The sequence below is a fragment of the Geoalkalibacter subterraneus genome (assembly GCF_000827125.1).
Taxonomy (GTDB): domain Bacteria; phylum Desulfobacterota; class Desulfuromonadia; order Desulfuromonadales; family Geoalkalibacteraceae; genus Geoalkalibacter_A; species Geoalkalibacter_A subterraneus.
Window position 1 is genome coordinate 2,292,784 of sequence record NZ_CP010311.1, and the last position, 56,989, is coordinate 2,349,772.

General features: G+C 55.4%; 58 protein-coding genes, 1 pseudogene and 1 other annotated feature (1 of these 60 cut by a window edge). Of the genes and pseudogenes, 12 read left to right on the forward strand and 47 right to left on the reverse strand.

Going from position 1 to position 56,989, the window contains the following annotated elements; all coding sequences use genetic code 11:
* Nucleotides 1-75: 75 nt before the first annotated feature.
* A complete protein-coding gene (locus GSUB_RS10635; RefSeq protein ID WP_144402000.1) occupies nt 76-474 on the reverse strand; it encodes a PH domain-containing protein in 399 nt (132 codons plus the stop codon).
* Between the two features lie 89 nt (nt 475-563).
* Nucleotides 564-1,799 carry a M48 family metallopeptidase gene (locus tag GSUB_RS10640; protein WP_052464858.1) on the reverse strand — a complete coding sequence of 412 codons (1,236 nt, stop codon included), beginning with the start codon at nt 1,797-1,799 and terminating at the stop codon, nt 564-566.
* 245 nt (nt 1,800-2,044) lie between these two features.
* Here GSUB_RS10640 and typA point away from each other — a divergent pair, with 245 nt between their 5' ends.
* Nucleotides 2,045-3,856 (forward strand): translational GTPase TypA, encoded by a 1,812-nt coding sequence (gene typA / locus GSUB_RS10645; RefSeq protein WP_040200745.1) that lies wholly within the window; start codon nt 2,045-2,047, stop codon nt 3,854-3,856.
* Between the two features lie 322 nt (nt 3,857-4,178).
* The gene (locus GSUB_RS19395) at nt 4,179-4,352 is read left to right on the forward strand and encodes a hypothetical protein (RefSeq protein ID WP_158414074.1); all 174 of its coding nucleotides are present in this window, start codon (nt 4,179-4,181) and stop codon (nt 4,350-4,352) included.
* A gap of 169 nt (nt 4,353-4,521) precedes the next feature.
* Here the strand turns inward: GSUB_RS19395 and GSUB_RS10650 are convergent, their stop codons facing one another.
* From GSUB_RS10650 to GSUB_RS10665, 4 genes are all read right to left on the reverse strand, one after another.
* Nucleotides 4,522-5,433, reverse strand: coding sequence for a hypothetical protein (locus GSUB_RS10650; RefSeq protein WP_040200746.1), 912 nt, complete (start codon nt 5,431-5,433; stop codon nt 4,522-4,524).
* A 238-nt stretch (nt 5,434-5,671) separates the two neighbouring features.
* Entirely contained in the window at nt 5,672-6,166 is a 495-nt protein-coding gene (locus tag GSUB_RS10655) for an Hsp20/alpha crystallin family protein (RefSeq protein WP_040200747.1), read from the reverse strand.
* A gap of 58 nt (nt 6,167-6,224) precedes the next feature.
* Nucleotides 6,225-6,620, reverse strand: coding sequence for an Hsp20/alpha crystallin family protein (locus GSUB_RS10660; RefSeq protein WP_040200749.1), 396 nt, complete (start codon nt 6,618-6,620; stop codon nt 6,225-6,227).
* A 20-nt stretch (nt 6,621-6,640) separates the two neighbouring features.
* Nucleotides 6,641-7,084, reverse strand: coding sequence for an Hsp20/alpha crystallin family protein (locus GSUB_RS10665; RefSeq protein WP_040200751.1), 444 nt, complete (start codon nt 7,082-7,084; stop codon nt 6,641-6,643).
* 29 nt (nt 7,085-7,113) lie between these two features.
* Between GSUB_RS10665 and GSUB_RS19105 the strand changes: the two genes are divergently transcribed.
* The 4 genes from GSUB_RS19105 (at nt 7,114) to GSUB_RS10680 (ending at nt 9,796) form a co-directional block, all read left to right on the forward strand.
* On the forward strand, nt 7,114-7,323 hold the full coding sequence (locus GSUB_RS19105) for a hypothetical protein (protein ID WP_158414075.1): 210 nt from the start codon (nt 7,114-7,116) through the stop codon (nt 7,321-7,323).
* Between the two features lie 23 nt (nt 7,324-7,346).
* Nucleotides 7,347-8,471 carry an NADH:flavin oxidoreductase gene (locus GSUB_RS10670; protein WP_040200752.1) on the forward strand — a complete coding sequence of 375 codons (1,125 nt, stop codon included), beginning with the start codon at nt 7,347-7,349 and terminating at the stop codon, nt 8,469-8,471.
* Between the two features lie 109 nt (nt 8,472-8,580).
* Nucleotides 8,581-9,135: an AmmeMemoRadiSam system protein A gene (gene amrA, locus GSUB_RS10675; protein WP_040202398.1), complete on the forward strand. Its 555-nt coding sequence runs from the start codon at nt 8,581-8,583 to the stop codon at nt 9,133-9,135.
* Between the two features lie 163 nt (nt 9,136-9,298).
* Nucleotides 9,299-9,796, forward strand: a complete 498-nt coding sequence (locus tag GSUB_RS10680) for an FKBP-type peptidyl-prolyl cis-trans isomerase (protein WP_040200753.1) — start codon at nt 9,299-9,301, stop codon at nt 9,794-9,796.
* A gap of 71 nt (nt 9,797-9,867) precedes the next feature.
* On the opposite strand, the gene mutM is transcribed toward GSUB_RS10680, so the two are convergent.
* The 8 genes from mutM to GSUB_RS10720 are packed head-to-tail and all read right to left on the reverse strand — an operon-like array spanning nt 9,868 to nt 17,865.
* Nucleotides 9,868-10,683 carry a bifunctional DNA-formamidopyrimidine glycosylase/DNA-(apurinic or apyrimidinic site) lyase gene (gene mutM / locus GSUB_RS10685; protein WP_040200755.1) on the reverse strand — a complete coding sequence of 272 codons (816 nt, stop codon included), beginning with the start codon at nt 10,681-10,683 and terminating at the stop codon, nt 9,868-9,870.
* A 24-nt stretch (nt 10,684-10,707) separates the two neighbouring features.
* The gene (locus tag GSUB_RS10690) at nt 10,708-11,166 is read right to left on the reverse strand and encodes a hypothetical protein (protein WP_040200756.1); all 459 of its coding nucleotides are present in this window, start codon (nt 11,164-11,166) and stop codon (nt 10,708-10,710) included.
* Between the two features lie 10 nt (nt 11,167-11,176).
* Complete coding sequence (locus GSUB_RS10695) at nt 11,177-12,046, reverse strand: ABC transporter permease (RefSeq protein ID WP_052464859.1); 870 nt, start codon at nt 12,044-12,046, stop codon at nt 11,177-11,179.
* Nucleotides 12,043-12,675, reverse strand: coding sequence for a cyclic di-GMP-binding domain-containing protein, MshE-related (locus GSUB_RS10700; protein ID WP_158414076.1), 633 nt, complete (start codon nt 12,673-12,675; stop codon nt 12,043-12,045). Before GSUB_RS10700 ends, GSUB_RS10695 begins: the two co-directional genes overlap by 4 nt.
* Before the next feature lie 41 nt (nt 12,676-12,716).
* Nucleotides 12,717-13,691: an ABC transporter permease gene (locus GSUB_RS10705; protein WP_040200759.1), complete on the reverse strand. Its 975-nt coding sequence runs from the start codon at nt 13,689-13,691 to the stop codon at nt 12,717-12,719.
* A gap of 17 nt (nt 13,692-13,708) precedes the next feature.
* Nucleotides 13,709-15,328, reverse strand: a complete 1,620-nt coding sequence (locus tag GSUB_RS10710; RefSeq protein WP_040200761.1) for a peptide-binding protein — start codon at nt 15,326-15,328, stop codon at nt 13,709-13,711.
* A gap of 30 nt (nt 15,329-15,358) precedes the next feature.
* Nucleotides 15,359-16,138: a LolA family protein gene (locus GSUB_RS10715; RefSeq protein ID WP_040200763.1), complete on the reverse strand. Its 780-nt coding sequence runs from the start codon at nt 16,136-16,138 to the stop codon at nt 15,359-15,361.
* Complete coding sequence (locus GSUB_RS10720) at nt 16,135-17,865, reverse strand: tetratricopeptide repeat protein (protein ID WP_040200764.1); 1,731 nt, start codon at nt 17,863-17,865, stop codon at nt 16,135-16,137. Before GSUB_RS10720 ends, GSUB_RS10715 begins: the two co-directional genes overlap by 4 nt.
* A gap of 231 nt (nt 17,866-18,096) precedes the next feature.
* Between GSUB_RS10720 and GSUB_RS10725 the strand changes: the two genes are divergently transcribed.
* The 5 genes from GSUB_RS10725 (at nt 18,097) to GSUB_RS10745 (ending at nt 24,052) form a co-directional block, all read left to right on the forward strand.
* Nucleotides 18,097-19,668, forward strand: coding sequence for a bifunctional aminoglycoside phosphotransferase/ATP-binding protein (locus GSUB_RS10725; RefSeq protein ID WP_052464860.1), 1,572 nt, complete (start codon nt 18,097-18,099; stop codon nt 19,666-19,668).
* Complete coding sequence (locus GSUB_RS10730) at nt 19,665-19,886, forward strand: hypothetical protein (protein WP_040200765.1); 222 nt, start codon at nt 19,665-19,667, stop codon at nt 19,884-19,886. The genes GSUB_RS10725 and GSUB_RS10730 overlap by 4 nt, the downstream gene beginning before the upstream one ends.
* Nucleotides 19,887-19,892: 6 nt before the next feature.
* Complete coding sequence (locus GSUB_RS10735; protein ID WP_040200767.1) at nt 19,893-23,105, forward strand: sodium:solute symporter family transporter; 3,213 nt, start codon at nt 19,893-19,895, stop codon at nt 23,103-23,105.
* Nucleotides 23,106-23,221: 116 nt separating this feature from the next.
* A complete protein-coding gene (locus GSUB_RS10740) occupies nt 23,222-23,557 on the forward strand; it encodes an STAS domain-containing protein (protein ID WP_040200769.1) in 336 nt (111 codons plus the stop codon).
* A gap of 18 nt (nt 23,558-23,575) precedes the next feature.
* Nucleotides 23,576-24,052 (forward strand): ATP-binding protein, encoded by a 477-nt coding sequence (locus tag GSUB_RS10745; protein WP_040200770.1) that lies wholly within the window; start codon nt 23,576-23,578, stop codon nt 24,050-24,052.
* A gap of 48 nt (nt 24,053-24,100) precedes the next feature.
* On the opposite strand, the pseudogene GSUB_RS18660 reads toward GSUB_RS10745, so the two are convergent.
* The 12 genes and pseudogenes from GSUB_RS18660 to pheA all read right to left on the reverse strand — a co-directional run.
* Nucleotides 24,101-24,736, reverse strand: a pseudogene (locus GSUB_RS18660) (HAD family hydrolase); the annotation flags it as partial.
* A complete protein-coding gene (gene lgt, locus GSUB_RS10750) occupies nt 24,637-25,419 on the reverse strand; it encodes a prolipoprotein diacylglyceryl transferase (protein WP_162483925.1) in 783 nt (260 codons plus the stop codon). The gene lgt and the pseudogene GSUB_RS18660, both read right to left, overlap by 100 nt.
* Complete coding sequence (locus tag GSUB_RS10755; protein ID WP_144402002.1) at nt 25,406-26,404, reverse strand: RluA family pseudouridine synthase; 999 nt, start codon at nt 26,402-26,404, stop codon at nt 25,406-25,408. The genes lgt and GSUB_RS10755 overlap by 14 nt, the downstream gene beginning before the upstream one ends.
* Before the next feature lie 520 nt (nt 26,405-26,924).
* The gene (locus tag GSUB_RS18665) at nt 26,925-27,209 is read right to left on the reverse strand and encodes a MaoC/PaaZ C-terminal domain-containing protein (protein WP_084211957.1); all 285 of its coding nucleotides are present in this window, start codon (nt 27,207-27,209) and stop codon (nt 26,925-26,927) included.
* Nucleotides 27,210-27,320: 111 nt separating this feature from the next.
* Nucleotides 27,321-27,608 carry an integration host factor subunit beta gene (locus GSUB_RS10765; RefSeq protein ID WP_040200774.1) on the reverse strand — a complete coding sequence of 96 codons (288 nt, stop codon included), beginning with the start codon at nt 27,606-27,608 and terminating at the stop codon, nt 27,321-27,323.
* Between the two features lie 18 nt (nt 27,609-27,626).
* Entirely contained in the window at nt 27,627-28,505 is an 879-nt protein-coding gene (gene sppA, locus GSUB_RS10770; RefSeq protein ID WP_040200775.1) for a signal peptide peptidase SppA, read from the reverse strand.
* Nucleotides 28,506-28,573: 68 nt separating this feature from the next.
* Nucleotides 28,574-30,301: a 30S ribosomal protein S1 gene (locus tag GSUB_RS10775; protein WP_040200777.1), complete on the reverse strand. Its 1,728-nt coding sequence runs from the start codon at nt 30,299-30,301 to the stop codon at nt 28,574-28,576.
* Between the two features lie 128 nt (nt 30,302-30,429).
* Nucleotides 30,430-31,275, reverse strand: coding sequence for a 4-hydroxy-3-methylbut-2-enyl diphosphate reductase (ispH, locus tag GSUB_RS10780; protein ID WP_040200779.1), 846 nt, complete (start codon nt 31,273-31,275; stop codon nt 30,430-30,432).
* Nucleotides 31,272-31,988: a (d)CMP kinase gene (gene cmk / locus GSUB_RS10785; RefSeq protein WP_040200780.1), complete on the reverse strand. Its 717-nt coding sequence runs from the start codon at nt 31,986-31,988 to the stop codon at nt 31,272-31,274. Before cmk ends, ispH begins: the two co-directional genes overlap by 4 nt.
* Before the next feature lie 40 nt (nt 31,989-32,028).
* The gene (aroA, locus tag GSUB_RS10790; RefSeq protein WP_040200782.1) at nt 32,029-33,324 is read right to left on the reverse strand and encodes a 3-phosphoshikimate 1-carboxyvinyltransferase; all 1,296 of its coding nucleotides are present in this window, start codon (nt 33,322-33,324) and stop codon (nt 32,029-32,031) included.
* 26 nt (nt 33,325-33,350) lie between these two features.
* On the reverse strand, nt 33,351-34,235 hold the full coding sequence (locus GSUB_RS10795) for a prephenate dehydrogenase (protein ID WP_040200783.1): 885 nt from the start codon (nt 34,233-34,235) through the stop codon (nt 33,351-33,353).
* Nucleotides 34,232-35,308 carry a prephenate dehydratase gene (pheA, locus tag GSUB_RS10800; protein WP_040200784.1) on the reverse strand — a complete coding sequence of 359 codons (1,077 nt, stop codon included), beginning with the start codon at nt 35,306-35,308 and terminating at the stop codon, nt 34,232-34,234. The genes GSUB_RS10795 and pheA overlap by 4 nt, the downstream gene beginning before the upstream one ends.
* A gap of 203 nt (nt 35,309-35,511) precedes the next feature.
* On the opposite strand from pheA, the gene GSUB_RS10805 reads away from it, so the two are divergent.
* The gene (locus GSUB_RS10805; RefSeq protein ID WP_040200787.1) at nt 35,512-36,702 is read left to right on the forward strand and encodes a pyridoxal phosphate-dependent aminotransferase; all 1,191 of its coding nucleotides are present in this window, start codon (nt 35,512-35,514) and stop codon (nt 36,700-36,702) included.
* 61 nt (nt 36,703-36,763) lie between these two features.
* Here GSUB_RS10805 and recJ read toward each other — a convergent pair whose 3' ends face one another.
* From recJ to GSUB_RS10910, 21 genes are all read right to left on the reverse strand, one after another.
* Nucleotides 36,764-38,485 (reverse strand): single-stranded-DNA-specific exonuclease RecJ, encoded by a 1,722-nt coding sequence (gene recJ, locus GSUB_RS10810; protein WP_040200788.1) that lies wholly within the window; start codon nt 38,483-38,485, stop codon nt 36,764-36,766.
* Nucleotides 38,473-39,351: a right-handed parallel beta-helix repeat-containing protein gene (locus GSUB_RS10815; protein ID WP_040200789.1), complete on the reverse strand. Its 879-nt coding sequence runs from the start codon at nt 39,349-39,351 to the stop codon at nt 38,473-38,475. The genes recJ and GSUB_RS10815 overlap by 13 nt, the downstream gene beginning before the upstream one ends.
* Nucleotides 39,352-39,389: 38 nt before the next feature.
* A complete protein-coding gene (locus GSUB_RS10820; protein ID WP_040200791.1) occupies nt 39,390-39,974 on the reverse strand; it encodes a tetratricopeptide repeat protein in 585 nt (194 codons plus the stop codon).
* Nucleotides 39,971-40,912, reverse strand: coding sequence for a protein translocase subunit SecF (secF, locus tag GSUB_RS10825; protein ID WP_052464861.1), 942 nt, complete (start codon nt 40,910-40,912; stop codon nt 39,971-39,973). The genes GSUB_RS10820 and secF overlap by 4 nt, the downstream gene beginning before the upstream one ends.
* Before the next feature lie 13 nt (nt 40,913-40,925).
* Complete coding sequence (gene secD, locus GSUB_RS10830; protein WP_040200792.1) at nt 40,926-42,524, reverse strand: protein translocase subunit SecD; 1,599 nt, start codon at nt 42,522-42,524, stop codon at nt 40,926-40,928.
* A 74-nt stretch (nt 42,525-42,598) separates the two neighbouring features.
* Nucleotides 42,599-42,910, reverse strand: a complete 312-nt coding sequence (yajC, locus tag GSUB_RS10835) for a preprotein translocase subunit YajC (RefSeq protein ID WP_040200793.1) — start codon at nt 42,908-42,910, stop codon at nt 42,599-42,601.
* A gap of 61 nt (nt 42,911-42,971) precedes the next feature.
* Entirely contained in the window at nt 42,972-44,090 is a 1,119-nt protein-coding gene (tgt, locus tag GSUB_RS10840; RefSeq protein WP_040200794.1) for a tRNA guanosine(34) transglycosylase Tgt, read from the reverse strand.
* Nucleotides 44,091-44,110: 20 nt separating this feature from the next.
* Nucleotides 44,111-45,142 carry a tRNA preQ1(34) S-adenosylmethionine ribosyltransferase-isomerase QueA gene (gene queA, locus GSUB_RS10845; protein ID WP_040200796.1) on the reverse strand — a complete coding sequence of 344 codons (1,032 nt, stop codon included), beginning with the start codon at nt 45,140-45,142 and terminating at the stop codon, nt 44,111-44,113.
* Between the two features lie 131 nt (nt 45,143-45,273).
* Nucleotides 45,274-45,480, reverse strand: a complete 207-nt coding sequence (locus GSUB_RS19765) for a DUF6485 family protein (protein ID WP_318025917.1) — start codon at nt 45,478-45,480, stop codon at nt 45,274-45,276.
* Nucleotides 45,481-45,516: 36 nt separating this feature from the next.
* On the reverse strand, nt 45,517-46,554 hold the full coding sequence (gene argC / locus GSUB_RS10855; RefSeq protein WP_040200798.1) for an N-acetyl-gamma-glutamyl-phosphate reductase: 1,038 nt from the start codon (nt 46,552-46,554) through the stop codon (nt 45,517-45,519).
* 131 nt (nt 46,555-46,685) lie between these two features.
* Nucleotides 46,686-47,078 carry a 30S ribosomal protein S9 gene (rpsI, locus tag GSUB_RS10860; protein WP_040200799.1) on the reverse strand — a complete coding sequence of 131 codons (393 nt, stop codon included), beginning with the start codon at nt 47,076-47,078 and terminating at the stop codon, nt 46,686-46,688.
* Nucleotides 47,079-47,096: 18 nt separating this feature from the next.
* Nucleotides 47,097-47,525 (reverse strand): 50S ribosomal protein L13, encoded by a 429-nt coding sequence (rplM, locus tag GSUB_RS10865; RefSeq protein WP_040200800.1) that lies wholly within the window; start codon nt 47,523-47,525, stop codon nt 47,097-47,099.
* Nucleotides 47,526-47,654: 129 nt separating this feature from the next.
* On the reverse strand, nt 47,655-48,107 hold the full coding sequence (locus tag GSUB_RS10870) for a universal stress protein (RefSeq protein ID WP_040200801.1): 453 nt from the start codon (nt 48,105-48,107) through the stop codon (nt 47,655-47,657).
* 87 nt (nt 48,108-48,194) lie between these two features.
* Nucleotides 48,195-48,956 carry a tRNA pseudouridine(38-40) synthase TruA gene (truA, locus tag GSUB_RS10875; RefSeq protein WP_235269795.1) on the reverse strand — a complete coding sequence of 254 codons (762 nt, stop codon included), beginning with the start codon at nt 48,954-48,956 and terminating at the stop codon, nt 48,195-48,197.
* Nucleotides 48,947-49,672, reverse strand: coding sequence for a CbiQ family ECF transporter T component (locus GSUB_RS18085; RefSeq protein ID WP_052464862.1), 726 nt, complete (start codon nt 49,670-49,672; stop codon nt 48,947-48,949). Before GSUB_RS18085 ends, truA begins: the two co-directional genes overlap by 10 nt.
* A gap of 134 nt (nt 49,673-49,806) precedes the next feature.
* Nucleotides 49,807-50,847: an aspartate-semialdehyde dehydrogenase gene (locus GSUB_RS10885; protein ID WP_040200802.1), complete on the reverse strand. Its 1,041-nt coding sequence runs from the start codon at nt 50,845-50,847 to the stop codon at nt 49,807-49,809.
* A 76-nt stretch (nt 50,848-50,923) separates the two neighbouring features.
* Nucleotides 50,924-52,012, reverse strand: a complete 1,089-nt coding sequence (leuB, locus tag GSUB_RS10890; protein ID WP_040200803.1) for a 3-isopropylmalate dehydrogenase — start codon at nt 52,010-52,012, stop codon at nt 50,924-50,926.
* A gap of 203 nt (nt 52,013-52,215) precedes the next feature.
* A complete protein-coding gene (locus GSUB_RS10895) occupies nt 52,216-52,746 on the reverse strand; it encodes a 3-isopropylmalate dehydratase small subunit (RefSeq protein ID WP_040200804.1) in 531 nt (176 codons plus the stop codon).
* 84 nt (nt 52,747-52,830) lie between these two features.
* Nucleotides 52,831-54,111: a 3-isopropylmalate dehydratase large subunit gene (locus GSUB_RS10900; protein WP_040200805.1), complete on the reverse strand. Its 1,281-nt coding sequence runs from the start codon at nt 54,109-54,111 to the stop codon at nt 52,831-52,833.
* Between the two features lie 274 nt (nt 54,112-54,385).
* Nucleotides 54,386-55,924, reverse strand: a complete 1,539-nt coding sequence (locus GSUB_RS10905; RefSeq protein ID WP_040200806.1) for a 2-isopropylmalate synthase — start codon at nt 55,922-55,924, stop codon at nt 54,386-54,388.
* 375 nt (nt 55,925-56,299) lie between these two features.
* Nucleotides 56,300-56,522, reverse strand: a binding site (T-box leader).
* A 134-nt stretch (nt 56,523-56,656) separates the two neighbouring features.
* A protein-coding gene (locus tag GSUB_RS10910; protein ID WP_040200807.1) for a phosphatidylserine decarboxylase family protein crosses the window boundary here: on the reverse strand, nt 56,657-56,989 show its 3' portion. Its footprint extends 312 nt past the window's final position; only the last 333 of its 645 coding nucleotides appear in the window; the start codon falls outside the window, past its right edge; its stop codon occupies nt 56,657-56,659.

The window sequence follows — 56,989 nt, forward strand, 5'->3', positions numbered from 1 at the left end:
GGCGGCAGCGATGTCAAACAAATTAACATGGACTGAAAAACCCCGGAAAGCTTTAAGTAACAGGGCTTGTCCTGTTCAATCAGCGCGCTCGAGCAAGTCGATCAGATGTTCGGGATATTCGATGCAGCACAGGGTCAAAGAACGGGGGCTGCCCTGCCCCCGTATCCGCACATGAGCCAGATGCCTACCCAGAGGGAAGAATTGGACATCCCGAACCTCGTGCAACTCTAGTTCGGAGATCCTCCTGCGCCCAAAACCGCGCAGGACAATGAGGCGTTGGTCGGTCAGAAGGTAAAAGACTCCGGGCCACTCCACACGCGCCAGCACCGGCGGGACACTCCCCAGGAGCAACGCAATCAATGGGAGGAGGAATACCAGGCGGGAAAGCACAACAGAATCATGCAATTCGCCTCCCAGCCGCACCACAACGCCGGCCAGTACCGCTGCGCCGAAAAGCAGGGCAGAAAATCGCATCAGGTTCAACCCGCGGAACGTATAACAGCGCGGCGCCGGCTTGGCCTCCCACCTGAGCTTTTCGCCGGGCCTCAATAAGTGATCTCGATTCACCGGGCAGATTGCAGTTGCTGCGCCCGCTGTGCTGCTGCCTGTCCGATTTTGCTGTCGGGGGCGGCCTGCGCGACTTCCTGATAAAGAGCGAGCGCATCGTTTCTGCGACCCACCCCTTCATAGGCCTGTGCCAGCAGATAACCGGCCTGGGGGGTCGGCAGAAGCTTCATACTGTACTCGAGATGCTCCACCGCGGCAGCCGGCTCTCTCTTTTCCAGAAGGACAAAACCAAGCCCCATGCGCGACTGGAAATACTCTCCATGCAGGTCAACGGCCTGACGCAGATACCTCTGGGCCGGAATCGTATCGCCGATCTTGAGGGAGGCCAGACCGACCCCCGTCAGGATCAGAGATTCCTGCGGGGCTATCCGCAACGCCTGCTGATAAAGTTCAATGGCTTTCTGATACTGTTCCTGGGCTTCAAGCTGACGCGCCTCGTCGTAGAGGTCATAGGCTTTCTTTTTCTCCCGCAATCCGGCGGTCGCCTGCATAAAGGCGGTCGCATTGGTCTGCATGTCACTGCCGATTCGTGAAGGGGGATAATTGGCTTGAATGTACTGTTGGTTTTCCAGCATCCGTTCCTTGCTGAAGGGGTGGGTGCGGAAAAGACCGCTAAGCCAATCCGGCTCCGCCCCCCCCTCGAGTTTGCGATAAAAGAGTTCCTGCAGCTCAACCGCGCCCTGCGGGTTGTAGCCGGCCCGCACCATATAATCGATGCCGAGACGATCCGATTCGCGCTCCTGCTCCCGGCTGTAAGTATTGTTGATCAAGCTGGCTGCAATCTGACCGGCCTGGCTGGTCAGTCCCCCATAGGCGGTCTGGGAAGTCAGACTTCCCAGCACCCCGACCCCTAACTCAAGCAGCACTCCGCGCTGAATTCCCTGGACCGAGTGACGCGCCGTCACATGTGCGATTTCGTGGCCCAACACCGAAGCGAGCTGTGCTTCATTTTCCATAACGGTCAGCAGCCCCCGGGTAATGGCGACCGGTCCACCGGGCAGGGCAAACGCATTTGGTGTGGAATCGTTGATGACCGTGAATTGATAGGGCAGGTCAGGCCTGTGGCTGTAACGCGCCAGGCGTTTGCCGACGGTGTCCACATATTCATTCAACTGCGGATCGGGATAGCTGCCGCCCATCTGCTGGATCACCTGGGGATAAGAAGCCTGTCCCAATTCGATTTCCTGGCTTTCGGGGACAGGGATCAGCGCCAGCTCTCTTTTCCCTGTCACGGGATTAACGGCACATCCTGCCAACATTATCCCCAATAGCGCTAGAACGATCCATCGCATTGACCACCATCTTTTATCATTCATGCCGACTATCCTTTTCGATAATCTTCTGTGGGCACTGCACATCGCCCCAAACGGAAAAATTCAGAACCCGCGATATTATTTTGCCTTTGTCCGTAAATTCAACTAATATTGGAGGGTTTTTCCAATCAAACCGCAAATACGTTCAAGGAGTCTCTTCTCAAATGTCGCAAAACATCCGCAATATCGCCATTATCGCCCATGTCGATCACGGCAAGACCACGCTGGTTGATGCCCTGCTCAAGCAGTCCGGCATCTTCCGGGACAACCAGGTCATCACCGAGCGAGTGATGGACAGCAACGACCTGGAAAAGGAGCGTGGTATCACGATCCTCGCCAAAAACCTCTCCATCCGTCATGGCGATCTCAAAATCAATATCGTCGACACCCCGGGTCACGCCGACTTCGGCGGCGAGGTGGAGCGTGTTCTGAAAATGGTCGATTCGGTCCTGCTGCTGGTCGATGCCTGCGACGGCCCCATGCCCCAAACCCGCTTCGTCCTCAAGAAATCCCTCGATCTCGGCCTCAAACCGATCGTCGTGATCAACAAGATCGACCGCCCCGGCGCCCGGCCGGAAAAGGTGGTAGACATGGTATTCGACCTTTTCTGCGAACTCAACGCAAACGAGGACCAGCTTGACTTTCCCCTCGTCTACGCCAGCGCAAAAGAAGGATACGCAAAAAAGGAGATGGCCCAGGATTCGGACAATCTCGAACCTCTTTTCCAGATGATCGGCGAACGCGTCGCACCGCCGGAAGCAGATCCGGATCGACCCTTCCAGATGCTTATCACCCACATCGACTACAATGACTATATCGGGCGAATCGCCACAGGCAAGATATTCAATGGCCGCATCCGCACCGGCGACCCGTTGGCGCTGGTCAAACGCGGCGGGGAGATCGTGCGCGGCCGCATCTCCAAACTGCTCGGCTACGACGGGCTCAAGCAGGTCGAGATCGAGTCTGCATCGGCGGGCGATATCGTCACCATAGCAGGCTTTGAGAAGGTCGGCATCGGAGAGACTTTCGCCGCCATCGACAACCCCCATGCCCTGCCCTATGTTTCCATTGACGAGCCAACCATTGCAATGAATTTCATGGTCAACTCATCCCCCTTTGCCGGTCGCGAGGGCAAGTTCATGACCTCGCGGCAGATCCGCGAACGACTGCAGCGTGAACTTCGCACCAACGTCTCACTTCGGGTTGAAGACACCGAGAACACCGACACCTTCAAAATCTCCGGCCGGGGGGAATTGCACCTGTCGATTCTGATCGAAAATATGCGCCGGGAAGGTTTTGAGCTAGCGGTTTCCAAACCCGAGGTCATCATGCGGGAGATCGACGGTGAGGTCTGCGAACCCATGGAATACCTCGTAATCGATGTTCCTGAAGAATTCCAGGGGACCGTGATTGAAAAACTTGGCACCCGCAAGGCGGAAATGGTCTCCATGCAGCCCATGGACGGCATCAACCGACTCGAATTCGTGATCCCCGCCCGCGGTCTGATCGGCTTCAGAACCGAATTTCTCACCGACACCCGCGGTACCGGCATCATGACCCACACCTTCCACGGATACGCCCCCTTCAAAGGCGCGATCCAGGGGCGTAAAAACGGAGTTCTCATTGCCCTGGAGGCCGGCGAAACGGCAGGCTACGCCCTGTTCAACCTGCAGGATCGCGGAATTCTGTTCGTTGGACCGGGAGTGGATGTCTACGAAGGCATGATTATCGGACAGCACGCCAAGGAGAACGACCTGGTTGTGAACCCCTGCAAAGGGAAAAAGCTCACCAATGTACGCGCCTCCGGCAGCGATGAAGCGATTCGCCTGACTCCGCCCCGCAACCTGAGCCTGGAACAGGCGCTGGAATACATCGACGAGGATGAGCTGGTGGAGATCACCCCGACCTCGATTCGCCTGCGGAAAAAATATCTCGACGCCAACGAAAGAAAGAAATACGAGAAAAAAAACAAGTGACCATCTGGATTCCTTGTGAAAAGCAACAACTTTACGGAAAGCCGAATTGGTCAGACCAAATAAAATCCAAAAAACAAAATCAGAGTTTAAATCGATTTTTTTAAAACGAAATCAGATAGTTGAAAGGATTTCACTGTTCAATAGGTGTATACCGGGCGATAAAAATAAAATAACGGTATGGTCCTTAAAACGAGAGCGCCATAAATATCTGTTTTTCCTGCATTTTTTGGATCAAAAAGCTTGCATCCCCGGCGCGAAATCGTTATACTGACAATCAGTTATGGGATAAAGAACCAAATAACAAACAAAAGAGGTGACACAAATGATTGAATGCCCGGTCTGCAAAGGCAAGACTCATGTAGAAATCGATACTCACTCGGACGGCTATGCTGAAAACCTGCAGGAATGCGGGGATTGCGGTGCTGTGTGGGTACGTAAAGGGACCAAAAATCTCATGGTGCACGGATCAACCCGCCAACAGGCGGTCAACCTGTAATCAAAACCAAGAAACTGACCCACAACAAGGGTTTTCTGCGGGCGATAAGGCCCGCAAACCTGCAAGGTTTCCCCACCAAACGCTTCCGATCTATTCAAATATAAGTAATCGGACAATTCAAGTCATATTAAGAGCCTATATTCCCAGCCGCGCATCGCGTGGCTGGGAATTATTTTATGTCCCCTTCTCCCCCGCGCTGCAATAGAACGATCAAGCGGTCCGCGGCCGTTCGACCTAAGCTTTCCAGAATCATCTCCGTTGAAACAGCCTCAGTCTCCTGCACCGACAGATCAAAACTTTCAAGCAGGCGCCCCTGATCATCAAATGCTTTCAGCAGCGCGCTGGCTTCCATCCGCCCCGGGCTTTGATCAAGTTCAACCTGCGCCTGCACCAGCAGATCCCGATCGAATGCCGGCGCCAATTCCAACCCTCTTCCCGCCATGGTGCGAACCAGACCGCCGCGCGTCACTCCCTCCGTATCACCCTGCACCTCCACATTGAAGGTCATGCCCCGAAGCAGCGCGCTCATGCGGTGTTCGATCTCAGCCAAAAGAGCAGCTCCTGCATCAATGGAGGCATCTGGCTGAACGACCTTGATCCGTTCTGCCAGAACGGATCTAGCTCTCTGCAACTCAGAAGCAAGCTCCAAACGCTGCATCTGCTCGGCGCGGGAAGGCTCTTCCTGAGCTTGGTCCAGCGCAAAATCAACACCTTCTTCAAGTTCCTGTACGGCCTTCCACAGAGGAACAACAGCCTCTCGCCGGTCAAGAGTTGCTATCACATGATGCTGCCCTTCTTTTTCGTCTTTCCAGTAATCGAGTGTCGTAATATTTTTTTCTGCCAGCAGCACGAAAGGTTCCTGGGAGGCAAAGTAGGCGGGGGCAATCTGCTGCAGGATGAAGAGGCGGGCCTGCTTTTCAGCCTCCAATTGTGAATCGCCTGCGCCGCGTGCAAAGACATAAGATTTGGTATCATATCCTTCAGGATCATTGACCAGCCAGGCGGGCTTATCCGGCCCGCCACAAGCAGCGAGCGCACAACACAGCAGAATCAACGGGGTCAATGCTTTAAATAATCGCATAACATCTCCAGAGAAACAGTCATATCAGGGCGTTTGGGCGACAAACAGAGAATTGGGCTTGCTGTACCCCCATACAACGGCCCCGGGGAAACAAAGTTAACTTCATTTTACCTTAAACCCCGTCCTGTTAAAACAATCATCTTTGTGCGAGAGGCGAAAGAATTCAAAATGCCGCCGGATGCGATACGCCGGCGGCAATACTCTTTTTTAATTTACGCGTGACGGAGCGACACAACCCCTAATGAATCTCAATCTTTTTCCGTGATTTTTGTGCCTGTTCGGACTTGGGAAGCCTGACTTTGAGCACCCCCTTGCGATAAGTGGCTTCAATCTTGTCTTCCTCAACCTCCGCAGGCAGAGGAATCACGCGGTGGAAAGCCCCATAGCTGCTTTCCTTGTGGTAATAGTGCTCCTCTTTTTCCTCCTTTTCGCTCTTCTTTTCCCCGCGGATGACCAGGTTGCTGCCACTGAGAGTCAGGTCGAGATCCTTTTCATCGATACCGGGGATCTCAGCGGTAACCCGGATCTCCTTTTCGTTCTCCGATACATCGACGGTGGGAAAAAACCCTTCCCAGAGATCCTCGCCCGGGGCAAGATCTCCCCGCCCGAAACGCCTTTGAAAACGTTCCATCATGCGATTCATGTCGCGTTGAAGAGCCTGGAAGGGATTCTCTTCCTCACGTCCATGGGAGAGTTGTTGTTTTCTCCAGGGCATCATTTCTCTTAGAGCCATAACCCTCCTCCTTTCTGTTGTTCTTCTCGGCTTCCGTCCTTAAACAACGGCAATCGAATCAGTGATGAATTTCGATGCGACGCGGTTTGGCCGCTTCGGTTTTGGGCATCACCAGAGTCAGAACGCCATTCCTGAATTCTGCCGAAACCCGATCAACAGCAATTTGATCAGGGAGATGAAACTGTCGAAAATAGTGAGAGGGGGTAAACTCCCGCGACAGGGCATGGCCCTGTTCCGGATTGGCGACTTTGGCCTTCAGTGTCAGAATTCCCTGATCGAGATTGATGTCAAGTTGATCTTTATCCGCACCGGGAAGATCCGCCACCAGCGTCAGGTTATCCTCGGTTTCGAAGATGTCGACGGCTGGGCGTGCCGCATGCTCCCAGGGGCGTCCCTGCTCCTGTGTCGACGGTGAGGAACCCTGCCGCGTGACGGGGATGGTTCGTTTTTCCATAAGGCACCTCCTTAACGAGTTCAGGCAACAGATACATTAATTTTCTTCGGCTTGGCCTCTTCGGCTTTAGGCAACGTGACAGTCAGTATGCCGTTGTCGTACCGCGCCTTCGCCTTATTCGGGTCCACTGCCGACGGCAGTTCGACCGCCCGCAGAAAATGCCCCATGCCGCGCTCACGCCGATGCCAGGTTTTTTCATTTTCATCGCCTTGCTTGCGTTCCCCTGCAATGGTCAGGGTGCCTTTCATAATGTTGAGTTCGACATGCTGGGGATCCACACCGGGCATCAACGCCTGCACGTACAGATTATCATGGTCTTCGCCGAGGTTGATGGCCGGATACCGGGACGTGCCGATGCCCGGCAGAAAGCCGGGGACAGCCCGTCCCATGCCGAATCCACGAAAAGCATCGTCGATTTCGCGTCTCAGATTTTCCATTTCGCTGAAAATATCCGGATATGCCATGGTTTTCGCCTCCTTTCAGATGCAACGCCTTGAACCGACTGCAATGGGTTTCTCTGCTTCTTAATGTATCAGAATTTGAGATGATTTCAAAAACTGAGTCCAGAAAAAATGACGCACGTCCGGTCACCTTTTCCCCCTTCTTCAACCCTTTTATTGCAAATGCAGACACCTTCGCTAAAATAGACCGGCCCGGCGTCCAGCGCTTGTTTGCAACGGGCACCGGTTTCTTGGCTTTTTGAACAAAAAAATTACAGGAGAGTTTATGTCTGACCTTTTTGACGACGTCCGAATCGGCTCACTGATCATCCCCAACCGTTTGGTGCGCAGTGCCACCTGGGAGGGGATGTGCGAAAAAGACGGCACCCCCACAACCAAGCTTGAAAAATATTACGAAACTCTCGCTCGCGGGGGGATCGGTCTATTGATCTCCGGCTATGCGTTCGTGCGGGCCGACGGCAAGCAGCTGCCCGGCAAGATGGGAATCGATAGCGATGACAAGATTCCGGCGCTGCGCACATTGACATCCGCTGCGCGCAACAACGGCAGCCGCATATTCTGCCAGTTGGTTCATGCCGGCGGGCAGGCCAACGCCAAGGAAACCGGCTCCACACCTATGGCCCCTTCCGCGATAGAATCTTCCCTTTACCCGGTCACCCCAAAGGAAATGAGCGCCCAGGATATTGCCGAAATCATCCACGCCTTCGGCGAGGGGGCGCGCCGCGCCAAGGAGGCGGGCTTCGACGGCGTGCAGCTGCACGGCGCCCACGGATACCTGATCAACCAGTTTCTTTCCCCTTTGACCAATAAACGTACCGACCGGTACGGCGGCAGCCTTGAAGGTCGTGCCCAGTTCCTGAAAGAAGCCTTCGAAGCGGTGCGGGAAAAAGTCGGACTCGACTACCCTGTTGCGATCAAGCTGACGGCCTCCGACAACCTGGAGGGAGGCTTTTCCCTGGAAGACGCGGTCGAAATCTCTCGCATGTTGCAGAACCTGGGGATCGACGCCATCGAGGTCAGCTCCGGTACGGCCGCCTCCGGAGACCAGACCCCCGTGCGACAGGGAATCGACACCGAGGAGAAGGAAGCCTACAATGCAACCTATGCCGCTGCGATCAAAAAGTCAGTGAATCTGCCGGTCATGGTGGTCGGCGGCATCCGCTCCGGCACTGTTGCAAAGCGCATCCTGTCCGCCGGTCAGGCTGATTTTATCGCACTGTCCCGCCCCCTGATCCGAGAGCCCGACCTGCCAAGGCTGTGGCAAAATGACCCGCACCACCGCGCTCGCTGCATTTCCTGCAACGGCTGTTTCAAGCCCGGTTTGAAAGAAGGCGGTATCTATTGCGTTATCGATAAAATCGAGCAACAGGACCCGAATCCTGCGATCTGACAAATTGTCGCAACAGGTCTCATCACAAACCTTGAAAAAGCAAAACGATCTGATTATATTGGGGCGACCCCGAGGGGGCGCCCTTTTTTTATCTGCGATGGAGGACACCGTGGACAAGGAACTCACGGACAAGGAAAAAAGCATTCTTCTGAAAATCGCGCGACAGGCGATCGTTGACTACGTGACCAAAGGGGAGGCGCTCCCCGAACCGCGCGAGGAAAAATCCCTCAACCAGCGCAACGGATGCTTCGTCACCATCAAGCAGAACGGTCGGCTGCGTGGCTGTATCGGGAACTTTCAGTCCGAGCGCCCCCTTTTCAAAGAGGTGGCCGAAATGGCCATTTCCTCTGCCACCCGTGACCCGAGGTTCTATCCTCTGGGAAAGGAAGATCTCGACAACTTCTCCCTCGAGATCTCCGTTCTTTCCCCCCTCAAAAAGATTGACGACATTGAGGAGATCGAGGTTGGCCGGCACGGGATCTACCTGGAGAAAGGGTTCTACCGGGGGGTGCTTCTCCCCCAGGTCGCAACCGAGCATGGCTGGGACCGCACCACTTTTCTCAAGCAGACCTGCATCAAAGCGGGATTACCCACCCATGCCTGGCAAAGCGAGGACGCTGAAATTTACATCTTCAGCGCCCAGATATTCTCTGAGCAGGAATAGGTTTTATATTTACTTCTCCCTATCCCCGATCACCTGCACCAATTGCCCTACCCCGGAATCGATCACCCTTTCTTTTAGATGCGGCTTGTGTTTTTGAGACGTTTTCGGTTAGGATTCCCACTGTTCAGCAATACTTCTACCAAAAAAAGAAAGGATTTCACTCATGACCCAAGCCAAAATGGGCGACCGGGTAAAACTTCATTTCGTCGGGAAGCTCGACGATGGAACCATTTTCGAATCCAGCGAGGAATGCCTCGATGATGCCTGCGGGTGCGATGATCACGCCGAATCGGATTGCGGCTGCGGGCCTCAGCCTCTGGAATTCACGATCGGCGATGGCGATGTTTTCGCCGCGATTGAACAGGCCGTCATAGGCATGGCGCCGGGCGAAAAGCGCACCGTACGCTTGAGTGCCGAAGAGGCTTTCGGCGAGAGGGACGAAGACCTGATCTTCGAGATGTCGCGGGAGGAGCTTCCCGAAGGACTCGAGCCGGAAGAAGGCGAAGTTCTCGAACTCGGGGGAGAAAGCGAAGAAGAGGAAGGGTTCCCGGTCTGGGTTGCCCAGATCACCGATGACATGATCGTTTTTGACGGCAATCACCCTCTGGCCGGCAATGCCCTGAATTTCGACCTTGAACTTGTGGAGATCACGGGACAATAAGCCGCGGTCATTGAAGCACTGAGGTTAAAACCCGGGCAGAATCTGCGTGGTGCAGGTTCTGCCCGGGTTTTTCATTTCTGGCAGCGGGGACAGAAAAAGCTGGAACGCTGCCCGACCACTATTTTGCCGATCGGCTCTCCGCACGCCGGACAGGGCTGCCCCGCCCGCCCGTAAACCTTGAGTTCCTGTGCGAAGTATCCCGGCTGCCCCTGCCCGTCGACAAAATCCCGCAGAGAGGTGCCCCCGGCTTCGATTGCGCGGGTCAGGACATCTTTGATCGCAGCGGCCAATTTTTCAGCCAGCTTTTTGGTCAAACTGCCGGCCAGGCGGTCGGGACGAAGCCCTGCCTGAAATAAAGCCTCACTGGCGTAAATATTGCCGACGCCCACCACCACCCGCGCATCCATGATGAAATTTTTCAGGGGTATTTTTCGGCTGCGTGAACGGTGCCACAGATAGGCGCCGTCAAATTTATCCTCCAGCGGCTCTGCCCCGAGATGGCTCAACAGAGGATGCTCAAGGGGATCAGCCTCCGTCCACTCAACCAGGCCGAAACGCCGCGGATCACGGTAGCGCAGGCAGATTTCGCCCTCAAAAACAAGATCGATGTGATCATGTTTTTCTGCCCTGCCTCCATCGGTCAGGATACGCAGGCTGCCCGACATACCCAGATGCCAGATCAGGGTGCCGCGCTCGGTGTAGAAAAGAAGGTACTTGCCGCGGCGACCAACTTTCTGCACGGAAGCGCCGATGCATTCGTCCTGTAAAGCCTGGGGCACAGGGCGCCGCAGACGGGATTGCCGCACCGTGGCCTGACGAAGGGTGCGTCCGATAAGATGGGGCGCAAGTCCCCGTCGGATCGTCTCGACTTCCGGCAATTCAGGCACAACAAGCCCTCCACCCGCTGCGCATCAGAAAAAAACCTTATCGGTGAGGCGCTTAAAATCGCTGAAGTCGATCTCAGATGGATCGCCCGGGAAATCATCCTTCAGCATTTTCTGACTGCTGTGATACCGCCAACCCTGTGAGGTCGAGAAGAAGCGGCCCATTTCAACGGATTCAACCACTTCATCCGCAAGCTCGACGCTCTGGTGAAAGATCAGGTGATATTCTTCAGAGCTGAGCTGGCGTTCACGCAGAACGACGCACCGTCGGATTTTGAAATCCCGGCGCAGATGATTCCAGGCGTAGCGGATATATTCGTCACGTTCTGGAAATTGAGCGCGGAAAAAGGAATCCGGGTGGTAGCTGTCGTAGATCAGGCCGAACTCACCGAGACGGAAAGCTCTGACACGCAGTTCGATAATCTCGGCCGGAGCAGCCTTGTCCAGGGGGTTATCGGGGCTTGAATTGTTTTGAGAATCGGTCATTGCTTACAGCTCATTGTTTCAGGCGTGGATCGAGGGCATCGCGGATCCCCTCGCCCAACAGGTTGTATCCGAGAACAGTCAACAGGATGGCCATTCCGGGGAAAACAGAAAGCCACCACGCCGTTCCAAGAGTTTGCTTGCCGGTAATCAGCATGTTGCCCCAGGATGGGGTTGGAGGCTGTACACCGATGCCGAGAAACGACAGGGCGCTCTCGGTCAGAATCGCACCGGCCACGCCCAGAGTCGCCGAAACCAGCACCGGCGAGAGGGCATTGGGCAGGATATGACGAAAGATAATGCGTCCATCCGATGCGCCGAGTGCCTTGGCGGCAACCACGAAATCACGCTCCCGCAGGGAGAGAAATTCAGCCCGTACCAGCCGCGCCACACCCATCCAGCTGGTGAGGCCGATAATGATCATGATGTTCCAGATGGAGGGTTCGAGAAAAGCGATCACCGCCAGGATAAGAAAAAACGTCGGGAAACACAGCATGATATCAACAAACCGCATGATGAGGCTGTCCACCCACCGCCCGTAATACCCGGACAGAGCGCCGAGAAACACCCCGATCAATGTGGCCAGCCCGACTGCGACGAATCCCACCAGCAGTGAAATCCGTGCGCCATAAAGAATGCGCGCCAGAACATCACGCCCCAGGTCATCGGTTCCCAGAGGATGAGCGAGGCTCGGCGGTTCCAACTGGCGCACCACCTCGATGGCGGCAGGGTCGTGCCACAACGGGGCAATCGCCGCCAGCGCGAACATGAACAGCACAATGCCGGTGCCCGTCAGCGCCATGCGATTGCGCCTGAAACGCGGCCAGAAGACATCGCGCAGAAATGAGGCTTCCCCCTTGGCAACAGGTGCGCGGCCGGTCATCGCAGTTTTTCAACCTCCTCTCGTGACAGGATTCCCTTACGAAGCAGCAGATCGATCAGCCGCTGCAAACGGTCCGCTGCCGAACCTTTCTCTTCCCTTCCCTGTTTCGGCGTCGCATCATCGCTCTGCAGAATATCATCCAGGGCCTGCGCCAGGCTCTGTTCATCATCATTGCTCAGGGCAGGATAATAACGATCGATCGCATCCCGAATGCCTTTCTCCGTTTCCAGCGCAGGACGGACGCGGCAGCCGGTAATTGCCTCTAGCTCGTCGATAAGTTCCGGATTGGTCGGGTCGCTCATGGCCACCAGCAGATAAACGGTTCCCCCCGACTGCTTGCGGGCCACCGGGATCACGTTGTGCTGCCGCGCCTTCTGTTCCGGCAGGCAGGCAAACACCTCTTCAGCAATGCGCCGCTGTCCGACATCGACACGCATGAGCTTGAGCTGTTCCGCAAGAAAATCGAGCAGCGTCTCTTCCGAAATATACTTGAGGGTAATCAGCGCCGAACCGAGGCGGCCGCCGCTGTTGCGCTGATAAGACAGGGCCGAATTGAGCTGAAAACTATCAATCAGCCCGGCCTCCTTGAGCATTTCCCCCAGTTTCATCCCTTTTCTCGGTCGTAGCACGGTCGCTCCCCTTATCCGGCCTCTCATCCTGCCGAATCGTCTCAGTTGTTGCGGATGCGCGGGTCAGCCAGCGCATAGCTGACATCAGCAATCAGGTTGCCGATCAGAGTCAGGATCGCCCCCATCACCAAAACTCCCATAATGACCGGATAATCACGCATCATCACACTGTCGAAAAATAATTTTCCCATTCCGGGAATCGCAAAAATTGTCTCGAAAATAACGCTGCCGCCGATGAGTCCTGGCACCGAAAGCCCCAGAATCGTAATCACGGGCAGCAGTGCGTTGCGTAACGCGTGACGGTAAATCACCGTCCGCTCAGAAAGCCCCTTGGCCCGGGCGGTCAGAATATAGTCCTGCCGGATGACATCAAGCATATTGGAGCGCATATAGCGCGAAAAGCCCGCCAATCCGCCAAATGCGGAGACCAGGACCGGAAGAATCAGATGGTGAACGATGTCCCAGACCTGTGCAGCGGGACTCAAATAATCAAACCCCAGGGACTTGATGCCCGAGATGGGGAAAACTCCAAGGCGCGCGCCCAGAAAATCCATCAACAGAAGAGCAAGCCAGAATGAAGGCGTGGCAAAACCGACGAAAACGAAAATAGTGGTGGCGCGGTCAAACAGGCTGTTGCGCTTAACCGCCGATAGGACGCCGATCGGGGTGGCCACCAGAAGAATCAGCACAATGGACAAAACATTGATCGCGATAGTCACCGGCAGTCTTTCGGCAATTTTTTCTGCCACCGGTCGCCGGTCCTGAGAAAAGGAGTTACCGAAATCAAGCCGGGCCAGCCGGCTGAGCCACAGCCCGTACTGAGTCAACAGCGGCTTGTCCAGATCATACTGAGAGCGCAGCCGCTGCTTAAGCTCGACGCTCGCTTCAGGGTTGAGCTCAGTCTGCAGATCGGTCGGCTCGCCTGGTGCCAGATGGATCACAACGAAGGAAATAAGTGTGATCCCCAGCAACAGGGGCACCATCATCAGCAGGCGGCGAGCGAGATAATGCAGCATGATCCTATCCCAGTCTCTTAGCGGGTGTATTTGCGCAGTGCCTGCGGCACATACCATCGGATGAAATTATGCGTGATCCCCGCAGGTGCCGGCTCGATGCCATGCACACGGGCCGCAACCGCAGGGAGTGCATCAGGGACAAAAAGAAAAACATAAGGTTGTTCCTCCGCCAGGATTTCCTGGAACCGGTCATAGTAGGCCTTGCGCTGCTCCTGATCAAGGGTGCGCCGCCCCTTTTCCAGCAGTTCATCGACTTCGGCATTCTGAAAATTGATGAAATTAAGTTCCCCCGGGCGCGTCTTGCTGGAGTGCCAGACATTATAACCGTCCGGGTCCATGGGGATATTCCACCCCATGATCAATGCATCGAAATCACCGGGGTTGATAAATTCCTTGAGAAAGCTGGCCCACTCCACAACCCTGAGCTTGACGTCGATGCCGATATCGGCCAGACGCCGCTGAATGATTTCGCCCGCCTTGATCCGTGAATCATTGCCCTGATTGGTCATGAGGACAAAAGAAAAATCACGACCGTCTTTCTCCACCACGCCATCCCCGTCGCTGTCGCGCCAGCCGGCTTCAGCCAGCAGGGTTCGAGCCTGTTCCGGGTCATAAGCATAGCGTCTGACATCGGGATTATAGGGCCAGGTGCCCGGCTTGTAGGGGCCCGTGGCAATCTGCCCGAGGCCTAGAAGTACGCCGTCGACGATCTCCTGTTTGTTGATGGCGTGAGCAAAGGCCTGCCTCACCCGCTTATCCTGAAAAAGCGGGCGCCTCAGATTGAACCCCAGGTAGGTATAGCCAAAGGCAGGGTAGCGATATTTGTTGAAATTTCGCTTGAAAGCCGGCGTCTCCGTCTGTCGGGCGTACTGGATCGGGGTCAGGTCCATCATGTCAAGGCCGCCCGACTGCAGTTCAAGAAACATCGTGGATGGATCAGGGATGAAACGATACACCACTCTCTGGATGAAGGGCTCCCCCTCGAAATAATCTGGATTGGCCTTCAGTTCGATTTTTTCTCCAGTCTTCCACTCGACGAACCTGTAAGGGCCGGTCCCGACAGGTGAGCGTGACAGGGGACTTGCCGTCACGTCCTGCCCTTCCAGCAGATGGCGGGGGTGAATGCCCACCCCCCAGCTGATCAGGGCCGAGGCCAGCGGCTTTTCATAATGAACGCGAAATGTATGTGCATCCGGTGTCTCGGCTTTTGAAACCTGCATGTAGCGCTCGGCATACGCTGTCGGCGTATCGGGATCAACAAGAAGCTGATAGGTGAAAAGCACATCAGCGGAGGTAAAAGGTGTCCCGTCGTGCCAGCGCACCCCTTCACGCAAATGAAAGGTGATGGTCCGCCCGTCATCAGAGATTTCCCAGGAATGAGCCAGTTCGCCTTCAATGTTCAGATCCTTGTCGTAGCGCACCAGTCCGTTGTAAACCAGACCATTGATCGCTGACGACGCACCATCGGATGCGATAGCCGGAATCAGATTGCTCGGCTCTCCGATGGTTCCCTGAATCAGGGTTCCGCCAGGGGCGGGTACGGTCGAAATGCTTTTATCCGCAGCCTGCTCAACAGGCGCTTGCTCACAACCGCAGAGCAGCCCCAGCAATAACAGGCATATAAACGGAAATGACATCGATAATTCTCCTTACAATGACTTACATGTTCAAGGGAAAGGCAGGACTCTGACCCCGTCTGGAGGTGTCAGAGAGAACCGTTTCTCCGGAATATCGGGGTTGATTTCAGGTTCCCGGAATGAGAGCGATACGTTGGTTCGGTAAAAAGGCATATCGATCTCGATGGAAAGCGGAAAGGCGGGGCCGGATTCGGTAAAATTATCGTACTCAATCTGGAATTGCAGCTCATCATCGACAAAATAGCCCGTCTGCAGCATCCGCAGGCGATCATCGAACAACAGCGCCTGCCGCACCCCGTTATCTGCAAGCAGATCGAGGCGATACCCTGCCCCTTCAAGCGCTGCTCTGCGGACCTGGAAATCAATCATCAACGGATCATAGAGCATGATATGAACCAGATCGGTCAACCGCAAGGGAATCGGGATAAATCGCTGAAGGTTTTCAAGATCAGGTTCCCCGCGGTAAAACCTTCCCTTGCTCGGGATATAGGCATCAAGCTGCCGGCCGTTGGCCGCCGTCATCAACAGCGGGTTGCCGAAAGGGCTCAGCACTTCGGCACGAAACCGGTCGGGTTTCTGCACGAACAGCACCTGATTGGCGTTGATGTTCCGCTCGGGATGACTGATGCGAACCTTGGCCATGCCGCTGAGACTGTTAAAAGCGCCGGCCTGGGCTTCGATCCGCGCAAGCAGTCGATCCGCCATCCGTTCGGGTGATTCGATCGGGGCGACAGGGGGTCGCGAAGGCGGCGCAACCGGAGCGCAGCTGCTCAAAAATACGAGCCCAATCAACAGTATAAGAAATTTCACAATCCCTCCGGGGACAACTGATTCAGTTTTTCCCGCACCTGTTCGGCAGCGGGATCAATATCCAACGCACGCTGATAGGCTTGCTTCGCCTTTTCGAATTCCCCCAGGGTCTCCCACACCTCGCCAAGATGTTCCCACACAACGGGGTCTCCGGGGAGTTCACGGGAGGCTCGTTCCAGGTGCCGCAGCGCTTCACGCGGCTGGTCGAGACGGTAGTATATCCAGCCCACCGTATCGTGAATATAACCGAGATTTTTAAGAGAGAGCGCCTTTAAACCCAACTCAAGAGCTTCTTCAAGGTTCTGTTCAGTTTCGGCAAAATGGTAAGCCAGATAATTCAGCGCATCGGCATGATCGGGCTGGTCTTGAAGAGCCTGGCGCATTTCGTCAACGGCCTGCTCCCATTGTTCAAGCTTTCCGTAAAGGATGCCGATGCGATAGGAGAACTCCGCCTGGGCGCTCGAGGTGGTCTGCCGCCCCTGCTGTAATCGTCTGATCGCCTCCTCGTAATGGCCCTGTTCCTCCAGAAGCGATGCCAGGTAGATATAATACTGGTGGCGATCCGGCGCTTTCTCAACCGCTTCTTCCAACCGCAGGCGGGCAAGATCATTTTCACCAAGCCGCTGATGAAGGTAGCTCAGGTGAACCAATGCATCGGGATAGAGAACGGACTCCGGTGACACCCGGCTGAATGCGTCGATTGCATCCTCCCAACGCTGCTGCTCCTCAAGGGCAGATCCCAGATGGTACAGACTTTGGGAATGATCTGGTTTGTGCCGAAGAATCTCTCTAAAAGTGGATTCGGCAGCCTCCCAATTGCCCTGCTCCATCTCGATCAACCCCAGCTTGCGCATGGACTCGAGATGATCGGGGGACTGAGCCAGCATCCATTCAAGTTCCTGCCGCGCATCATTGAGTCGCCCCTGCCGAAGGAGGATTTCGACAAGCTGGTGGCGGACCTCGAACTGGCCGCTTTCATCCTTCAGACCTTGTCGCAGAACTTTTTCTGCTTCATCGCTGCGCCCCGATTCCATAAGCATTTCGGCCCATTCCCCATAGGTCTGAAAGAGATCGGGATGGCGTTTCAGGAGGTCCTGATATACAAGAGACGCGGACGAAACCAATCCGATTTCCCGATAGATGCGCGCCAGAGCCAAACGCGCATTGATTGTATCGGGGTCACGGGCAAGAATTCGCTTGAGGAGATCGGTCGCTTTTTCACTCTGCCCTGTCTGAACATAGGTCACGGCAAGATTGACTGCGACCTCTTCATGCTCCGGCTGCAGCTCAAGGACCCTTTCCATATGAGTGACCGCCTCAGAAAGACGCCCTCGCCGCATCTGGATATCTCCCAGAAGCATATGCGCCAGGACATTGTCCGGATCACGCACAAGAGCATCCTCGGCTGCCCGCACTGCCTTTTCAATTTCACCACGCCGCAGATGCAGGTGTGCGAGGTCAACCAGCACCTCGGAGTGTTCGTCGTCGAGGTCAGCCGCTTTTTCAAGGAAAACTGCAGCGGACTCCAGGTCGCCGGTTTTTTCTGCGTAGCGCCCTTTGAGATAGGCAGCAAAACCACGTGCACTACGATCATCCGTGCGAAGCCGGTGCTGAAAATCCTTCTGGGACGCTGTCGCCAGCGGGCCTGCCTGTTCATTTCCAGTGACCGTACCGAAACACCCGGTCAGTAAAAAAAACAGCAACCCGAACGTTGCGCTTTTAATCATGATCCCCGCCTTCGTTATGGGGGTCGAAACAATATCGTTTACCCCTCTGAATATCCGAGTCACTATACGTCAGGGGTCACAGACCGGTCAAATTCTTTCCCCCGGTCCGCCCCGGCTTTACACACCCCATCACTATGCTAAAGTTCTAAAGTAATTTCGCTGCTTATACGCACTTTATCGGAAATTCGTCGGTTGCCCCGCGGGGATCGACCCAGCAATTATGGAAAGAGCATGACCACCGAGTCCGTACACAAAGCCCTGATGCGGACAAGCACCTATCCGGAGACCACCTCTGAGGTGGCCTATATAGAGACTCACGTCTCCAAACTCTATTTAACCGATCAGTTCGTCTACAAACTCAAAAAACCTGTCAATTTCAAATTTCTTGACTTTACGACCTTGGACCGCCGCCGGTTTTACTGTGAGGAAGAGGTTCGTCTCAATCGCCGGTTTGCCCCTGACACGTACCTGGGGGTGATGGAAATTCGGGAGGACCACGGCCGCATCTCCATAGGCGGCCCGGGCACAACAATCGAATACGCCGTCAGAATGGTCCGTCTGCCTTTCGACCGCATGCTCGACCATCTCATCGACCGGCAAGCTAGCGAACTCCCCGGTCAAATAGATCGCCTGGCACCTTTACTTGCGCGCCTGGAGGATGAATCGCCTGTCTGCCAGCGCAACGGGGGCCGAAATAATTTTGACGCGGTGTGCGGCAACTGGCAGGAAAATTTCGAACAGATGACGCCTTTTATCGGCCAGACTCTGTCAGCCGAAGCCGAAGGTATCTGCCGTCGCTATGTCGAGAAATTCCTGCAGGAACACGAAGAACTTCTCCTGCACCGTGAAGATGAGGGGTTTGTCCGCGAGGGCCATGGCGATCTGCATGCCGAGCACATCTGCCTGACCGACACGATCCGGATTTATGACTGTATCGAATTCAATCGACGTTTTCGAGTGGCCGATGTCGCCGCTGACCTGGCCTTCCTGCTGATGGATCTGGAATATCGTCAACGCCGCGACCTTTCAACCCGTCTCTTGTCCGGCTACCGCGCTCATGCCAGGCCCGATCCGGATTTACCCGGACTTCTCGAATTTTACAAAATCTATCGCGCTTATGTGCGCGGCAAAGTTCAGACATTTCTTCAGGCGGACGCACAGGCCCAGGATGCAACCCGTCGTGAAGCACGCCTTTGTGCCTGCCGCTATTTCAACCTGGCCCTGGGCTACCTGCTCCCATCCTCTCTGATCCTGGTCGGCGGATTGATGGGAACAGGCAAGTCAACGCTTGCGCTGGAACTTTCTCGTGCCAGTGATGCAACCCTGCTTCGCTCCGACGTGGTACGCAAGCATCTCGCCGGCCTGCACGAATCGACTCCGGCGCCCGCAGAGTTCGCACAGGGCATCTACACCCCGGAGTGGAATCGCCGGGTCTATAACGAAATGCTGCGACAGACCGAAGCGCTGTTGAGCGAGGGCAGGAGCGTCATCGTGGACGCCAGCTTCTCCAGAAAACAGGATCGCGTCCAGTTCCAGGAGCTGGCCCGCCGGATGCAGAAGCCGTCCCTGTTTATTCATCTCGCCTGCGACACCGAAACCCTGGGACGCCGATTGCAGCAACGCCGGCAAGATCCCCATGAAGTTTCGGACGGCCGGCAGGAATTGCTGGCGGATCAGATGGCACACTTTCAACAACCCGGGGAAGAAGAATGCATCCTTTCCCTTGATGGCGCGCACGACCCGTGTCAGAATGCCCAGAGCGTTTTATGCGAAATCCTTTCCCGAAAGGACCCTACGGCATGAAAGATCCCAAACCTCCACAAATTCGCGAAGCCTGGGTGCTTTTTTTCGTTATGGGAATGATTATGATTAATTATCCGTTCATCCATATTTTCAATAAAGACATCACCATTTTCGGGATCCCCCTGCTGGTTTTTTATTTTCTGGTCGGGTGGCCGCTCTCCATACTCGTCGTGGCGATCTTTGCCCATGTCCTCGAAAACGCCCCTCTAGACCAGTAGCGCCGTATGATTCCGATTCAGACCGTCGCCCTTATTACGCTGACCTACTTCGCGCTGCTTTTCTTCGTGGCGTATTATGCCGACAAACGGAGGCAGGCCGGGCGCAGCATCATTTCCAATTCACACATCTACTCGCTCTCCCTGGCCGTCTACGTGACCACGTGGACCTTTTACGGCAGTGTCGGCCGTGCAGCCACCTCGGGACTCGATTTTCTGCCCGTCTACCTGGGCCCGACCCTCATAGCGTTTACCTGGTGGTTTCTGCTGCGCAAGATGGTACGTGTCAGCAAGGAGCAGAATATCGTTAGCATTGCCGACTTTATCTCCAGCCGTTACGGTAAATCATCGATTCTCGGTGCGATCGTTACCCTGTTTGCCGTAGTAGGGATCATGCCCTACATCGCGCTGCAGCTTAAAGCGGTGGCGCGCACTTTCGAGATCCTGACAACCCCCGCTGACGGAACTCCGGTGGAGGGCGCCCTGCTGGCGACCCTCCCCCCGTACATTGATACGGCCTTTATCGTTGCAGTGGTCCTGGCACTGTTCGGCGTACTGTTCGGAGCCAGGCGCCTTGACGCCGCTGAGCGGCACGAAGGTCTGGTCGCGGCAATCGCGCTTGAATCCCTGGTTAAAATCATTGCCTTCATGGCGGTCGGTATTTTCGTCACCTATGGGCTGTTCGACGGGTTCGGGGACATCTTCACACGCTTTGCCGCAACCTTCCCGGATCGCCAGTATCTCCTGCAGCTCGGCACCGATCAGGTGCCCTACGCCAAGTGGTTTACGGTCACGTTCATCTCCATGATGGCGGTCATGTTCCTGCCCCGCCAGTTTCACATCATGGTCATTGAAAACTCGGATGAAAATCATATCCGTAAGGCCATGTGGCGTTTTCCGCTCTACATGTTCATGATCAACCTGTTCGTCATTCCCATTGCCCTTGGAGGGCTTCTCCTGACCGGAGGCGATACTTCCGCAGCAGATTATTTTGTTCTATTCATTCCCCATGAAGCAGGGCAAACCTGGTTGGCCATGCTGATTTTTCTGGGCGGATTCTCCGGTGCGGCCGGCATGGTGATGGTCAGTTCCGTGGCGCTGGCAACGATGATTCTCAACCACCTGGTCATGCCCATCATCATCCGCCTGCACATTCATGCCGCCGATCTTTCCGGCTTTCTGGTCAATGTCAAGCGACTGGCCATTGTCGCCGTCATTTTCCAGGGCTACCTGTACTACAAGGTCATCGGCGACTCACTGGCGCTGGTCAACATCGGATTGATCTCCTTTGTCGCCGCGACCCAATTTGCACCTGCAGTCATTGGCGGTCTTTACTGGAAGCGGGGCAATGTCAAGGGAGCAACTGCCGGGATTCTTCTTGGCTTCTGTGTTTGGTTTTACACCCTGCTGGTTCCCTCCTTCGTACGGTCCGGCTGGCTGAAGACCGATATCATGGAAAAAGGTCTTTTTGATCTGGCCATCCTTCGTCCCACCGAACTTTTCGGCCTCAGCGGCTTTGATGCCCTGACCCATTCCCTCTTCTGGAGCCTGTTCTTCAACCTGAGTGCTTACCTCGTTCTCTCCCTGTTCTGCCGCCGCCATTCCATCGAGCAGGAGCAGGCAGAGAAATTCGTCGACGCATACGGCTATAAGGATAAAGAGCAGGAACGCCAACGCATCAGCAAGGCTCCGACGGTCATGGAATTTGTCGACCTGATGGCCAAATTTATCGGAGAAAAGCAGGCCCATTCAGCGATATCAGAGTATCTCGGCAATAGCGAAATAGACGAACGGGGCAGTCTTTCCGAATACGACCTGCCACACTTGAAGCGTTTCACGGAACGAACCCTTGCCGGTTCAGTCGGCGCGGCGCCCGCACGCATTATTATCGACAACTACCTGTCTGCACGCGGCAGCAAAATGGAGGATGTTTTTGACATTTTCGGCTCTGTTACTCTGAGCCGCACCACCAGCCGCGAACAGCTCGGCGTCCTTTATGAAGCAGCCCGGATCGTCGCCAGCGGTCGCAACCTCGACGACATTCTTGAAGATATTCTCGACCTGTTGACCCAGCAGTTCAAATTCGACCTCTGCGTCATCCGCATTATTGACGAAGACAGCAACACCCTCGTGGTGCGCTGTCAGAAAGGGATGACCTCACAACATCTGGGAGAATCCGAACGTGACATTTCCCGCGAGACCTACATTGGTGAAGCTTTTCTGACCAACTCGGTCATCAAGGTTAACGATACCGATTTTCTTGACAAACCCCAATCCGCCCAGATTATCCATCGCGAGGGGATCAAATCCTTCGCCCACGCGCCCATTACCATCGAGGGCCAGCCGATAGGGGTTCTCTCCGCCTTCTCCCGCTCGGTCAAAGGCATCTTTACCGATGAATTCATTGAACTTTTCCGAAGCCTTGCAGGCCAGATCGGCATCGCCTGGCGAAATGCCATGCAGACCAAGGAACTGATCGAAGCACGCGGGCGCGAGCGCGAGATGGAGATTGCGAAAAATATACAGATGAGTCTGCTGCCCACCCATGTTCCCAAAATCGAAGGGATCACGCTGGCCGGCATGTGCGTGCCGGCGCGGCAGGTCGGTGGCGATTATTATGATTTCCTGGTGCGCGGGGAAAATGGCCTGGATATCGTCATCGCCGATGTCTCGGGGCACAACGTCGGCGCGGCACTGCTTATGGCAGAAACCCGGGCATTTATTCAGGCCCGCGCCGACGGCCTCGGCACCCCTGCCGAAATCCTCGATTCACTCAACCGTTTCTTTTATGAAGATCTGACCCGCACCGAATTGTTCATCACCATGTTCTACCTGCATTATGATGCCGCGGATCGCAAGATTCTGTATGCCAATGCCGGGCATAATCCTCCCCTGCTCTGGCGTTCGGAAAGCAACACCTGCGAGTGGCTTGATGCGGAAGGGTTGATCCTGGGCGTCAAACCCTCGGTTGAATTTATCGAAATCAGAGACCAGTTGCATCCTGGCGATATGGTTTTACTCTATACGGACGGCATCACCGAAGCGGAAAACGACCGGGGGGAATTTTTCGGTCGTGAGCGACTCTGCGGTCTGCTCAATGAAAACTCCGACGATGATCCGAAAAAGGTCCTCAACATGCTGCTTGACCAGGTGCGACTTTTTACCGGTGTTCAACATTTTACTGACGACGTAACCATGGCAATCATGAAAATACAAAAATGATTTTTAAATCAAAAGGGTCGTGGCGCCCTCGACAGGGTTATGATATTGTTGGGATTGAGCGAAATTAACTTGGATTCCTATTCAATGACATGATGAATAAGTAAAGGAGATGCAACATGGTTTTGAAAATCGAGGAAAAAGATGATGTGGTCCTCATGCTTGTCAAGGAAGAGCGTCTTGATGCCCATAACAGCGGCGAGCTTAAAAATCAGATGCTGAGCCTTTTTGAAGAAGGCAAGAACCACATTGTAATCGATCTGCAGGATGTGCGCTTCATTGACTCGTCGGGACTTGGCGCCCTTGTTTCCGGTTTTAAAAACGCCAGCGCCCGCAATGGCAATTTGAAACTGTGTGGTCTGCAGCCGCAGGTCAAATCCATGTTCGAACTGACCCGCCTGCATCGCGTTTTTGAAATCTTCTCGGGTGTTGACGAAGCTCTGGCGAGTTTCTAACGGTCTTTCGGGGGCCCTATGAGAGACGAACAGATCGAGGTGGACATCAAAGTCCCCAACCAGACCCGATACCTGAGCCTCATCGGGAAAATCGGCGAGGACATTGCCCGAACACTCAAGAAGTACAAGGGAGATCGGGAGGAGCTTGCCTATCACATCAATCTGGTGTTGACCGAATCCATGACCAACGCCATCCGGCATGCCCATGAAGGCGACCCAAGCAAAGAAGTCCACATCACCATCAGCATCCTGGACAACATTCTGTCCATAAAGGTGTACGATCAGGGACAGGGTTTCGACATCAGCACGATTCCGACGCCAAAGTTTCGCTGTCTCGAAGAACACGGGCGCGGCGTGTTCATTATTCACACCCTGATGGACAGCGTAACCTACCGTAAATACAACGGCGGACATGTGCTTGAAATGGTCAAGGCACTGGGGGGTAATTTCTTTATCCCGCAAACGATGGATCAGACAAACCAGTTCGGCATGTGACGCCACCCGCTGGTTGCTGCCGAAATCACCTTTGTAGGCAACAAACGAGACCCGCGCTCTTCTGACGGCGTCTAAATCAAGCGACGAGTCTCCCACAAAGAGCATCTCATGGGCCTGGCGGTCAAGACGACGGCCGACCTCATGCAGTACATCCGGCCAGGGCTTAGGGTACGCGACATCTTTCCTCGTAACCACCGTAGAAAAATACTGCCGCACACCGAAATGGCTCAGCAGATCGAAGGCACTCAGCCCGCGGTTGGTGGCTAATGCCAGCGAAAAATCGACAGCCAATTCCTCCAGCGCCTCGGCGAGACCGGGTTCCATCGTCAGATATGGAATAAATTGCCTGTAATCCAAGGTGGCGGCGTAAGCCAAAGCCTCCCCTGCGTGATCCGCCCCCAGCAACTCCTTAAGAACCTGATCGCTTGAAGCGGTATGGCAAAGGGTGCTTTTACTCTGGTCGTCAGCAGTGATCGGAGCCACCCCGAAATGCTCAAGAATCGTATTGTAGTAGGCAAGGTTGGCCTGTTTGCTTTCAAACAGAACGCCATCACAGTCAAAAACGATTGTCTGTAGCTCGGTCATCACATTTTCCTTTGCTGCTGCAAGAGCCACAATATTCCGCCGAGGCCAACAAGCATCATCGGTACGGACAGCAATTGTCCCATGGTCGCCCCACCCCATAAGAATCCAAGATGCATGTCCGGCTCACGGAAAAATTCCACCAGGAATCTGAACCCGCCATAGAGCATTAGAAATGCGAAGAGCGGGAGCCCTGCAGAAACTTTTTTGCGATGCAACCCGTAAAGGATGGCAAAAAGAACAGCCCCTTCCAGAATGGCTTCATACAGTTGGCTGGGGTGCCGCGGCAGCGCACCAGCGCCTGGGAAGACCATCCCCCAGGGGACATCGGTGACCCTTCCCCAGAGTTCCGCATTTATAAAGTTGCCCATGCGGCCGAAGCCGAGCCCGGGGGCAGCGGAAGTCACAAGAATATCGGCGGTGAGCAGAAAAGGAAGATCACGCCGTCGGATAAAAAAAAGCGCGGCGACAACGACCCCGAGCAATCCGCCATGAAAACTCATCCCTCCTTCCCAGACAGAAAAAATTTCCAGGGGATGTTCCAGGTAGAATGCGAGATTATAAAAGAGAACGTAACCAAGACGCCCACCAAGGATAACACCGACGACGCAATAAAAAAGAAGATCGCTCACCCCGTCTTTGGACAAAGACAGGCCGCGCCTGCGGCTGAGGTGAAGAATCAGAAAATAAGCGCACGCGAATCCGAGAAGATACATCAGTCCGTACCAGCGCACTGCCAGTGGGCCGATTTCAAAAATAACCGGATCGATATCAGGATAAGTCAACATGGGTATCATCCATTTCAAGCTTTTGCATGGTTCGGGCATCCCCGAAAGACTCTTCATCGAGAAAATTTACCAGAGAAGTCATATCGGGATGAACTGGTGCCACCAGAGACAGGAGGTTTGCCTCCACCGGATGGACGACCTGCAATCGCCAGGAATGCAGCATCTGGCGGGGAACCTCCCTGCCGGAAAGCAATGAAGACCCGCCGTAGCGCACGTCTCCGACCAGCGGATGCCCTTTTTCAGTCAGATGAGCGCGTATCTGATGAGACCGACCGGTGGGAATGGTCACTGCGAGCAGAGCACAGTCGGCGGCAGGCCAGGTTTGTACAACCCGGAAATGGGTCAAGGCATCCTTGCCCCCTTTGGGTACTGAGCGAACAAGGTTGTCGCGCCGCGATCGCGCGAGCATGGAGTGGATTGTACCGTCCTGTTGAGAAGGCACACCATGAACCAGGGCCAGATAGACTTTTTTGACTTCACGCTCCCGCACTGCCAGGGTCAATCCTTTGTGAGCACGGCGGTGAATGGAGAAAACAAGGACACCGGACGTATCCCGGTCCAGGCGCTGCGCCATCCCGAGTTCAGGATCGTGGCGGGGGCGCCTGGGATCATGCAGAAAATTTTTGATCGCTTCATAAAGCGTCCCCTTGTAACGGGCATGAGTGGGCTGCGTATCGACCCCCGAGGGTTTATTAATCGCCAGCAGATAAGGGTCGCGGTAAAGAAGATGGCTATCGCTGAGCACAAAAGGCTCGAGAGGCAGACCATCCAGGTGAACTTCTATGGCGTCCCCTGCCCGTACGGTATAGGAGCAGCGGCGACTGCGGCGACCGGAGATATGCACCCCGCCAAGATCGAGGATTTTGCGTGCATGGGAACGCGAAAAATCGTCGATAACCGCGGCCAGAAACTGATCGATTCGCATCCCGTCATTATCATCGGAAACAACGAGACGATAAAGGCGACGAAGATTGCCACTCAAAATAAAATCCTTCCACACCAAAAAAAGAACCCTGACGCTTGACAGCCCCTTCAAGCGTGATATTCATAAAAGCAAACGCTCTTTGAAATTGTTTCTGGAATGAGGGAAAGCCTCTTTGCAGCAGCGACCAACATAAGCCGAAACAACGACCGGACGCAAGGTCATGGTGAGCCAGCCCGCCCCGTAGCGGGACGCCTGAAGTGGCCCTTCGGTTGAATGCTTTTAAAGGTCAAGGTCGCAATTCGAAGCTTGCTTTCTTTATTCCGGAGACAGTCAGGCAATCGGCGAGGCATGGTCCAACGATCCGATCCGTAAGGACGAAACCGCGTGCCATATCGACCCAGGAGTCAACAAGCTCGTACATACGGTGGTCCGCAGCGAGCATCTGATGTCAGCTTGAATGAACCCGAGGTCGGCGGTCGAAAAAGCGTGAGCCATGGTATCCTTGCCGATTGCTGTATTGAAAAAAGCCCCGGGTGTTATGCACCACGGGGCTTTTTTATCTGCAAAAAAACTGGAGTCATTGATCAAAAATGTGATGACCGAGGATAAAGCAGGTGAAGGTGCCCTGAAAAACCTTTTGATCACCAACCGAGACGGAACATTCAACCTGCCGTTTTTTATCCTCGGCAAGCTGAACCTCTGCCCTGGCCACGAGAGCTTCCCCGACCTTGACCGGACCAGTGAAACGAACCTGGGCAGCGCCGAGCACGACATTGGGGTCATTGACAGCCAACATGGCGGCATAATCGGCCAGACCAAAGGTAAATCCACCGTGAACCAGGTCACGTTCATCAGCCGCCATGACGGGCTGGGTAACCAGCTGAGCAACCGCGGTACCTTCACCAACCTCAAGAGGCTCCCCTACCAGCGAAGGATCAATCTTTAAGTGAGATTGGCCCGCATCCCCGATCGCTCAACAGGCACCGTTGTTGACGCGTTCACGCAGCTCTTTTCCGGTTTTAAAGAAGGGCGTTTTTTTCGGCGGAATTTTAACCAGGTCGCCGCTCTTGGGATTTCTCGCCTCGCGTGCATCTCGCTCACGAATCGTGAATGACCCGAACCCCCGGATCTCCACCCGATCTCCGTCGATCAGAGCATCGCTGATACTATCGAAAATGGTGTTGATGACCAGTTCCGCCTCTTTTTTACTCAACATGGTATTCACAACGGACAACTGCTCAATCAGCTCACTTTTTGTCATGCTGCAAACCTCCTAACTTTAAAGGCCATTCCATCGGTACTGCAATCCAGGAAAAATTTCCTGCCGCAATTGTCCCATGGTTTCCTGGATGAGAAATTCGACCAGTCGTGGTTTTTCTTTTTCAGGGTAAACCAGTTGCGGCTCGCCCTCAACACCGGAAAGTTCCGCCGCAAGATCAACGGCAACCTGAAGATTACCGAGTCGATCAATCAACCCGAGATCTAAAGCCTGTTTTCCGGTATAGATCCGCCCATCTGCCAATTGCGCCGCCACCGTGCGCTCCATGTCCCGTCCTTCGGCAACGGCATCAATAAACTGATTATGAACGTCTTGAATAAGATTTTGAAGAATAACCCGATCAGATTCGTCCATAGGTCGTACCGGAGAGCCAATGTCTTTATGAGGGCCGCTTTTGATCACGTTGGTTTTCAAGCCGACCTTGTCGAGAAGATCCTCGATATTGGTGAACTCCATAATCACGCCGATACTGCCCGTAATGCTGCCGGGATTGGCGACAATGGAGCTGGCAGGCGCTGCGATGTAGTATCCGCCGGATGCAGCGACAGAGGCCATGGAGACAACGACAGGCTTTTCTTTGACGGTTTTCGCGACCTCATCGTGAATTTCCTGGGAAGGCCCTACTCCGCCCCCCGGTGAATCAACGCGCAGTACAATAGCCTTGATGGAGGGGTCTTCTCGAAAACGTATAAGGTCACGATTGAGTTTGTCTGAAGAAACGATCGGCCCCAGGACCTGGACCACACCGATGCGGTCCCCTGACGGAAAAGGTATGGATCGTCCTGTCAGGTGAGTAAACACCAGAATCAGGATAAAAAAGACAATGAAAATGGCGCCGAATGTAGCGAGCGCCATCAAAAAGGGGCGTTTTTTATTCATGTGGTTTCGGATGAAATTCGGGCCCTCGAATAGGTATTCGAGGGCCCGTGGGTGGTATCCGAGAAAACTTAGTCGTTCTGGTCTTCGTCGGGAGTTCTGTTCTTCATTGCCCCTTGAAGCAATTCGCCAAGGCTGGAAGTTGCTTCACGCTGAGCACCGAGGAAGGCATCGACTTCAGCTTTTTCTTTCTGATCGGAGAGCTTTTTGATGGACAGGCCGATCTTGCGATCGTCATTGTCCACGTTGAGAACGACAGCTTCAAGCTCGTCTCCAACGTTGGCAAAGCTCTTGGGTGAATCGATCTTATCCTTGCTGATTTCGGAAACGTGAATCAGCCCCTCGATCCCTTCTTCGATCTCAAGGAAGATGCCGAAGTCCGTCACCGAGGTCACTTTGCCCTTGACGATGGTGCCGGGGCGGTAACGCTGCGGGATGGTCTCCCAGGGGTCGGATGCCAGCTGCTTGATCCCCAGAGAGAAGCGCTCATTTTCACGATCGATATTGAGCACCACTGCCTTGACGGTGTCACCCTTCTTGAAGACTTCGGAGGGGTGCTTGATGCGCTTGACCCATGACAGGTCCGAAATATGCACAAGCCCGTCGATTCCTTCATCGACACCGACAAAAATACCGAAATCAGTGATATTCTTGACTTGGCCTTCGATAATGGTGCCCACCGGAAATTTCTCACCGATGACATCCCAGGGGTTGGGTTCGATCTGCTTGAGCCCCAGGGAGATGCGACGATTGTCAGCGTCGACCGCAAGAACGACCGATTCAACCTCATCACCGATATTGAGCAGCTTGTTGGGATGCTTGATGCGCTTGGTCCAGCTCATTTCGGAGACATGGATAAGCCCTTCGACACCCTCTTCAAGTTCGACAAATGCGCCGTAATCGGTAAGACTGACGACCTTGCCTTTGACGCGCTCGCCCACCGGGAATTTGTCCGCAGCGGACTCCCAGGGGTCAGGCGTAATCTGCTTGAGACCCAGAGAAACGCGCTCTTTCTCCTGGTCGTACTTGAGCACCTTGACATTGATCTTGTCGCCCACGGCCAGAATGTCGGAGGGGTGATTGACCCGCCCCCAGGACATATCGGTAATGTGCAGCAACCCATCAATGCCGCCGAGATCGATAAACGCGCCGTAATCGGTGAGGTTCTTGACGATACCTTCAACCACCTTGCTTTCTTCGAGATTCTCGAGCGTTTCACCACGCATGCGCTCGCGCTCGTCTTCAAGAAGGACCCGGCGGGACAACACGATATTGCCGCGACGCTTGTTGAGCTTGATAATCTTGAATTCGAAAGTTTCCCCGATCAGCTTCTCCAGATTGCGTACGGGACGCAGGTCCACCTGGGAGCCGGGAAGGAATGCGTTGACTCCGATATCGACAGAAAGACCGCCTTTGATCCGGGAAACGATCCGCCCCTCGACAATGGCTTCCTCTTCCAGGCCGTTCCAGACTTTCTGCTGGTCAGCCTTGCGTTTGGACAGCCTTACAAGCCCCGTTTCATTGTCGGTGCCTTCAAACAGCACGTCGAACTCGTAGTCGACATCGACTTTGTCAGCATCCTCGCCGAATTCGACAAGCGGTATAATCCCTTCGGATTTGTAGCCGACATCGACCACGACCGAATCCGGAGTACGCTGAACAACGGTTCCCTTGACAACCTCACCGGGCTTGAGTGCCTTGTGGGTGCTATCGAGAAGCTCGGCGAAGCTCTCCATATCTTCGTCGTTCTCGATGAAATCTTCTTCTTCCTGGTTAATCGTTTCCTTGTTTTCGACCATTAAAGCGGTTCCCCCTAGCGATTTTCCTGCCGCCTTCCGGCAGGTTTTCCTTTGTTGCTGGATAATAGGAAGGGAAAATATCACAAAGCCACCCAAAAAACAAACTCTTATTTTAATCAAGAGAAAGCTCAGGATTCTCTGGACATCCCTTCGACTTTACGAATGACTTCATCAATCAACCAACCAGGCGTTGAGGCGCCAGCCGTCAGGCCAACGGTTTCAACACCTTTGAACCATTGAGGCTCAAGCTGGTCGGCGGTTTCGACATGATGAACCCGCGGCTGAATCTCTCGGCAGAGCTGCGCCAGGCGCGTAGTGTTGGCGCTGTTGAACCCTCCGATGACCAGGACCAGGTCACTTTTGCGGGCAAGTTCCCGTGCTTCTTCCTGGCGAACGCTGGTGGCATCGCAGATCGTATTAAAAACACGCAATTCCTGGCATTTATCAAGGCATGCCCCGGCGACATCACGCAGGTTGTCCAGCGACTGTGTGGTCTGCGCAACCACTCCAATCCGCTTCCGGGCGGGGATGCGGGCGGCATCCTCGCGGGTGCCGACCACAACAACCTCAGCGCCCTCTGCATAAGAAACAATCCCCTGCACTTCGGGGTGCTCATTTTCGCCGACGATGACGACCGTGTAGCCGTCACGGGCCAGACGCGCAGCACGGTCCTGGGCGCTTTTTACAAACGGGCAGGTTGCATCAACGGTTTCCAGGCCACGATCGGAGATATCCGCCAACTCGCCGCTGGTCACACCGTGAGACCGGATGATGACCGCACCGTGCCGGATCTCGTCCACATCGCGCACGACTTCGACCCCTTTTTCCTCAAGTCGCTTGACCAGCTGGGGCGAATGAATAATCGGCCCAAGTGAACAGATGCCGTCATGCGAATCTGCCGCTTCAAACGCCATCTGGGTAGCACGCTTGACGCCGAAACAGAAACCGGCGCTGCGGGCGAGCAGAATTTTCATACGCTTTCTCCCTGCAGGCATCCGGAATCCCTGTCGAGAGAGCGAACCCGCCGGGCCATCATCTCAACCACCTGTTCAATGGTCATGTCGGTGGAATCCACCAGAATGGCGTCCTCAGCCTGGGTCAGCGGAGAATGCTGCCGGGAGCTGTCAGCCTGATCGCGGGAGATAACCTCGTCGATTGTCTGCTGCAGATCCACTTCATGGCCCTGTTCACGCAATTCGCGATAACGCCGAGCGCCCCTTTCCTGCGCCGAGGCGGTAAGAAAAAATTTAATCCCGGCGTCGGGAAACACAACGCTGCCGATATCACGCCCTTCGAGCACGACACCGCCCTCGCGCCCCATCTCCCTCTGCATGGCCACCATCTTTTCTCGCACCGCAGCAACGGAAGAGACCCGCGAGGTCAGCAGACTCACAGCCGGGGTACGGATCTCCCCGCTGACATCCTCTCCATCAAGAATGACTCGCTGCTGCCCATCCTGGCGTTTGAAATCTATCTTAACCCGTTCACACAGCTCTGCAAGTGCAGCTTCGTCTTCAGGGTCAATCCCCCGGCGCAAAGCGGCCAGGGCGATACAGCGATACATGGCACCGGTGTCGATATGAGTGAAATTCAACCGCCGTGCAAGCATTCGGCTGATGGTGCTTTTACCGGCTCCCGAGGGACCGTCGATGGCGACAATGGGAAAACTGTCAGGAGTCTTCTTCATCTTTAACCTGTATAAATAGTCGGGATCAGGTCCGCGGGAGTTACCCTCGAACCTGTTCGAGCAGTTGCCAGAATCCGGGAAAAGAAGTTGCCGTACAGGCCGTATCGCAGATGGTGACCGGCGACCTGGATCGCAGGGCAGCGACCGCAAGACTCATGGCGATACGATGATCGCCGCAGGAATCGACCTCCCCTCCCCCGTCCAATGCTTCACGTCCCTCTATGCGCATACCGTCCTCAAGAGCTTCGATGCATGCCCCAAGAGAGCCAAGCCCTTTGACCATTGCAGCAATGCGGTCGGTCTCTTTGACCCGCAGTTCACGGGCATCGCGAATGGTGGTCACGCCCTCGGCAAAAGCGGCCGCCACCGCAATCACCGGGAATTCGTCAATAGCACGGGGTACGAGTTCGCCGCCGATCTCAATTCCTTTCAGGCGGCTGGAACGCACAAGGATATCCGCCACCGGTTCGCCGGACAGGGTCCGCGGAGAGGTCAACTCGAGATCTCCCCCCATTTTCTGCAGGATATCAATGATGCCGCTGCGGGTGGGATTGACACCTACGTTGCGAATCAGAAGTTCGGAGGATGGCGTCACCAGCGCGGCAACCAGAAAAAAAGCGGCCGACGAGATATCGCCCGGCACAAAAACCTCACGCCCTTCCAGGTGCGGACGGGGCTCTATGCGCACACCGCCATCAATGGGTGCAACATGGGCACCGAAAAAGGACAGCATCCGTTCGCTGTGATCCCGGGACAGATGCGGCTCATAGACGGTGGTTGGGCCTTCGGCATAAAGGCCGGCCAGCAGCAGAGCGGATTTGACCTGGGCGCTTGCGACAGAAGAGCGGTAGGTCGTTCCCTGCAGATGGGTTCCCTGAATGGCCAGGGGGGCTTTTTCACCCTGCTCGCGCCCCCAGATACGGGCCCCCATACCGGACAGCGGTTCGACCACCCGTTTCATCGGTCTCCGGCGCAGATACCGGTCACCTGTAAGAACCGAAAAAAACCGCTGAGCCGCGAGCAATCCCGTCATCAGACGCATGGTAGTTCCGGAGTTGCCGCAATCGATCACATCCTCGGGTTCTGTCAGACCGTCAAGACCCTTGCCGTGGATTTCCAGAATGCCGTCCCGGCAGCGGCAAATTTTGATTCCCATGGTCTCAAAGGCCTGCAGGGTCGCCATATTATCTTCTCCGGCCAGAAAACCTTCGACCCGTGTCGTGCCGTCAGCCAGCGATCCCAGCATGATGGACCTGTGGGAAATGGACTTATCGCCCGGCACCCTGATTTCACCGCGCAGTCCCTGGCCGGAAACTATTTCCTGTCTCTCAATCATCGAATTACTCCCCTCAATCCGGCCGCTCACAGAATTTCGTCCCGCATCTGCTTTGAACGCTGGAAGAAGTCAAACAACTTTCCATCGTCACCCTGGCGGACATCCTCCTTAAGCTCACCGAAAAAGCGCTCAAAACGTTCCATCATCTCGATCAGCGCATCGCGATTGGTCAAGGCGATATCACGCCACATGGTGGGATCCGAAGAGGCAATCCGGGTAAAATCGCGGAATCCGCCCGCCGAATACTCGAGGATATTTTCCTCGTAACGATCATAGGAGCCGACGGCATTCACCAGGGAATACGCCACCATGTGCGGCAGATGACTGATGGCGGCCAACACCCTGTCGTGCTTGGTCACATCCATCAGAACCACTTCACTGCCGACGGTCGCCCACATCCGTTGGATGAAAAGCAAGGCTTCCTGATCCGTGCTCTTGGTCGGGGTCAGAATGCAGCGCCGTCCCTGGTAAAGAGTCGCAAATGCCGCTTCAGCGCCGCTTTTCTCCGTCCCGGCAATGGGGTGGCCAGGCACCAGGAAAACATCGTCGCGCAGCAGGGGTTCAATCTCCTGCGCCACCTGGGCCTTGACGCTGCCGCCATCGGTCAGAATGGCGCCGGGCTTAAGAGACGGAATGATCGCAGCAGCCACATCGGCAAGAGTGCGCACCGGTGTGGCAAGAAAGACCACATCGGCGTCGCGGCAACCCTCTGCTGCATCCTGGGTGATCCGATCGACAATCCCCAGATCAAGAGCTTTCTGCAGATTTTCCAGGCCGCGGCCGATACCGACAATTTCGCCGACAGCACCGGCCTCACGCAATGCCAGCGCCAGGGATCCGCCGATCAGGCCGACACCGATTACGGCAAGACGTGGTATGAAAAAATCCGATTGGGTCTGTGCTTTATTCATCGAGCCGCCTTGGGATAAGAACCGAGAACTTTCAGAAACTGACAGTAGGGGCGCAGTTCCTCCACCGCCTGGCGCACCGAGTCGTCCGCAATATGGCCGTCGAGATCAAGGAAAAAGATATATTCCCAGGCTTTTGACTTCAGAGGCCTGCTTTCAATCTTGCTCAGGTTGATCTGCCGCTTGTGGAAGGGCTCGAGCATACGATAGAGGATGCCGGGCTGATCTTTGACGCTGAACATAATCGAGGTTTTGTCCTGCCCACTGCGCTCAGGTGTGTGACGGCCGACAACGAGAAAACGAGTGAAATTGCTGGGGTTGTCGGCAATTTTCTGTTTGGCGACCTTGAGCCCGTAGAGCGATGCGGCCATCTCGCTGGCGATGGCGGCAGCCGTTTCATCCTCAGCCGCCATCTGTGCCGCCAGGGCGGTGCTGCCTACATCGACCAGCGGGATATCGGGCAAGGTCTCCTCCAACCACTTGCGGCACTGAGCCAGGGCTTGGGGATGCGAAATCACTTTGCGGACATCCTCAAGGCGTCCGCTGCGATTGAGAAGGTCGTGAGAAATCTCCAGAAGAATCTCGCTGCTGACTTTGAGATCAGACTCCATGAACATATCAAGGGTATGATTGACGATCCCCTCGTTGGAGTTCTCCACCGGCACCACCCCGTAATGGGCTCTTCCGCGCGCCACTTCCTCAAATACGGCGGAGATGCTTTTGAGTGGAACGAGGCGGGCACTGAGACCGAACTGCTGCATGGCCGCCACATGGGTAAAGGTGGCCTGGGGGCCGAGAAAGGCAACTTTCATCGGCTCTTCGAGTGAAAGGCAGGCAGAGATGATCTCCCGGTAAACGCGACGGATGGCTTCGGAGGGAAAGGGTCCGGGGTTGCCGTCGCACAGGCGCTGATAAATAGCCTGTTCGCGGCTTGGGACATAAAACTGCCGCTTTTCTCCTGCCTTGGTTTCACCCACTTCGATCACGACCCGGGCCCGTTCATTGAGCAGGTCCAGAATACGGTCGTCGATCGCATCGATCCGCTGCCGCAACGCGTCGAGTTTGTCATCTGCCATGGCGTGCACCTCGTCTGAGTTGAAGCAGGCAATTTAGCTTATCCGTCACCAAAAAGCAACTTATCGCCCCACCTGCCGCCGGCCTGTATCAACGGCTCTTGACCCTCCCTGACAGCAACGGTAAACTGCGCCATTCACATTCATCAAAAAGGTGTCTATCGTGAAGAGTTGCGACACCCAACTGTTTTTCAGGAGATCTTCAAATGGCCATTGCGAAAAAAGTTCAGGGGTTTATCGATCGCGCGTCCTGGATTCGCAGGATGTTTGAGCAGGGAGCAGCCCTGCGGCAGCGTTTCGGAGAAGAGAATGTCTTTGATTTTACCCTGGGTAATCCCTCGGTGGAGCCGCCTGAGGCGTTCAAGCAGGAACTTCTCGATCTGGCGCAGAATCCTCAGCCCGGTATGCATCGCTACATGAACAACGCAGGATATGAGGAAACGCGCGCCGCTGTGGCGCAGGTGCTTGTACAGAAAAGCGATCTGGCGGTCAAACCTTCGCAGGTGGTCATGACCTGTGGTGCGGGGGGCGCCCTCAATGTCGTTCTGAAGACCATCCTCAACCCCGGCGAGGAAGTCATTATCCTGGCCCCCTTTTTCGTCGAATATAAATTCTACATCGACAATCACGGCGGAACGCCGGTCGAGGTCTGGACCGACCGAAATACCTTTCAGCCGGACCTCGAGGCAATCGAAGCGGCGATCGGCCCCAAAACCCGCGCAATTATTCTGAACTCTCCCAACAATCCGACCGGGGTGATCTATCCCCGGGACACGTTGGAGCAACTTGGCCGCATCCTTGAGCAGAAAGAGAAAGAGCTCAACCGGCAGATCTATGTCATTTCGGACGAACCCTATGCTCGCCTGAGCTACGACGGCCTTGAGGTTCCCTGTATCTTCAACGCCGTACGCAATTCCGTGATCGTGACCTCGCACAGCAAGGATCTGGCCCTTCCCGGGGAACGCATCGGCTATCTGGCCGCCAACCCGGAGATGAACGAGGTTGACCTTTTCATCGAAGGCGCGGTTTTCTGCAACCGGGTCCTGGGGTTTGTCAATGCCCCGGCACTGATGCAGCGCCTGGTCAGCCATCTGCAGCATGTCAGCGTCGACATTCAGGAGTACCAGGACAAACGCGATATCCTGTACCTGCACCTCTCCAAGATGGGGTTTGAAATGGTCAAGCCCCAGGGCGGCTTCTACCTCTTCCCCCGCTCGCCCCTTGCCGACGACATTGAGTTCGTAAAGCAGGCGCAGAACCACAACATCCTGCTGGTGCCGGGCTCGGGCTTCGGTGCACCCGGCTATTTCCGCATCGCGTACTGCATCGATCGCTCCATTATTGAGCGAAGCCTGCCGGCATGGGAGAAACTCGCCCGAGAAACAGTGAAGGACTAGCCCAGGTTTGGAGAAGTTACTCCGTCGCAAAAAGCCCATCCGGTGACCGGATGGGGCTTTTTCATGCACTCGGCCTGAAATCACGGATACGAAGCTGCACGTTGCTGCGGCCTTGCCAGGTATTGACCTGTGGAGAACAGAGAAAGTCGAGTTCCCCTTGCATAAATTCGGCCTGTGACGCCATCCCGAAAGCGATGGCATCAATTCGCCGGTTTCCCTGCTGCAGGGAAAGTTTCAAATGCTCGCGGCCGACCGGGCGCAGGTTGCACGCCCGAACCTGCCTGACCCGCAGCACTGGCTCCGGATTGCCGAAGCCGAAAGGCGCCAGGCGTGTCAATTCGGCCACCGTCTCAAAGTCCAGTTGAGACAGAGTCCCATCCACATCATAGTCACGATTGGGGACCCGCATCTCCTCAGTCACAAGCTCCTGGGCGAGATCGGCGAACCGCGCGGCAAAATCCTCTATCCTGTCAGCCTTGATGGACAGCCCCGCTGCACAGGCATGTCCGCCGAACCCCTCGAGCCAATCGGAACATCTGCACAATGCTTCATAAAGGTGGAATCCAGGGATGGAACGTGCCGATCCCTTGCCAAGACCCTGATCTAATGCAATCAGCACCGTTGGCCGGTGAAATTTCTCCGTCAGCCGACTGGCCACAATGCCGATGACACCTGGGTGCCAACGCTCATCGGCCAGAACAATCCCCCGGCAGTTACGGCCATCAACGTTCTCAAGATGCTCAAGGGCCTGGGTCAACGTGTCCTCTTCGATCCGACGGCGGTCCCGATTGAGTTCATCAAGCCTGCGTGCCAATGGTGCGGCCTTTCGATTCTCCTGACAGAGCAGCAGCTCAACCCCCAGTGCAGCATCCTCGATGCGCCCTGCGGCGTTAAGGCGCGGCGCAATCTGGAAGCCGACGGCCCCGCAGGAGATCTCCCGCACCCCTGCCACATCCCTCAGTGATTGTATTCCGCAGCGGCGATTGCGGCGCATCAGCTCAAGGCCGTGTGCGGTCAGAACGCGATTGACGCCGGTCAGAGGAACAATATCGGCAATATTTCCAAGGGCGACAAGATCGAGTTGGTGACGCAGGTCGGGCTCCGGGCGTTCCTGAAACCACCCGCGGTCCCGCAGGGCCCGCCTGAGCCCCAGCATGAGAAAGAACGCGACTCCTACCCCGGACAATTCCTTGTACGGGAAAGAATCGCCGGGGAGATGCGGATTGACAATGGAGAAGGCCTGAGGAAGCGTCTCGGGCGGCTGATGGTGATCGGTGATGATCAGATCGAGCCCAAGGTCGGCTGCGACCTGTGCCGGGCCGTGCGCTGAAATTCCGCAATCAACCGAAACAATGACGCCTGCAGTGGCGCGATGGGCCTCTCGGATGGCTTCGGCGCTTAATCCATAACCTTCCTGAAGCCGCAGCGGCAGATGAAAATCAACCCGTCCGCCCATAACGCTGATGCATTCCATCAGCAAGGTCGTTGCCGTAATTCCATCCACATCATAATCGCCATGAATCACGATCAATTCATGACGGGAGATTGCAAGGCAAAGGCGCTCAACCGCTTTATCGATACCACCAAGCAACAGCGGATCGGGCAGAGAGGAGAGTCGCGGCGAAAGGAAGGCTTCAGCGGCAGAAGGTTCGACCATCCTGCGCGAGGCAAGCACCTGGGCGGTCAGGTTTCGGCAGTTGAGTTCGGACATCAGACGGGATACCCGCTCTTCAGGCGGGCTCTGTCCACGCTGACGCCAGTTGCAGTCGGTTACCGGTTCCATGTGGGCCCTGCAATCGGGTTGGGAGATGTCAAAAACGGCTCGAACAACACACGGCCGATGTATTCGACGCGTCGGCCGTCAAACATTCCGGCTTCAATCTCATCCGAATCGTCTGAACCCCAGTAGTTGTTCCTCATGTGCACATCGTCGGGAACTTCTTCCCCGAGAACGACATGATAGCGCCGGCTTCCGATGATGGTATTTCCGCAGATCCGGTAATCCTTCGGGAAAGAGGTGACGAAAATACCCTTTTCGTTGCCTGAGAAAATGTTGTCCACGATTTCCGGGGCCCCGTAATGAAAACGAATTCCGGTCTGATTGTCGGCAATGAGATTGTTGCGGATGAGGATATCAGTCTGGTTGAAGCGAATGGCGACCAGATTTTGGGAAAAAAAGCAGTTCTCGACGCGCATGGACGCATTCTGGCTGTGCAGGGCGCTGTCGGCCTGAGTGAGGATGCAGTGGCTGAATCTTCCGGAGCTGTCCTCCTGGAAATTGATGGCTCCCCAGGAACCGGGCGGGCCCTGGCTGTCTTCAGCCTTAAATATAATGGGATTTTCAGAGGTTCCTTCGGCGACGACACGACCGTATACAATCAACTCGCTGCCGGGGAAGAAAGGATGGTCGGTAAAGGAATCCTTCCCCCTGCCAGGGGGAAGGAATTGGACGCGTGTTCCGGGGGCAATGGTGAGGGTCTCTCCGGCCGGGACAATCATGTCTCCGCGCAGAAAAACGTCTCCTTTCCAGAAATTCCCCCCGGCAATTTCACCGGAGGTTTGATAACCGGGAGTCGCGGCACATCCGCTGATCAGTAAAAGGATCGCTGCACCAAGACAAAGGGTGCCCCATTGGATTTGCAGGCGCATTAAGGATACCAGGTCAGAACGGAAACCGCTTAACGTCTCTATTGGGCCGGCGCTCCCGCCGGAGGGGTTGGATGCGCTTCAAGAAACGACATCTCGGCCCTGATCTGATCGGAACCCGGCCCGGAAGGATTGATTTCCAGGTAACGGGACCAGGTTTCGCGTGCCTTGTCGTAATCCTGAAGATCGTAGCGGTAGACCACACCCAGGTTGAACAACGCCTGCTGATGACGGGGATTAATATCAAGGGCCCGATTGAAATTTTCAACCGCCTTGTCAAACCACCCGACGCGGCGGAACATAATCCCCTGATCCACCAGCACATCGGTATCATTGCCGTTGAGCTCCAAAGCCTTGCTGTAAGCCTCGATGGCTTCCATGGGGCGATTAGAGTCGAAATAATTATGCCCCAGTTGAACCCACGCATTGCGGTTTTCAGGTTCCCGCGCCACGATCTGCTCAAGGGTCTTGATGTTTTCCTGATAGTTGACTGCCGGTGCAGGAGGAGCAGTTGCAGTTCCGGACGTAGCGCGCGGCCCCTTGTCCCCGACACGGGAAAAAAGGACGCCCAGCAGGATGCCCACAATAAGGGCCACGATGACAAAGGCCAGAGTTTCTTTTTTCATCGAGCCGCCTCCTGAACTTTTGCCGACCCGGAGCCGGCTTTTCCTTTTCGCCAATCATCCCAGAACAGGATGAGCGGGCTGGCGATAAAAATTGAAGAATAGGTGCCGACCAGAATTCCGACCAGCAAGGCAAAGGCAAAATTGTGAATCACGCCGCCGCCAAAGACAAAAAGGGCGAAAACGACCAGAAGCGTCGTTCCCGACGTCATGATGGTGCGTGACAGGGTTTCGTTGATGCTGCGGTTGATGACCGACGCGAACCCCTCGCGTCTATACTTGTTCATATTCTCGCGGATCCGGTCGTAAACAATAATGGTATCGTTTAGAGAATACCCGATGATTGCCAGAAATGCGGCCACGATCGGCAGATCGATCTCTTTGCCGAACAGGGAGAAGATTCCCAGGGTGATCAGCACATCGTGCAGCAGTGCAACAATGGAGCCCACGGCAAAACGGAATTCAAAGCGCCAGGTGACATAGATCAGAATTCCGATCATGGCATAGAGAACTGCCAGCAGTCCCTTTTGCCTTAAATCCTTGCCGACCTGGGGCCCAACCATCTCAGCGCGCCGCAAATCAGCGGACTCAGCGCCAAATGCCTCCTCCAGAGCGGAGGTGATCTGGACATTGAGCCCCTCCACCTCCGATGAAGTCGTGGGCGTACGGATGAGAAATTCGTTGTCTTCATCACCAAAGGTCTGCACGGACAAGCCGTCGAGACCGGTGGCGGCCAGCGCCTTCTTGATCTCAGCCGCGTTGGTGTCCTGATCGAACTTGACCTGGACGATCATCCCGCCGGCAAAATCGATGCCATAGTCCGGTCCGCCTTTCACAATCAGCGATGCCAGCCCGACCAACAACATCGCGAGGCTGACAAAAAGAGCGATTTTGCGTTTTCCGATAAAATCTATATTGACATCAGGCTTGACCAATTCCATGAAACGCTCCTTATTATATGCTCAGCCGGTTGATCTGGCGCTTATCGAGGATGAAATCGAACACGAAGCGGGTCACGAAAACCGCGGTGAACAGCGATGCCAGAATGCCGATGGAGAGCGTTACGGCAAATCCCTTGACCGGCCCGGTCCCGAACTGAAACAGCACCAGCGCGGCAATCAAGGTCGTGACGTTGGCATCGATAATCGTTAGAAACGCTTTGCCGTAGCCGGATTCAACGGCGGCACGCGGCGTCTTGCCGATCCGCAGCTCTTCCCTGATCCGCTCGAAGACCAGGACATTGGCATCTACCGCCATCCCGACCGTCAGGACGATGCCTGCCATCCCTGGGAGGGTCAGCGAAGCTTTGAACAAAGTCAGCATCGCCATGATGAAGACCAGATTGAGCACCAGGGCAAGAATAGCCACAAGGCCGGAGAGCCCATAATAGATGGCAATGGCCACAACCACCAATGCCCCCCCCACAGCGATGGAGACGATACCCTGGCGAATGGAGTCATGGCCGAGAGACGGGCCGACGGTTCGATTTTCAAGAATTTTAACCGGCGCCGGCAAAGAACCGGCTCGCAGAACGATGGCGAGATCCGTAGCTTCCTGCTCGGTAAAGGAACCGGAGATCTGAGCGCTCCCCCCGGAGATACGTTCCCGGATCACCGGTGCCGAATAGACAGTATCGTCCAGAATGATCGCCATACGCTTGCCGACGTTGGCGGCCGTGATCTGATCGAAGCGACGAGCACCGACGGAATTGAAGTCAATGGACACATAAGGCTCATTGAATTGCGGACTGATGCGCACCTGCGCATCGGAGAGAAGGTCTCCCGTCATCACAGTTTTTGATTCAACGACGAGGGGAGATTCACTCGTAGCACCCGTACGGGGGTCGACCCGTTTTTCGTAAAGAAGTTCCGTCCCGGGCGGAAGATTCCCCTGAACAGCTTCTTGCGGATTGACATCCTCAGCGACCATTTTGAATTCAAGTCGTGCCGTCTTGCCCAGCAGGGCGATCGCGCGCTCAGGGTCTTCAACGCCGGGCAATTGAATCAAAATGCGGTTGTTGGCCTGACGCTGCAGAACCGGCTCACTCACCCCGAACTGGTCCACACGGTTTCGCATGGTTTCCAGCGCCTGCCTCAAGGCGTAATCCTCGATGTTTTCCACTTCTCTGTCACTGAGACGGAAATTTTTTACAATATAACCTCCCTCGGACTGAACCGTCAGGGCCTCCAGGTCCGGGAAATTTTCTTTCATTACGGCATCGACTTCGGCTCCAGCCTCTCGGTCGTACACCACAACGGAGATAACCCGGCCGCCACCACGCTTAACCCGTCGGAAGACAATGTCTTCTTCGCGCAGCAGGCTCTCGGTCTGGTCCAGCAGGGTGTCCATCCGGCTTTCAACGGCCTTGTCCACTTCCACACCAAGGACCAGATGCATCCCGCCCTGCAGGTCGAGACCCAGGTGAATCGGATCAACGGCGCGATTCCACCATTGGGGCAGCGCCGAGCCGAAAAAAGTAGGAGCCAGGGCAAAAAAGGCAAGCAACACCAACAGCAGGATCAAAGCGCCCCGCATTTTGAGGCTATTGGACATGTCGATCAACGCTCCTTCTTCATTACGGCCGATCCGGTGCCTTCAGCAGCAGGTCGGCATCTCGCGGCGGTAGATTACTGGGCGGCAGGCTTGTTCGCGATGGAAGACCGGTTGACTTTGATTTTTACACCTGAGGCGATTTCAACAGTCACAACCGATTCCTGCAGAGCGGCAATTTTGCCGTGGATACCTCCGGCAGTCACGACAGGATCTCCGACTTTGAGGGATTCAAGAAGTTCGCGGTGCTGCTTCGCACGCTTCTGCTGGGGACGAATCAGCAGAAAATAAAAAATGGCGAACATGATCACCAGCATGATCAGCCCGGAATAAGGGTTACCCTGCTGTCCGGCGCCGGTACCAGCCATTGCAAAAGCTTCTGAAACCATCTGTATCCTCCATAAATAAAGTTAAGCGCTTCCCCAAAGGTTAATTTGAATGGAAGCAGAATCAGTGCGTAGCACGTTGATGATAAAAATCCCGTTTAAACTCTACAAAACTGTTGGCTTCGATTGCGGAACGGGCCGAAGCCATCAAATCCAGATAATAATGAATATTGTGATGCGTGTTGAGCACCGAGGCCAGGATCTCACCGCTTTGATAGAGATGACGCAGATAGGCCCTGCTGTAGTTGCGGCAGACATAACAGCCGCAGGCCGGGTCAACCGGCTGCTCATCCCGCGCGTAGCGTGCCTGTTTGATGGAAATGCGGCCGAAAGAAGTGAACAACACTCCGTTTCGGGCATTTCGGGTAGGCATCACGCAGTCGAACATATCCACGCCGCGGCTGATCCCCTCGATCAGATTCTCCGGGGTCCCCACCCCCATGACGTAGCGGGGATGGTCATGCGGGAGATGGGGTAGAGTGGCCTCCATGACATCGTACATTACAGAAGCCTCCTCACCAACCGAAAGTCCCCCGAGCGCATAACCGTCAAAACCGATTTCCAGCAGGTCCTCGCAGCTTTTGCGGCGCAGATCCGGGAACATCCCTCCCTGAACGATGCCGAACAGGGCGGAGCCGTCTCCCTCGCGGCGAGCTTCTTTGCAACGGCGCGCCCAACGAGCGGAAAGGTCGGTTGAGCGCTGCACGTAATCACGTGGCGACGGATAGGCGATACACTCATCAAAAGCCATGATGATGTCGGCACCCAAGGCCTCCTGAACGCCGGTTGCAAGTTCAGGCGTCAACAGATGGGTGCTGCCGTCAAGGTGGGATTGAAAAAGAACGCCCTCCTCGCTGATCTTGCGCAGCTGTCCGAGGCTGAAAACCTGGAAGCCGCCACTGTCGGTCAGAATGGGACGATCCCAGTTCATAAAACGATGGAGACCGCCCAGATCCTGAACAGTCTGATGCCCGGGGCGCAGAAAAAGGTGATAAGTGTTGGCCAGAATAATCTGGGCGCCGACCTCCTTGAGGGCTTCGGGCAGAAGTCCCTTCACCGTTGCCTGCGTACCCACCGGCATGAAGATCGGTGTCTCGATCTTTCCGCGGGAGGTGTGAATGCGGCCGCGGCGCGCCTGGGTTCGGGTATCCTGATGTAAAAGATCAAAGCTGAAAGGGATCAAGTTTCACCATCACATACAGGTCAAAGGATCAGCATGCAGTCGCCGTAGCTGAAAAAACGAAATTGTTCCGCCACCGCCTGCCGGTAGGCGTTCAACACAAAATCGCGGCCTGCGAAAGCACTGACCAGCATGAGGAGGGTCGACTGCGGAAGATGAAAATTGGTAATCAGTGCATCGACCATGCGAAACTCAAAGCCGGGATAAATAAAAAGATCGGACGCGCCCTCCCCTGCCCTGAGACGGCCATTTGCGTCGAGGGCATATTCAAGCACGCGTGTCGTCGTCGTCCCCAGGGCGAAGATGCGCCGCCCCTCACTCCGAGCCTGATTGACCGCAGCAGCAGTCTCATGACTGACTTGAAAATGCTCGGCATGCATGCGGTGTTCGAGCACATTTTCTACGCGTACGGGGAGAAAGGTTCCCAGCCCCACATGCAGAGTTAAAGCGTGTATCTCGACCCCGATGCGCTGCAATTCATCAAACGTCTTCCGGGTGAAGTGCAGTCCCGCAGTCGGTGCAGCTACCGCCCCCGGATTGGCCCCGAAGACGGTCTGGTAGCGCTCCGGGTCATCCTCGTCTGGCGACCGCTTGATGTAGGGCGGCAGGGGCACCTGGCCGACACGATCGAGAGTTTGGTAAAAATCACCCTCGAATTCAAACCTGATCAGGCGATGCGGCGGCTGATCTCCCTCAAGAACGACCCCCCGCAGATTATCATCGAAAAACAAACGGGTGCCGGGCCGCGGGGTTTTCGAGCTGCGCATAAGGCACTGCCAGACCGTGCCGGGCAAGGGCACCTGGCGGGAGAGAAAAACCTCGATGCGCCCGCCCGACTCCTTGTGTCCCAGCAGCCGAGCCGGAATCACCCGTGTGTCGTTGACCACGAGCAGATCGCCAGCCTGGAAAAATTGTGAAAGATCAGCAAAACGTCCGACACTCACCGATAGAGCACCCCGGTCAAGAATCATGAGGCGCGAACCATCACGTTGCTGGTGGGGATGCTGGGCGATCAGCTCGTCCGGCAGATCAAAACTGAAATCACTCAACTGCATGAATGTGACTTTTACACCATTTCAAACCCGGCCCGAGCCACCGTTTGTCTAAAAATACAGCGTCTTAATCAACCATAAACAGATGCCGAAGTCAACTTGAATCGGCCCCCGATCGGCATGGCGAAAGATGCTCAATTTTCGGATCGGTCACGCGCCAGGCGAGCAAAAGAGCGATCATAGGTGCGTTCGGCTTCAGTAGAAAAGAAACACCCGGGAATTTCGCCCTTGCGGTTGTGGTATGCCACGCACTTGCAGCAATGACCCCGTTTATCACAGGAAAGATAAGTACAAGTGCAATGCTCAAGAGTTCGGCTGGCGACACACTCGTTCATCATCATTCTCCTTGAACATCAATGATTGGCGCTTTTCCACTGTCAAGGAAACAGGGCGAGTTGCGTGAGCCCGAGCGACTCCTCAAATCCCAGCATCAGATTCATATTCTGAACCGCCTGGCCGGCCGCTCCCTTGACCAGATTGTCAATGGCTGCAACTACAATGACCCGATTCGTACGTGCATCAAACATAAGATTGATATCGCAGAAATTACTGCCGCGAACATTGGAAACATTGGGCCAGGAGCCCTGCGGCAAAAGCCTGACAAAACGTTCGGACGCATAAGTCTGCTGGTAAAGCGAGCGCAGTGATGTGGTATCGACATCACCAAGCGCGAGAGCATAGCAGGTCGAAAGAATACCCCGGTTGATCGGCAGCAGGTGCGGCGTGAAAGTCAAACGGACGTCCTCTCCCGCAACCGCACTCAGCGTCTGCTCTATTTCTGGAGTATGCCGATGAGCGCCAACCCCATACGGCTTGAACCCTTCGTTGACTTCACAGAACAGGCTGCCCACCTTGGCTGCACGCCCGGCGCCGCTGGTGCCGGATTTGCAGTCGGCAACGAGAGTCCGGTGGTCGATCAGCTTTTCACGCAGAAGGGGACTCAGCGCAAGGGCGACGCTGGTCGGATAGCAGCCCGGGTTCGCCACCAGACGCGCAGAACGCACCTGGTCCCGGTTCAGTTCAGGCAATCCGTAAACTGCCTCCGGCAGCAGATCGGCACTTGTATGCTCCTGATACCAACGCCTGTAGACATCCACATCACGCAGACGGTAGTCCGCCGACAGGTCAACGACGCGGCTGCCATATTCAAGAAGCCCAGGCACTACTTCCATGGCGGCCTGATGAGGGAGCGCGGTAAAGACGATATCTGATTCTTTCGCCGGCCGGGCCGGGTCGCCCCCCTCACAGACCAGGTCGATTTCGCGAAACAGTGAAGGGAACAGCGAGGCCATCTCTTCCCCGGCGTTCTGACGCGCCGTCACGCAGGCAATTTCCACTTCGGGATGCGCATGAAGCAGGCGCACGAGTTCGACGCCTGTATATCCACTGGCTCCCATGACAGAAACTTTCACCATGACCCACCTCCGTGAATTGAGCAGAAAAAGCGTCTGCGGACTCCTCCTGCTCTTTTCAGTGTCCCATACAGCCTATAAAAGAAAAGGGAACCCATAGGGCTCCCTTTGAAAAAACGGATCGAAAACGGTGATCAACGTTTGGAGAACTGGAAGCTCCGCCGCGCACCACGCTGACCGTATTTCTTACGCTCCTTGACGCGACTGTCACGGGTAATGAACCCGGCTTTCTTCAGCACGCCGCGCAACTCGGAGTCGACCTCGAGCAACGCTTTCGTAATGCCGTGCTTGATGGCACCGGCCTGACCGGAAGGTCCGCCGCCCCTGACGTTGACATGAATATCGAACTGGCCGACATGGCTGGTCAACTCGAGAGGCTGCATGACAACCATCTTGGAGGTCTCGCGCCCGAAATACTCATCAAGGCTGCGATTATTAACAAAGATCTTGCCGTCACCCGGCAGCATACGCACCCGGGCCACGGAAGTTTTTCTCTTACCGGTAGCGGTAAACATTTCCTGAGCCATTCATCTATCTCCTGGATCCTAAAAAGTCAATTCCTTGGGCTGCTGAGCCTGGTGGGGATGTTCCGAACCGGTGTAGACTTTGAGCTTGCGAAACATCTGACGACCGAGCTTGTTTTTGGGCAACATGCCTTTGACCGCCTTTTTGATCAGCTCTTCCGGCTTGGACGCCAGCAGCTTTTCGGCATTGATTTCCTTGATCCCACCGGTATAGCCGGAGTGACGGTAATACATCTTGTCAGCCAGCTTGTTTCCGGTCAAACGGATCTTGTCGGCATTGAGGACAATGACAAAATCTCCGGTATCGACACTGGGGGAAAAGGTTGCCTTGTGCTTGCCTCGAAGCACTCGGGCCACCTCGGTTGCAGCGCGGCCGAGAACCTTGTCCTCGACGTCGACTACGAACCACTTCTTGTCTTTCTGGGCGTTTGAACCGATCTGGGTGCTCATGGGAATCCTCTCTATACGTTCATCTGTGATTATGTACGGGGCTCACAGAAGTTGAGAAAGTAGCCGAAAGAGGCGGTCATGTCAAGACAATTTCAAGGGAAATTTCAGAAATCCGGAGAAAAGATCCGGTCAGAGAACCGAGGGCTTAACACTCAGAACCGGGCAGCTGGCCTGCTGCACCACACGTTCGGCGGTGCTGCCGATCAGAAGATGGGACAAGCCTGTGCGGCCATGAGTCCCGATCACGATGAGTTCAATGTTTTTCTGGTCGGCAAAGCGGCAGATTTCCTTGAAGGGGACACCGGTGACCGCATCAACCTCAACATGCAGATCCGGATAATCACTGCGCAGGCGCTCGGCCTCGCGTTCAAGTTGATCCCGGGCTTCATCTAGCTTCTTCTGCTGTTCCTCCCGCAGGCTGCCTGCCATCTGGGTAAAGGATTCAAATTCGCCGTCCAGATGAACATAAAGGAGATAATAGCTGGGATCGAAATAGTCGCTCAACCCTGCCGCAAAATTAAGAGTTTCCAGACTGTACCTGGAGAAATCGATGGGAACGAGAATTCTCAATGGCTTTTTCATCACCCTGCCCCGTAAGAAAAGATGCCTGTGACTGACTATACCCGCCCCGGAGCATTTTGCAACAATTCCGGAACGCCGGGGACAACCCTACGACGACTGCCTTTCATCGTACCAGACTTCCATCAGGCACAATCCATGAGCCGGGGCTGTGGGACCTGCTTTTCCCCCATGTGCCCCCCGGAGCAGTCGATCAAACTCAGCCAACGAAACTTTCTCTCTGGCCACGGCGACAAGCGTCCCTGCCATCATACGCACCATGTTGCGTAAAAAACCCTCCCCTTTGACATCAATATGCAAAAAAGGAGGTTCTTCCAATAGATCCACAGAGTAGATTTCCCTCACGGTGGTCCGGGCCCCACACCCGGCGCCCCTGAAGGCGCGAAAATCATGTTGTCCCACGAACTTTCCCGCAGCGCAGCGCATACGCCCCGTATCCAGTTCGGATCTCAGATGCCAGCTGAACCGCCGCGCCAGAGGCGAGCGCACAGGAGAGAGATAAAGAGTGTAACGATACCATTTACCCCGAGCATCAAAACGGGAATGAAAATCCTCATGAACGATGTGGGCTTCACGCACCGCGATATCCACGGGAAGAAGCCGGTTCAGACCTTCGCGGTAGGCGCGCATCGGCAATGATCGCGAAGTACGGAAGTTCGCCACCATTCCCCGGGCATGCACGCCGGCATCGGTTCGTCCGGATGAGATAAGCCGAACGGGCTCTCCCAGAAGTTCCCATAATTTCTCTTCAAGAATCTGCTGTACGGACAGTCCATTGGCCTGCACCTGCCATCCGACATAGTTGGTACCGTCATATTCGATGAGCAAACGGATATTGGAGGTCACCGCCACAGCCAAAGGACTCCCACTACGCCAAAAACTCCGCAAGAGACAACAATCTGCACGAACACAGGCAAAGGTTTGAGCTTCACGGCAGGGCAAGGAGATTGAACAGATTCGCCCCGAGCCATCTGCAGCGCCCAGGTGTCGGCATGGTCGCAGAGGCGAAAAAGCAGGGTCGAGAGAAGATCACGCAATCCGTCCAACCGTTGCCTGAACCCGGCACTGGCGAGCGCCCTTGCCCGTGGTACCAGCGCGTTCAACTCCTGTCGCAGAAGAGGAAGAAAATTCAAAATCAAAAGGAAAAATGCGCCCCAGCGTTCAACAGGAATCCCGAATCGTGCCAACGGACGCAGCAGGTCGACGCCTGCACGAGCCAGGCACGAAGCATCTACCGTCAGAGACAGCAGAGAAGCCAGGCAGACAGCCAGGCACAGCCTCAATATCACAGTGAGGCCTGTTTTAAGCCCGTCTTGCGAAAGGAATTCAATCCCGAACAGGGTATGACCTGGGGTGAAAAGCAGATGGAGTACCAGAGTGAAGAGAAAAAACCAGCGGAAAAACCAGAGCCCGCGCCACCAGACCACCGGGGCAATCGCCGAGAGTGCCATGAGTGCGAGGGTCAGAGCTGCAAGAACGGAAAGCTGAACGAACCCTGGGGCACTGAACACCGCAGCGATCAGGACCGAAACCATAACCAGTTTCAAACGGGAATCCAGCCGGTGCATCAAGGAATCACCAGGGTGATATCGTCCTAAAGTCAGGTCGTCGAGAAAGGCCATAAAGTAGACCGGCAGAAGAAAAGGCGTACGACAGACCAGCGCTCATGAATCATCACAAACTGGGATAAGTGATATCCGGCTTAATTCTTCGTCGCTGTGAAGGCGGGATGACGGCCAATTATCTCGGCAATTTTTACCGCATTGGCGGCATCCCCACTGCGCAGGTTGTCCGAGACGGCCCATAACTGCAGCGTATTCGACATGCCGGGCTCCTGGCGGATACGCCCGACCATCACCTCGTCCCGCCCGGCAGCATCCAGAACGGAAGGTTCGCAGTCGGCAGCAGCGGCTTCGTCGACCAGCTCAATGCCGGATTGACAGGACAGAACCTCACGCACTTCCTCCAGACTGATCGGCTCAGCGGTCTGCACATAAACAGACATTCCCTGACCGTAAAAAACAGGCATCTGGACCACCGTGGCCGACAACCCGAGAGCGGCAGCTCCCATGATTCTGCGCACACCTTGGATCAAAGAGAATTCATCATCGGAGGCGCCCTGTTTCTCAGCCGAAGGTTGTTGGGCAAAGCAATCGAAGGCCACGGGACGACAAAACGCCTCAGGCTCAACGGGGCGACCGTTGAGAAGCTCGCCGCTTTGCTTTCGCAGCACGTCGATCCCCTTCCTTCCGGCACTTGAAACAGAAAGAAACGCGGTCACCACGACTCGCTCAATAGTGCCGCATTGCCTTAAGGGTTCCAGCAGCAAGGCGGTCTGAACAGCCAGACTTGACGGGCAGGCGATGATCCCGCGGGACGGGAGACTCTCCAGAGCAGCGGCATTGATCTCGGGGACAACCAGCGGGATCTCCGTTTCCTCTTCCCAGGCTCCGGTGACATCGATACCAATGGCTCCCCGGGCAGCCGCAACGGGCGCATAGTGAGCGCTGACTTCGCGGGAGCCACAGAAAAAGACCAGATCCGCTCCTTCAAAGGTCGCTTCCGAAACCTCTTCCACCAGGATGGATTCTCCCCGGAACTCAAGTGGTTCCCCGAGAGAATCAACCGAAGCCGCAAGACGCAGTTGACCCGTCGGAAAATCGCGCTCGGCGAGAAGGTGGAGAATTTCACGCCCTACGGCGCCGGTCGCGCCGACCAGGACGATGTTCAGAGGATCGGACATACGGATGGTTCTCCTTCGTGTGCGGGAAAAAGTCAGGGTACCGGACCCTGTTCTCAGGGCCCGGCTGATGCAGAGATCAGATGGCAGCCACAATCGCGTCGCCCATCTCCCGGGTGTTGATCTTTCTCTCCCCCGGTTGATTCTGGAAAATGTCGCCGGTGCGCAGCCCCTGGTCAAGTACCCTCTCGACAGCCGTGTCAATGGCGTCGGCCGCAGCAACCATTGCAAAAGAATGGCGCAGCATCATGGAGGCGGACAGGATCTGCGCGATGGGATTGGCGATCCCCTGCCCGGCGATGTCGGGAGCACTTCCGCCGGAAGGCTCGTACATGCCGAAACTGCCTTCCGCAAGGGAGGCGGAGGGCAGCATTCCGAGGGAGCCGGTCAGCATGGCCGCTTCATCCGAGAGGATATCGCCGAACATGTTTTCGCACAGCAGGACATCGAACTGCTTGGGCCAGCGCACCAGCTGCATAGCGGCGTTATCCACATACATGTGGCTCAGCGCGACATCCGGATACTGCCGGGCAACCTTCTCGACAACTTCACGCCACAGAACCGAGGTGGAAAGGACATTGGCCTTGTCGATGGAGCACAGGCGCCTGTCGCGTTTCTGCGCGGCCTTGAATGCAACATGGGCGATTCTCTCGATTTCGGGGACAGTGTAGCGCATGGTGTCGACACCGACCCGCTCGTCTCCCTCTCCTTCGATCCCTTTGGGCTGGGAGAAATAAATACCGCCGGTCAACTCACGCACGACGAGAACATTGAATCCACCTTCGATCACTTCCTGCTTCAAGCTGGAGGCACCGGTCAGAGCCGGAAAAATGATCGCCGGGCGCAGATTGGCATAAAGACCGAAGATCTTGCGCAGCGGCAGCAGAGCACCACGCTCGGGCTGCTCGTCGGGGGGCAGACTTTCCCATTTGGGGCCACCCACCGAACCGAACAGAATCGCGTCGGAGTCCTTGCAGATATCGATCGTTGTCTCCGGCAGCGCCTTGCCCTCCTTGTCGATGGCAATACCGCCGACGTTGGCAAAGGTGCGCTGAAAACTGACATCGAATTTCTGCTCAACCACATCCAGAACCCGCAGGGCTTCGGCCATCACTTCAGGGCCGATGCCGTCTCCGGGAAGAACCGCAACCTTAAAGGTTTTCGCCATGATGCTCTCCTTGATGGCGTCGCAAAAACTCACCAACTGCTGCGTTGCTGCAATTGCTCTCGCTGCTTCAACGTACCTAAGTACGCCTCATTGCTCGACAATCGCGTGCCTTGCATTTGGCGCTTTTTGCTTAGCCCATCGACATTGATGCTTTTTTGCGAAAGCATCTCTCCTTGAATCAAAAATTCAGATCCGATCCCGCCTCAGTAGCGGGAATCGGCAAATTCCACCCAGCCGCCGGCTTCCACCAGCGCCTTGTCAAAAGCACTGATCTCGAAGGAGCAGACCTCTTCGCGGCCGCCGGATCGTGCAATCACTTTTTGCGCGTCGAGATCGACAGCGATATCGACATCGCCGTCCTTATCCAGGGCAAACAGACGGTCAAGATCCTGCCGGGGCAACTCAATGGCGAGCATCCCCCCATTGAACATGTTCTGGCGGAAAATGCGCGCATAGCTTTCGGCAATAATCGTATGGATTGCGTTGACCTCAAAAACCCAGGGAGCATGCTCGCGGGAAGATCCGCAGCCGAAATTTTCACGGGTCACCACCACCCGGGCCCGCTTGAGCTCGTCGCCCTTCGGGTCGAATCCTTCCAGTTTAAGATCTTCCAGGATATACGGCTCGAGCGCTTCCTTGGTCACCTCGGTCAGATACTTGGCCGGGATAATTTCATCGGTATTGATATCGGACCGGTCGAGAAAGATCGCGGGTCCGCCAAATGTTTTTTTCATAATCTTATTGCTCCTTGTCACATTCGGGTCGAACGCAGCCGCGCCGCCCGCAGGCGGTCTGCCGGCGCATTTCAAGGGGCCGGATCAGATCCGGCGGGCATCGGTGATCACTCCCTTGACCGCCGTAGCTGCCGCAGTGGAGGGACTCATCAGATGGACCATGCCGCCTTTGCCCATGCGTCCGTTGAAATTGCGGTTGCTGGTGGAGGCGCAGACCTCGCCTTCGGCCAACACACCGTTGCTCATCCCGAGACAGGCGCCGCAGGTGGGGTTGGTGACACAAAAGCCGGCATCCATGAAAACCTGGATGATCCCTTCGGCCAGGGCATCCTGGAAAATTTTCGGTGTCGCAGGCGAGACGATGCCGCGCACCGTATCGGCCAGCTTGCGGCCCTTGAGAATTTCCGCCGCCACGCGCAGATCTTCGATCCGACCGTTGGTGCAGGTGCCGATATAGACCTGATCAACGGGAGTTCCTGCCATCTCTCCAACGCTTTTGACGCAGTCCGGCTTGTAGTCGAAGGTGACTTGAGGCTCAAGATCGCAGACGTCGAAATCAAGGACTTTCTCGTATTCGGCGTCCGCATCGGAATGCCAACGGGAAAAATCTTTCAGTGCGGCCTCTTTGTCCGGATAATCGCTGGAGATAAAGGGCCAGAGGTAGTTAACCGTCGTCATGTCGGGCAGACAGATGCCGCTGGTGCCCCCGGCTTCGATGGCCATGTTGCACAGGGTCATGCGGGCTTCCATGGACATGCCGTCGACAACCGAACCCCGGAATTCAATGACGCGGTCGGTGGCCCCGTTGACGCCGAGCTGGCCGATGACGTAGAGAATGACGTCCTTGGCGTACACGCCCTGCGCCAAAGAGCCTTCAAGATTGACGCGAATTGTATTGGGCTTGCGGAAGGCACAGACTCCTTTGAGAATGCCGACTTCGAGGTCCGTGGTGCCGACGCCGGCGGCGAAGGCGCCGAAGGCCCCATGGGTACAGGTGTGGCTGTCACCCATGATCACGGTGAACCCGGGGCGGATGAATCCTTTTTCGGGGAACAGTGCGTGACAGACGCCATTGCGGCCGACATCAAAAAAATCCTTGATCTCGTGGCGCCGGGCCCATTCGCGCAGCATCTTGCCCTGGGTGGCGGTTTTACTGTCCTTGGCCGGAGTCACGTGATCGATCACCGCCTTGATGCAGTCGGGGTCGAACACCCGATCTTTGCCGCGCCACTGCAGATCGGCAATAGCAACCGGAGTGGTGATTTCGTGGCAAAGAACCCGATCGAGATCGAGAACGTAAGTCCCCGGGAACGGTTCATCCCGGAGATGGGTGGAAAAGATTTTTTCCGCGATCGTCTGTCCCATATCTTCTCCTCTTGGGGTATTTTTCAAAACGGGCGAAGTTTACCTCAACTCTTCCGCCTGGCGCAACCTTTCAAGACCGCCATGGTGCGGTATGCGTAAAACGGGGCGGCAAAAAGCCGCCCCAGGCATTACTATATTTTTATCTAATCACCTCGCGGGGTCGGAACTTCCATGTCAAGGGTGTTTGGCGCCAGGGATGGCGAAAAGTGCCCCTTGTCATGGGAGTTCCAACCCCATGCTGAACAGTTGCCTGTATTTTTGAATGCCGGTGAAATCAGATCCGTATCCGGTTGCGCTCCATGGTCGAGGCCAGCTTGTTCAAGGCGTTGACATAGGCTTTGGCGCTGGCAACGATAATGTCCGGATGGGCCCCCTGGCCGAGGACTTCGCGCCCCCCCTCTTCGAGGCGCACGGTGCACTCACCCTGCGCATCGGTTCCGCCGGTAATACCGCCGACGTTGAATGCGAGCAGATTTGCCTTGCTGCCGGTGAGCTTCTTGATGGATTTGAAGGCGGCATCGACCGGACCGGCCCCAATCATAGCGCCTTTTTTAACCTTGCCGTTGATTTCCAGTTCGATGGTTGCCGTGGGAGCGGCAAACGAACCGGACGAAACATTCATCTGCATCAACTTATATTTCTCAGGCACCCGGATAATTTCATCGGCAATGATGGCGTCGAGGTCTTCGTCAAAGATCTCTTTTTTCTGGTCAGCCAGGGTCTTGAAACGCACGAAGGCTTTATCGAGATCCTCTTTTTTCAGATCATAGCCAAGTTCTTCCAACCGCTGCTTGAACGCATGACGTCCGGAGTGCTTGCCCAGAACAAGCTTGTTCTGATTAAGACCGATCGATTCAGGCGTCATGATCTCGTAGGTAGACTTTTCCATGATCACGCCATGCTGATGAATGCCGGCCTCGTGGGAAAAGGCATTCGCCCCGACAACGGCCTTGTTGGGCTGCACCATGATGCCGGTGATAGTCGACAGCATGCGGCTGGTGGGATAGATGTGCTCGGTGGCCACGCGCGTGTCGTAGGGCAGTACGTCATTGCGGGTCCGAAGGGTCATGACCAATTCTTCGAGGGAGCAGTTGCCGGCACGCTCACCGATACCGTTGATGGTGCATTCCACCTGGCCTGCGCCAGCCTGCACGGCCGCCAGCGAGTTGGCCACCGCAAGACCGAGATCATTGTGGCAGTGTACCGAGATCGTCGCCTTGTCGATATTGGGCACATTGTTGCGCAGATAGGCAATGATCTCAAAAAATTCCGAGGGGACGGTATAGCCGACCGTATCGGGGATATTGACGATAGTCGCACCGGCGTCAATGACCGCCTCAACCACCCGTTCCAGGAATGGAAGCCGGGTGCGTACCGCATCCTCAGCAGAAAATTCGATATTGTCGGTATATCTCTTGGCTCTCTCGATGGCTTTGACCGCAGTGGCCAAGACCTGATCCTCATCCATCTGCAACTTGTACTTCATATGGATATCGGAAGTCGCGATGAAGGTGTGGATACGGCCGCGCTCCTTGGCGTACTTCAACGCTTCCCAGGCACGGTCGATGTCTTTGTCGTTGGCACGGCAGAGACCTGCGATCTGCGGACCCTTGATCGTCTGCGCGATTTTTTTGACAGCTTCAAAATCACCATCGGAAGCAATAGGGAAGCCCGCTTCGATGACGTCGACATTCAAACGCTCGAGCTGGTGGGCAATCCTGAGCTTCTCTTCAATATTCATGCTGGCGCCCGGCGATTGTTCTCCGTCACGCAAGGTTGTATCGAAAATTTTGATCATTTTATTTTCACTCATGCCTATCTCCTTTGTTCAGCCAGCCTTCCGCCATGAAAGGGGCGTCTTCGTTTCATCGGTTATCAAACTCTTCATCGCCGTAAGATCTGATTCATCCAGGTCACTCAGGTCCGATTCCAAAAGACCACCCCCTTCCCTTCCTGAGACGCTGTCCATACTGAGGTTTTTGCGAAAGCATTCATGATGCTTTCGCAAAAAAGCATCAATGTCGATGGCTAAGCAAAAAGCGCCAAATGCAAGGCGCGCGATTGTCGAGCAATGAGGCGTACTTACGTACGTCGAAGCAGCGAGAGCAATTGCAGCAACGCAGCAGTTGGTGAGTTTTTGCGACGCCATCATTCATGGGCGCCAATCCAATAAAAAAGCCCCCGCCCGGTCAGGGGCGAGAGCTTTATGCTTCGCGGTACCACCCTGTTTCAGTTCGGTAAAAACCGAACCCTCATTGGCCCTTGACGCGGGCGCTCGGCACGGACTAGCCGCAGAGCGGGTTCATCCGGGCAGCTCCGAGGCGAGTTCAACCACTTTCGTACCGGCTCACAGCAACCGCCGGCTCTCTGGAACGAAAGGAGGGCCTACTACTCCTCTTCATCGCTTTTAAAAACATGATTTTCTAGAAGTAAAACAGAGTTACAGCAACAATGTCAAGCGGGCAGCCGGTCAAAAAACCTTTTCGAGAGATTTTTTCGATCGGACTAGACAAGCATTGCGCAGCATGGAAAAAGAGCAGACGCACTATTGGAAATAACCGACAATGGTTTCCCCTCCCACCGTCTTGTCGCCGACACGCAGTTTCACGTCGGTGTTTTTGGGCAGGTAAAGATCGACCCGCGACCCGAACCGGATCAGGCCATAGCGGTCTCCCCGTTCAAGGGAATCCCCCACTTCAGGATAGGAGACGATGCGACGAGCCACCAGGCCGGCGATCTGCACGCAAAGCAGTTTCTGCCCGCCTTCGGCTTCAATCAGCAAACCTGACTGCTCATTTTCGATACTGGCCTTATCCAGAGAGGCGTTAAGGTATTTACCCTTACTGTAATAGCTGTCAAGCACCTTTCCAGCAACGGG

Coding starts and splice junctions, on each gene's coding strand:
- GSUB_RS10635 (WP_144402000.1), bottom strand. CDS start 474: ATGCGATTTTCTGCCCTGCTTTTCGGCGCAGCGGTACTGGCCGGCGTT.
- typA (WP_040200745.1), top strand. CDS start 2,045: ATGTCGCAAAACATCCGCAATATCGCCATTATCGCCCATGTCGATCAC.
- GSUB_RS19395 (WP_158414074.1), top strand. CDS start 4,179: ATGATTGAATGCCCGGTCTGCAAAGGCAAGACTCATGTAGAAATCGAT.
- GSUB_RS10650 (WP_040200746.1), bottom strand. CDS start 5,433: ATGCGATTATTTAAAGCATTGACCCCGTTGATTCTGCTGTGTTGTGCG.
- GSUB_RS10655 (WP_040200747.1), bottom strand. CDS start 6,166: ATGGCTCTAAGAGAAATGATGCCCTGGAGAAAACAACAACTCTCCCAT.
- GSUB_RS10660 (WP_040200749.1), bottom strand. CDS start 6,620: ATGGAAAAACGAACCATCCCCGTCACGCGGCAGGGTTCCTCACCGTCG.
- GSUB_RS10665 (WP_040200751.1), bottom strand. CDS start 7,084: ATGGCATATCCGGATATTTTCAGCGAAATGGAAAATCTGAGACGCGAA.
- GSUB_RS10670 (WP_040200752.1), top strand. CDS start 7,347: ATGTCTGACCTTTTTGACGACGTCCGAATCGGCTCACTGATCATCCCC.
- GSUB_RS10680 (WP_040200753.1), top strand. CDS start 9,299: ATGACCCAAGCCAAAATGGGCGACCGGGTAAAACTTCATTTCGTCGGG.
- GSUB_RS10690 (WP_040200756.1), bottom strand. CDS start 11,166: ATGACCGATTCTCAAAACAATTCAAGCCCCGATAACCCCCTGGACAAG.
- GSUB_RS10695 (WP_052464859.1), bottom strand. CDS start 12,046: ATGACCGGCCGCGCACCTGTTGCCAAGGGGGAAGCCTCATTTCTGCGC.
- GSUB_RS10705 (WP_040200759.1), bottom strand. CDS start 13,691: ATGCTGCATTATCTCGCTCGCCGCCTGCTGATGATGGTGCCCCTGTTG.
- GSUB_RS10710 (WP_040200761.1), bottom strand. CDS start 15,328: ATGTCATTTCCGTTTATATGCCTGTTATTGCTGGGGCTGCTCTGCGGT.
- GSUB_RS10720 (WP_040200764.1), bottom strand. CDS start 17,865: ATGATTAAAAGCGCAACGTTCGGGTTGCTGTTTTTTTTACTGACCGGG.
- GSUB_RS10725 (WP_052464860.1), top strand. CDS start 18,097: ATGACCACCGAGTCCGTACACAAAGCCCTGATGCGGACAAGCACCTAT.
- GSUB_RS10730 (WP_040200765.1), top strand. CDS start 19,665: ATGAAAGATCCCAAACCTCCACAAATTCGCGAAGCCTGGGTGCTTTTT.
- GSUB_RS10735 (WP_040200767.1), top strand. CDS start 19,893: ATGATTCCGATTCAGACCGTCGCCCTTATTACGCTGACCTACTTCGCG.
- GSUB_RS10740 (WP_040200769.1), top strand. CDS start 23,222: ATGGTTTTGAAAATCGAGGAAAAAGATGATGTGGTCCTCATGCTTGTC.
- GSUB_RS10745 (WP_040200770.1), top strand. CDS start 23,576: ATGAGAGACGAACAGATCGAGGTGGACATCAAAGTCCCCAACCAGACC.
- GSUB_RS18665 (WP_084211957.1), bottom strand. CDS start 27,209: ATGGCGGCTGATGAACGTGACCTGGTTCACGGTGGATTTACCTTTGGT.
- GSUB_RS10765 (WP_040200774.1), bottom strand. CDS start 27,608: ATGACAAAAAGTGAGCTGATTGAGCAGTTGTCCGTTGTGAATACCATG.
- sppA (WP_040200775.1), bottom strand. CDS start 28,505: ATGAATAAAAAACGCCCCTTTTTGATGGCGCTCGCTACATTCGGCGCC.
- GSUB_RS10775 (WP_040200777.1), bottom strand. CDS start 30,301: ATGGTCGAAAACAAGGAAACGATTAACCAGGAAGAAGAAGATTTCATC.
- ispH (WP_040200779.1), bottom strand. CDS start 31,275: ATGAAAATTCTGCTCGCCCGCAGCGCCGGTTTCTGTTTCGGCGTCAAG.
- cmk (WP_040200780.1), bottom strand. CDS start 31,988: ATGAAGAAGACTCCTGACAGTTTTCCCATTGTCGCCATCGACGGTCCC.
- aroA (WP_040200782.1), bottom strand. CDS start 33,324: ATGATTGAGAGACAGGAAATAGTTTCCGGCCAGGGACTGCGCGGTGAA.
- GSUB_RS10795 (WP_040200783.1), bottom strand. CDS start 34,235: ATGAATAAAGCACAGACCCAATCGGATTTTTTCATACCACGTCTTGCC.
- pheA (WP_040200784.1), bottom strand. CDS start 35,308: ATGGCAGATGACAAACTCGACGCGTTGCGGCAGCGGATCGATGCGATC.
- GSUB_RS10805 (WP_040200787.1), top strand. CDS start 35,512: ATGGCCATTGCGAAAAAAGTTCAGGGGTTTATCGATCGCGCGTCCTGG.
- recJ (WP_040200788.1), bottom strand. CDS start 38,485: ATGGAACCGGTAACCGACTGCAACTGGCGTCAGCGTGGACAGAGCCCG.
- GSUB_RS10815 (WP_040200789.1), bottom strand. CDS start 39,351: ATGCGCCTGCAAATCCAATGGGGCACCCTTTGTCTTGGTGCAGCGATC.
- GSUB_RS10820 (WP_040200791.1), bottom strand. CDS start 39,974: ATGAAAAAAGAAACTCTGGCCTTTGTCATCGTGGCCCTTATTGTGGGC.
- secF (WP_052464861.1), bottom strand. CDS start 40,912: ATGGAATTGGTCAAGCCTGATGTCAATATAGATTTTATCGGAAAACGC.
- secD (WP_040200792.1), bottom strand. CDS start 42,524: ATGTCCAATAGCCTCAAAATGCGGGGCGCTTTGATCCTGCTGTTGGTG.
- yajC (WP_040200793.1), bottom strand. CDS start 42,910: ATGGTTTCAGAAGCTTTTGCAATGGCTGGTACCGGCGCCGGACAGCAG.
- queA (WP_040200796.1), bottom strand. CDS start 45,142: ATGCAGTTGAGTGATTTCAGTTTTGATCTGCCGGACGAGCTGATCGCC.
- GSUB_RS19765 (WP_318025917.1), bottom strand. CDS start 45,480: ATGATGATGAACGAGTGTGTCGCCAGCCGAACTCTTGAGCATTGCACT.
- argC (WP_040200798.1), bottom strand. CDS start 46,554: ATGGTGAAAGTTTCTGTCATGGGAGCCAGTGGATATACAGGCGTCGAA.
- rpsI (WP_040200799.1), bottom strand. CDS start 47,078: ATGGCTCAGGAAATGTTTACCGCTACCGGTAAGAGAAAAACTTCCGTG.
- rplM (WP_040200800.1), bottom strand. CDS start 47,525: ATGAGCACCCAGATCGGTTCAAACGCCCAGAAAGACAAGAAGTGGTTC.
- GSUB_RS10870 (WP_040200801.1), bottom strand. CDS start 48,107: ATGAAAAAGCCATTGAGAATTCTCGTTCCCATCGATTTCTCCAGGTAC.
- GSUB_RS18085 (WP_052464862.1), bottom strand. CDS start 49,672: ATGCACCGGCTGGATTCCCGTTTGAAACTGGTTATGGTTTCGGTCCTG.
- GSUB_RS10885 (WP_040200802.1), bottom strand. CDS start 50,847: ATGTCCGATCCTCTGAACATCGTCCTGGTCGGCGCGACCGGCGCCGTA.
- leuB (WP_040200803.1), bottom strand. CDS start 52,012: ATGGCGAAAACCTTTAAGGTTGCGGTTCTTCCCGGAGACGGCATCGGC.
- GSUB_RS10895 (WP_040200804.1), bottom strand. CDS start 52,746: ATGAAAAAAACATTTGGCGGACCCGCGATCTTTCTCGACCGGTCCGAT.
- GSUB_RS10900 (WP_040200805.1), bottom strand. CDS start 54,111: ATGGGACAGACGATCGCGGAAAAAATCTTTTCCACCCATCTCCGGGAT.
- GSUB_RS10905 (WP_040200806.1), bottom strand. CDS start 55,924: ATGAGTGAAAATAAAATGATCAAAATTTTCGATACAACCTTGCGTGAC.